Source organism: Streptomyces sp. DSM 15324, from assembly GCF_001514285.1.
Classification (GTDB): domain Bacteria; phylum Actinomycetota; class Actinomycetes; order Streptomycetales; family Streptomycetaceae; genus Streptomyces.
Genome location: NZ_KQ949030.1, coordinates 56,716 through 109,695, shown reverse-complemented (window position 1 = coordinate 109,695; position 52,980 = coordinate 56,716). Strand labels below are relative to the sequence as shown.

The following is a 52,980-nucleotide window of genomic DNA, read 5'->3' as shown; positions in this document are numbered from 1 at the left end:
GTAGCGTTCCGGCAGGTCACGCCAGGAGATCCCGGTGCGGATCTTGTAGACCATCCCGTTGATGACCTGCCGGTCCTCCACGCGGGGCCGCCCTGTCGCGGCCCGGGGTATCAGCGGAGCGAGTAACTCCCACTCCTGGTCGGTGAGTTCATGACGACGTACCACAACACCATGATCTCCCACCCGGATGATCTTTGAAGACGGACCCTAGGATGCGACAAACTCGTCATCGCCTACCAGGCCGCACTCCACCTCGCCGCCATCCTCAGCTGGGCACGACGCTGGCCGAGGAGACAGAACCTAGACGAGCAGCTGTAACCCAGCGGCGGTGGGCCACCGAGCACGATCTCCGCACAGGCCGGTGCGCCGTCGACGACCCGGGCGAGAATCTGGGCACTCGGTTATGGGGTCGGGTAGGGGGCTTGGCTGATCAGGTGGGCCCTCAGCCCCTCTCCTACGCCGGGTTCCGGGGTGCCCGCCCAGTCCTTGATGAGCACGCCACCACTGCTGCATCCCCAGGGGTTCCAGGTCCACGCGAGATAACTCATGTTGTGCGCGTCGGCCCAGTCCACCAACTGCTGCATGTAGTCGAAGCCGCAATTGTCCTGGCCGAACTCACCGATGACGACGGGCACGTGCTGGGCGAGCGGCGCGACTTGGCTGTCCCAGCAGGACACTGTCACACAGGCGTTGAAGCTGTACGAATGCCATGACGCGGCGATGTTGTTCAGCGGGTCGGTCGGCATGTGCGTCAGCCACTCGCGCATGTCGTTGGCCCATTCCAGGCCACCCAGCATGAGGACGTTGGTCGCGCCGGTGGCCCGGACCGCGTCGACCAGGTCCTGCATGCCGGCCGTCTCGTACGGGAGGCCCGTGCAGGTGCCGCCGTCGCGCCAGCACTGCCAGCCGACGGTCTTGTCCCAGCCGGCGGCGATCTCCGGGTACGGCTCGTTGAACAGATCGAGGACGACGGCGTCATTGCCCTTGAAGGCGCCTGCGACACCGGTCCAGAACTGGGGGGCGTACTGCGCGTCCGGCATGGGTTTCTGGCAGGTCGCGGTGGCGTCCTTGCAGTGCCAGTCCGGCCCGTTGGTATAGGCGCCCCGCGTCCAGTGCAGGTCGAGGATCGGGGTGATGCCATTGGCAACCAGCAGGTTGACGTAATCATTGACGCCCTGCTGGTAAGCGGTCCCCTTGGGCGAGCCGTTGAGGCCGAGCCAGCATTCCTCGTTCAAGGGCACACGTACCGCGTGGATGTTCCAGGTCTTCATCGCGTCGACGGAAGCCTGGTCGACCGGGCCGCCGTCCCACAGTCCCTTGCCCTGAACACAAGCGTATTCACCGCTGGAGCGGTCCACGCCCAGCAGCCGGTACGGCTTGCCGCTCGCGGTGACGATCTTGTTGCCGGAAACCTTCAGCTCCGGGGCCGGACCGCTGGGACCGCCGGTCGGAGTGGTGGTGGGGCTGGGGGTCGGGGATGTCACCGAGCCGGTACAGGTCACGCCGTTGAGCGCAACCGATGCGGGTTGCGGATTGGCGCCCTGCCACGCACCGTTGAACCCGATGGACGCCGACCCGCCCGTGTCCAGCGTCCCGTTCCAGTCGAGGTTGGTGGCGGACACGTGGGTTCCGGACTGTGCCCAGGTGGCACTCCAGCCGTTGGTGACCTTCTGGTCGGAGTTCGGGAAGTCGAACGTCGCGGTCCACCCTCGCACGGGGGAGCCGAGATTGGTGATGTCCAGGTCCGCGGTGAACCCTCCCGGCCATTCGCTGTGCACCTTGTAAGCGACCGAGCAGCCGGTGGCGGCTGCCGATGCGGGCAGGGTGGCGAGGGCAAGGCCACCCAGGATCAGTGCACCGGCGGCTCCAGTGGCCATTAAGGTGTGACGACGTTTCACCTGGTCTCCTTGTTGCGTAAGGGATCGATGAGGTCGATACCCATCTGATCGACGGACGGGTGAGCCAGGGCCCACGCCGAGGGCCTGCAGCTGACCGGTCCACCAGGCGGGTGCTGAGCGCCGTACGGCTCAAGGAATCAACAACTGCCGCGCGTTCAGATCCTGTCGTCCCGGCACGTCCATGCGGGCGTCAGCAGCCGATCGGTGAGGAGCCCAGGGCCACGTCGTCGAACCAGAGAGTGTCGTCCCCGGTGCCGTAGCCCTCCCAGCCCAGGCGCAGGCCGGTGGGGCGGGGAGGGGTCCTGCGGGCGAGCCACTGCCCGTCGACGTTCTGGGTCGGCACCCCGTCCACGTGGAGTCCGGCGATCTCCTGGTCGTCGACCCAGGTGCGCATGGACTGGGCGGTGGTGTCGAGCTGGTACCGCAGGCACAGCCACCGGCCGGTCGCCAGCGGGGTGCTGAGCGCGACACCCGCCGGGCTCTGTTCCGGCAGCGTCGCGTCGTCGCGTTCGCGGTTCCACTGCAGCGCGCCGTTCTGCCCGCCGACGCGCAGCGCCTTACCGCCCTGCGAGGCGTCCGGCATGGACACGAAAGTGACATGGTTGATGGGCAGGGCGGTGGTGTGCCGGACCCGCATCCGCACGTACACCACGGGCCCGACGGAGGACAGATCGCGGGTGGAGGCTGCGAAGACGTGGTTGCAGTAGCCGGCGCCGCCGTCGACGCGCAGCGACCTGGTGCCGCTGTAGGAGACGGACGTGTCGACGCTGACCCTCCCCGTTCCCTGGCAGTCGGGTGCCGTGGTCTGCCAGTCGCCCGAGGGCACGGTGCCCCTCTGGTCCTCGAAGTCGGAGCAGATCGTCGCCCCGGCCCCGGCGCATTCAGCCGGCGCCGTGGATGTCGGCGTCGGCGTCGGCGTGGGAGTCGCGGTTCCGCCGCACGGAGCGCCGTTGAGGGTAAAGGCGGTGGGGGCGGGGTCGGCGGTGCGCCAGGTGCCCTGGAGACCGAAGTCCACGGACCCGCCGGCGGTGAGCACGGCATTGTGCGCGGCGTTCACGGCGGTCACCACGCTGCCCGACTGGGTGACCTGCGCGTTCCAGGCGGACGTGACCTGCTGGTCGCCGCCGTAGGCCCACTCCAGCCGCCAGCCGTTCAGGGCGGCGCTGAGATTCGTGACGCGGATCTGGGCGGTGAAACCGCCGGACCACTCGTTGGTGGTGTACGTGACCGTGCAGCCCGTCGGCGCGCCCTGTGCGCGCGACGTCGCGATGGCGGGAAGGGCAACCGCCACCACGGTCATCACCAATGCCCACAGAGGCAGCCGGTGGCGGCGCACGCGTAATGAAGTCATGCCGTGATCACTCTCTCGCGGGAGTCAGGACGCGGTGCAGAGGAGTGTGCCGAGGTCTCGGTCGTCGCCGTTGAGCGTCATGCCCCAGGTCGTCGACGCGCCCGGCGCCAGGGAGCCGTTGTACGAGGCGTTGTGCACGGTGGTGGCGGGGCGGGACGGATCCACCACCGCGTTCCAGCGGTTCGCCACGGTCACACCGCCCGGCAGGGTGTGGTGCACCGACCAGCCGGTGACCGGCCGGGACCCGGTGTTGGTGACCGTGACGTCGGCCTGGTACCCGCCCTGCCATGAGCCGGTCAGCTTCCACTGTGCCGTGCAGGCGGTGTTGCCGGAGGGGCTCGGCGCGGGAGTGGGAGGCGGTGTCCCTCCGGAGGTGTCAGTGGTGTAAGGGACGGCGGTGTAGTCCTGCGAGCAGCCTCCCGCGCAGCCTGACGGCAGCGAGAAGGAGTACGTACGGCCGCCGCCCAGCCAGGCGTCGGCGGCGTCGCGGATCCGTATGGTGAAGTCGCTTCCGCCGGAGGCCGTCGCGCCGATTACATAGGACTGCCCCATGTCGCTGTTCATGGTGGCGTCGGTCCAGGTGCCGTTCGCCAGGTACTGGATGCCGTGGACGCCGTTGGGCAAATGGGAGACGGCGATGGCGGGCCAGTACCGCTGGGCTCCCCTGAGGAAGCCGATACGGATGTCGCCGCTGTAGTCCGGGGCCGGGACGAAGCTCCAGGAGACATGACGGTTGTTCCAGTGGTCCGGGTACATCGCCCCCACGGGGGTGCCGTTGATCCGGAAGCGGTTGAGGGAATCGGTCGCCAGGTCGAGGTGGTTCGGGTCGTCCCGGCACCAGGCGTTGGAATCGGCACAGCTGTCCGCGACGAGCATGGTCAGGGTGGCCCCGTTGTACTTGTCGGCCACCCAGGAGCCGTTGCGGCAGAAGGGCTGGCCAGGGGCGCCGTCGTTGGTGCCGGAGCAGTAGTCCCCGATAGTGACCTTGACCCAGCGGCCGCAGTTGCGGCCGTTGTCGAAGGCACCCTTGATCGGTGCCTTTGAGTCCGGCACTGGGCGCGGGTAGGAGCCCGAGTAGTCGCCGGGTGTGTCGAACACGTTGAGCGCCACGAAGTCCTGGCTGTCCAGTTCGCGCTGCGGCAGACCACAGCCGCCGTAAGGGCTCCCGAGCCCGTTGAAGTGGGTCGCGTTGCCCAAGACCTCAGCGGCGGCGGCGCTCGCGACGGGCGGCTGGGCGGCCGCGGCCACGACGGGTAACGCGGCACAGCAAAGCGCTGCCAGCAACACAGCAAGGCGCTTTCGGGCGGGCGAGCGGTGGATCGAAAGAAGCTGCATGGGGGGATCCGCCTTCTTCGTGACGGGGCGCCGTGACGTTCGTGTGGGACTCCTCTCGGAGTGAGGGGAGTGAGGGGAGCGAGCGCTGGAGCACCCCTTGTGGGAGCGCTCCCATAGTCTCTGTATCCGGGACTGTAGAAGAGGGCCATGACCCTGACAAGGGGTCGCGTTCCGCCGTGTACGCGGTGCTGGCGATGGGGGACCACGGTCCGCCAGCAGGTGCGGACGGTGTGTTCACCATCGAGCCAGCGGATGGCGGGCCCGTCGGGCCGGGACCGGTGATGTCGCGGTCGGTGCCGACGTCGCACACGAGGGCGACCAGGGCGAGGAGGGTGGTGGTGGCGCGCTGGTCGAACCGGGCAAGGAACTGGTGAATGAGAGCGAGCCTTGCCACCCCGCTCCTTCGGCGACGTTGCCTGGGCTCGATACCGGCGTATGTCACTGTGGACGAAGGTTCTGGCCCGTCGCTCTCCCCGTGGTGACGGGCCAGTCCCGTGTTCAGCGGGCGAGGGTGACGGTGATGGGCTGGTCGGGATCTGGCGATGGGCTGGGTGAGGGCGGCCTGTTTGATGGGGTGGAGTGGCCCGTTGCATGGGGATCAGCCGTCGATCAGTGAGAACGTCGGCTGCGGGCCGGTGGCTGTGCCAGTACCTATCTGGGACTGCGCAGGTCAGGGCAGGCAAGCAGCGGGGGAGGGGCCTGCCGATGGAAAAGCTGCCGGTGATCTTGGAGCTGGCATGGTTGGTGTGGGCGCGCTCGGAGCGTCCTGCGGATGGGGCGGTACGAGCACGCAGGTGCCCGGCGGCGCATGCGGCGGGCCGGCGCGTGGCGGGCCCCCGGCGGACGAAGCGCGCCCGCATGTCATGAGCCGGGGGGACGGCGTCGGGGCGGCGGGCACCCGCACGCGTTTCCGTCTCACGTACACCGGACGGTGTGGAGGCAACCGATTCCGCGCAAGCGCTTCGACGAAATGGCACGACCGGTGGGTTGGGGGCAATGGCGACCGCGCGGCGAAAGCGGTGCCGGAAGCGCGCACCGGGGTCTGCGCCGCTTCCGGGCAGTGCCCTCGGAACCGGCCCACAGCCCCGCGGGTTCGGCGGCTTCCTTCCCTGCTCACCGGTATGACCAGCGATCTACCGCGCGAGCTGCCCGCCCGTCGGAAGCAGCCATGAGGCCGGTCACGTTCGCAGGGCGGGCGGTCACACCGCCGTCCGCCCGCCTCCACCCCGGAGCGGTTCGGGTGCCCTGTTCCGTCCCGAAGCGCTGGAATCAGCCGTCGAATCGATTCCGCGACAAGGTTCGCCGCAGGGGGGTCCGCACCCCTTGACAGCCCGCGGAGCCGGGAGCACCGTCTCCCCCCGAAACCTCTCTGTCATCTCACGCCCACGGCACCACAAGCGCTTCCGCATGGGCGCCACGCCACGATCCGATCGGGTTGCGCCGACACGGTAGGAGATCAGATGGGAAACACGCGTACAAGACAGCGCCTGCTGTCCGCGCGCGACGGTGTGAAACGGTTGTTCGTGAGGGTGCGGTGCCGGGACGGTCCGGCCCGCTCACCGGAGGGGGCACCCGTCTCTTCGCGGGCGCGCTCGCCCGGCTCCCGGGTGAAAGCCTCCGCCCGGGTGGGGGCCGCAGCCGTGTTCGTCGCCGGCACGCCGACGGCGCCACGTCCGGCGGCCGCGCCCACCACGGTGGGGGGCGTCCGACGGGTGGCCGGGACTGCAGCGGTGGCTTCGGCGGTCGGTGCGGGCCTTGACCTGAAAGGGTCCAGCCCGTGTCGGCTCAGCGTCGGTCACGGCCATTCGTCACCGGATGCGGGCGTCCGCGGGCACCCGGCGGGTACCTGCCGGGATCTTCCCGACGCCCGGCCCGATCGCCCGAAGGTTCCCTCTCGCCCGACCGCAAGGAGACTGATCCTTCATGCCCTGGCCCGGAGAGCCCCGTCGCCGCAAGTCTCAGACCTCGGCCACCGGTGTGCCGGCCGGCACCTCACCCGGGGCTCGCCGACGCATCGGCCCCGTCCGCTCACGCGGCTTCCGGCACGCTGGGCACGGCCGGTACTTCGGCACGGCAGCGGACGCGGGGAGGCCCGGCCATGGCACGCGGACGGAGATTCGGGATGCCGATGGCGGCGTGCGCACCAGCGCCGACGGGCGAGCCGGAACGGCGACGGTCCGCGCACCTTGACCAACGTCGCCTCCGGCCGGGCGCTTGGAGGCTCCCGCCGGGCAGAGTACCCACGGGGCCCCCGTCCGGATCCGGGACTCCATCCACGGCGCCGACCGGCACCCGGACCTCAGGTGAGGTGATCGGCGCCAAGCGTGCGCGCCACCCACTGAATCGCCTTCGGCGTACGGAACGAACACCCGCGCCCGGCACGGCCGCCGTCGCCGGGACGCGGTTTCGCCATGCCGTCACAGCGGCCCAACCATCCATAGACATGGGATGGATATGGCTCAGGTGGGCGGAAAACGCCTATTGACAGGGTCAGAGGCGTGTGGAATCACTATCGGCATGGGATGTCTGAGGGTTTCCTGTGGATGCTCTGGGTGTCCCGGCACCTTCTGACAGGTACGGCACTCTCTGTCCCTTCCCCCACACATCCAAGGAACAGAATGCAGCCTTCATCCGTGCCGCCCCGGAGCCCTGCAGCTCCCGGACGACGCTTACCGGCGGCCGCCACCGTATGCGTGATGACACTGCTGGCCATGCTGCTGGCGACCGCTCCGTCCTGGCCGGCACCGGCGTCGGCGGCGACCTTGGTGAGCTCGGCGTCGGGGCGATGCCTGGACGTCAAGGGCAACCTCGATACGCCGGGAACGGCGTTGGACATCTGGGACTGCAACGACCGGGTCAATCAGGCGTTCGAGTTCACGTCGGGGGGTGCTTTGAGGACGATGAGCGGCACCCGGTGCGTGGACGCCTACGACAACCGGACGACACCCGGAGCCCCGGTGGTCATCCGGTCGTGCGACGGGCGGCCGACCCAGGTGTGGCGACAGAACCCGGACGGATCCGTCACCGGTGCGGCGTCCGGGTTCTGTCTGGACGTCAACGGGGCCGGCACGGCCAATGGCACCGCGGTCATCCTGTGGACCTGCAACGGCCAGAGCAACCAGAGGTGGAGCACCCCGGCACCTCCGCCTCCGCCCGGCGGGTCGGGCCCGTGCGACATCTACTCCGTGGGCGGAACACCGTGCGTGGCCGCGCACAGCACGGTGCGGGCGCTCTACGGTTCGTACAGCGGCGCCCTATACCAGGTCAGGCGCTCCTCGGACAACACGACCCGGGACATCGGCGTACTGGCGCCCGGCGGCTTCGCCGACGCGGCGGCGCAGGACTCGTTCTGTGCGGGTACCTCATGCGTGATCACGGTTGTCCGCGACCAGTCAGGGCACGGCAACGACCTGTGGTACCAGGGATCGGCCCAGGTTCCCGGATCGAGTCAGAGCAGCCCCGCGAAGGCGACCTCCGAGTCGCTGACCGCCGGGGGCACCAAGGCGTACTCGCTGTACATCAATCCCGGGAACAGCTACTGGCGGGACGGTCACCTGACGGGTGTGCCGACCGGTGCCGCGCCCGAAGGGGCGTACATGGTCACCAGCGGCACCCACGTGAACGGCGGCTGCTGCTTCGACTACGGCAACAGTGAGACGACCCGGAAGGCCGACGCCGCCGGGGCGATGGACGCGATCAACTTCGGTACCGAGTGCTGGTTCGGCGGCTGCGCCGACAGCGGTCCCTGGGTGCAGGCCGATCTCGAGTGGGGCCTGTACTCCGGCGGCAGCCAGTCCTGGAACCCAAGGCAGCGGGCTTTTCCCAGCAAGTTCGTGACCGCGATGCTGAAGAACAACGGGACGTCGAGGTTCGCTCTCAAGGGCGGCAACGCGCAGTCCGGCGGCCTGACCACCCTGTGGGACGGCGGACTTCCCGGCGGATACAGCCCCATGAAGAAACAAGGAGCCATCGTCCTGGGGAGCGGCGGTGACTGCTGCAAGCCCGGCGGCGGCGCCAACCTGAGCGCCGGCACCTTCTACGAAGGAGCCATCGTCGCGGGCTACCCCTCCGACGCGACCGACAACGCGGTGCAGGCCAACATCACCGCCGCCGGCTACCGCTGAGCTCCTTTCACACCCGAGGCCGCGGTCCCCAGCGGTCCGTGCCCGGACGTCCACGACGCCGACGGCAACGCGGGCCGGCAACCGGACCAGCGGCCGTGCAAGAACGCGCCGGGCACCAACCAGGACTTCCTCGTCCGCTGACCTCTCTGCCACCGGGTCCCGCGGCCGGACCGCCACAACCGGCCGCGGGACACCCCCGACCTGCGAAAGGAACCCACCGTGTCAGCATTCAGGCGGTTGTTCCGGCGCCTGCGCGCCTCGACGGCCGTGCTCGCGGGCCTCCTCCTGACCGCCGGCGGCATCGTGGGCACGGCCGCCGGGCCGGCCCAGGCCGCCACCTCCGTCACGATCAACGGCGCGTCCGGCGGCCGGACCTTCGACGGCGTCGGCGCGATCAGCGGCGGGGGCGGCAACAGCAGACTCCTGATCGACTATCCCGAGCCCCAGCGCGGCCAGATCCTCGACTACCTTTTCAAGCCCGGTTACGGCGCCTCCCTGCAGATGCTCAAGGCGGAGATCGGCGGCGACACCAACTCCACCTCGGGAGCCGAGCCCAGTCACCAGCACACCCGGTCCGACCTGAACTGCGACCGGGGCTACGAATGGTGGCTGATGGAGCAGGCCAAAGCGCGCAACCCCGACATCAAGCTGTACGGGCTCGCCTGGGGTGCGCCCGGCTGGATCGGTGGCGGGAACTTCTGGTCCACCGACATGGTCAACTACGCGCTCTCGTGGCTGGGGTGCGCCAAGCAGCACGGGCTGAGCATCGACTACCTCGGCGGGTGGAACGAGCGGGGCTACAACGTTTCCTGGTACCAGCAGCTGCGCGGCGCGCTCAACAGCAACGGCTACGGCAGCGTCAAGATCGTCGCGGCCGACTCGGACTGGGCCGTGGCGAACGACATCAACGCCAACCCGGGGTTCGCGTCCGCGGTGAGCGCCATCGGCACGCACTATCCCTGTGGCTACCGGTCGTCGCAGTCCAACTGCTCGGTGCCGCAGGCCGCCATCACGTCCGGCAAGCCCCTGTGGGCGAGTGAGAACGGCTCGGACGACTACAACGGGGGAGCACAGGCCGTGGCCCGCGGCATCAACCGCGGTTACATCGACGGACGGATGACCGCCTATCTCAACTGGCCGGTGGTCGCCGCGCTCACACCCAACCTGCCGTACCCCACCATGGGCCTCGCCCTGGCCTCGCAGCCGTGGTCCGGCTCCTACGCGATCGGCAAGAACACCTGGGTGATGGCACACACCAGCCAGTTCACCGCGCCCGGGTGGCGTTACCTCGACTCCTCCAGCGGCTACATCGACGGCGACCGCAACAACGGAAGCTACGTCTCACTCAAGTCCACCAACAACTCCGACTACTCCACGATCATCGAGACGATGGACGCCGGCAGCGCTCGGACACTGAACTTCAACGTCACCGGGGGGCTGTCGACCAGGACCGTCCACGTCTGGTCCACCGACGTCAGGTCCGGCAACCCGGCCGACCACTTCGTGCACGCCACGGACATCACCCCGTCCGGCAGCAGTTTCAGCCTGACCGTCCAGCCCGGCCACATGTACACCCTGACCACCACCACCGGCCAGGGTAAGGGCACCGCAACCGGTCCTGCCAAGGGCGCGATGAAGCTGCCGTACAGCGACTCCTTCGACGGCTACGCCATCGGCACCGAGGCGAAATACCTCATGGACTGGCAGGGCGCCTTCGAGGCGGTGGGCTGCGGCGGCGGCCGCAGCGGAAAGTGCGTGCGCCAGATGAGCCCGCAGAAGCCGATCACCTGGGACTCCCTGACCGATCCGCACGCCCTGCTCGGTGACGTGGGCTGGGGCAACTACACGTTCTCGTCGGACGCGCTGCTCGAACAGCCCGGATACGTCGAACTGATCGGCCGTGCGGGCGGCCACGACTACGACCGTGGCGGAGGGCAGAACGCCTACCGCCTGCGGGTGAGCGACACCGGGGCCTGGTCGATCCTGAACTCGAACACCAACGGCACCGTCTCCACCCTGGCCCGCGGCACGACCGCCGCGCTGGGCACCAACCGGTGGCACACCCTGGGCCTCACCTTCTCCGGTACCACGATCACCGCGGTCGTCGACGGTGCCACGGTCGGTTCCGCGAACGACCGCACCTGGGCGACCGGGCAGATCGGCTACGGGACCAGCCAGGGAGAGACGGCCCAGTTCGACAACCTGTCCATCACCCCCGGCAGCGGCGGAAACGACGGCGGTACGACCGGCGCGATCGTCGGAGTCGCCTCGGGCCGGTGCGTGGACGTACCGAACCAGTCGCACACGGCCGGCACCCAGGTGGCGCTGTGGGACTGCAACGGCGGCAGCAACCAGCAGTGGACGAACACCCAGGCCGACGAGCTGCGCGTCTACGGCAGCGACTGCCTGGACGCCGCGGGCCAGGGAACCACCCCGGGTACGAAGGTGGACATCTGGGACTGCACCGGCGGTGGCAACCAGAAGTGGACGTACCACGCCGACGGCACGATCACCGGTGTCCAGTCCGGCCTGTGCCTCGACGCCACCGGCGCGGGAACGGCCAACGGCACCCTGCTGCAGCTGTGGACCTGCAACGGCAGCAGCGGCCAGAAGTGGAGGCGCGACTGACCCGGCGACCGGTTGACCGTCGCCAACTCCCCGATCTCCCGTGTCGTTCCCCCGAGAGGCCCCCTTCCATGTCTTCCTCTTCCCTGCCGCTCAGCCGACGCCGACTGCTGGCGGCGGCCGGCGCGGCGACAGCCTTCGGCCTGCTGCGGTTCGCCCCCCGGGCCGCCGCGACCGACGGCCCCGGAAGCTACACCGCGAGCTGGTCCTCAGTGGATCAGCATCCCCCGGCCCCGGCCTGGTTCCAGGACGCCAAGTTCGGCATCTACTACCACTGGGGCGTCTTCAGCGTCCCAGCCTTCGGGAACGAGTGGTATCCGCGCACCATGTACATCGGCGGCTCGGCGGAGAACCGCCACCACATCGCCACCTACGGCGACCCCTCGGCATGGCCATACCACAACTTCATCGACGGTGCCCGCGACAAGGCCGGCAACTACGTGCAGTTCGCCCCCAGACTCGTCTCCCAGGGCGGCAGGTTCGATCCGGAGGCCTGGGCGCGGCTGTTCAAGGCCGCGGGCGCCAGATTCGCCGGACCGGTCGCCGAACACCACGACGGCTTCTCCATGTGGAACAGCCGCTCCAACCCGTGGAACTCGGTCCAGCATGGCCCGAAACTCGACCTCGTGGGACTGCACGCCCAGGCCATCCGCGGGCAGGGGCTGAAGTTCATGGCCTCGCTGCACCACGCCTACAACTTCAACGGCTACTACGACCACGTGCCGTCCCAGTCGGACCCCACGCTCCGCATCCTCTACGGCCAGCAGGGCTCGGCGGCGGAGAACAAGCTCTGGTACGACAAGCTGGTCGAGGTCATCGACGGCTACCAGCCGGACCTGGTCTGGCAGGACTTCGACCTGCACCTGGTGCAGGAGTCCTACCGGCTCCAGTTCCTCGCGCACTACTACAACCAGGCCGTCGCGTGGAACAAGGACGTGGTCGCGACCTACAAGGACGGCCTCAACAACAAGGGAGAGGTCTTCGACTTCGAGCGCGGCGGCCCGGCGGGGCTGCTCACCCCCTACTGGCTGACCGACGACAGCATCTCCTCCTCCAGCTGGTGCTACACGGTGGGCATCGGCTACTACTCGACCCAGGCACTGCTCCACTCGCTGATCGACCGGGTCAGCAAGGGCGGCAACATGCTCCTGAACATCGCTCCGATGGCCGACGGCACCATCCCTTCCGGACAGCAGTCCATCCTGCTCGCCATGGGCGACTGGCTCAGCCGTTTCGGAGAGGCGGTCTACGGCACCCGCTCCTGGGCCAGTTACGGCGAGGGCCCCACCAAGATGGGCGGAGGTTCGTTCAGCGGACCGGTGGCCGGCAAACCGCAGGACATACGGTTCACCCGCAGCCGGGACAACAAGGTCCTCTACGCCACCGCGCTGGGCTGGCAGGGCGGGACCATGACCATCACGACCCTGAACTCCCAGCAGATCAACCTCAGCAGCCTGACCGGTGCCGAACTGCTGAACAACACCGCCGGCACATACATCGACCTGCCCGCGCCGACCCAGGACGCCGCGGGCCTGCACCTCACCATGCCCTCGTCCAACCCGCCGTTCAGCGCCCTGGCGTACACGGTCAAGCTCACCTTCTCCGGTGAGATCCCCGTCCTGGGCGCGCCGGGCGGCTCCACGACCTGGGTGAAGATCGCCAATGCGACCAGCGGACTGGTCCTCGACAGCGGGGGCAACGTCGCATCCGGCGCCAACCTCAAACAGTGGAACTACGACGGCAGCACGAACCTGCAGTGGCAGCTGATCGACCTCGGCAACGGCTACCACCGCATCGTGAACCGCACCAACGGCATGGTCGCCGACAGCTACGGCAACTCCGCCAACGGCGCCCCCGCCCGCCAGCAGGCCTGGAACGGCGGCAACAACCAGCAGTGGTCGCTCACCAGTCTCGGTGGCAATCGCTACCAGATCGTCAATCGGGGCACCGGAACGGCTCTCGACGGCAGCGGCAGCACCACCGCCGGCTCGACCACGGTGATGTGGACGCCGAACTCCAGCACCAACAACGCATGGACTATCGCAGCCGTCTGAGCACCAGCTCTGTGTTCATCCCCCTACCACGGAAGAAGGAGCCGTATGAAACGCACACCGCTCTTCCTGTCCATCGCGGCCGCGTTACTTCTGGTCCTGACAACTGCGGGTACCTCGATCAGCAGTACCCTGGGCGCGCCCGCGCCGGCCACCAAGGCGGCCGCCGCGGCGAGCGCCGGTTGTGGCAAGCCCCCGGCGCTGACCAGTGGCAACCACACGATTCAGAGTGGCGGCCAGAACCGCAGTTACATCCTGCGGGTCCCCGCCGGCTACGACAGCAACCGCCCCTACCGGCTGATCTTCGGCTTCCACTGGCGGGGCGGCACCGCGAACGACGTCGACTCGGGCGGAACGGACGGGTACAACTGGTCCTACTACGGCCTCAGGCGCCTGGCGGACAACGCGAACAACGGCACGATCTTCGTCGCCCCCCAGGGCAACGGCAACGGCTGGGCCAACCCCGGAGGCCAGGACCTGGCCTTCGTCGACGCCATGGTCAACCAGATCGAAGCGGGCCTGTGCGTCGACACCACCCAGTTGTTCGCCGGCGGCTTCAGCTACGGCGGCGGGATGTCGTACGCCCTCGCCTGTTCCCGGGCGACGGTCTTCCGCGCGGTCGCGGTCTACTCCGGCGCCAACCTCAGCGGGTGCAACGGCGGCACGCAGCCCATCGCCTACATGGGGCTGCACGGCATCAGGGACAACGTGCTGCCCATCTCGCTGGGACGGGAACTGCGCGACACCTTCGTCCGGAACAACGGCTGCACCCGGCAGAACCCGCCCGAGCCCGGCCAGGGAAGCCTGAGCCACATCCTCACCTCGTACTCCGGATGCAGGTCCGGATACCCGGTCGTGTGGGCCGCGTTCGACGGCGGCCACGACCCCGGTCCCCTGGATGGTTCCCCCGGCAGCGGCTGGCGCACCTGGACGTCGGCGGCGGTGTGGCAGTTCTTCACACAGTTCGGCTCGAACACGACACCGCCACAGCCGTCCGACAGCCAGAAGATCGTCGGCCAGCAGTCGGGGCGCTGCCTCGACATCAACAACTCCACCACGGCCAACGGTACGCAGGCACAACTGTGGGACTGCAACGGTGGCTCCAACCAACGGTGGACGCATACCGCCGCAAAGCAGCTGGTTGTCTACGGCAATAAGTGCCTGGGTGTCGGCCAGGCAGCGGGCAACGGCACCCCCGCGGCGATCTGGGACTGCAGCGGGCAGGCGGACCAGCAATGGAACATCAATCCCGACGGCACGATCACAGCAGCGCAGTCGGGGCTCTGCCTGGACGCGAGCGGCCAGGCGACCGGCAACGGCACCAAAATCCAGCTGTGGAGTTGCTCGGGCGGAGCGAACCAGCGCTGGCGCCTGGAGAACTGACACACGGGCCGGGCTCGCACGACACCGTACGGGCCCGGCCCGACAGACAACCGGGGGCGCCGGCCTCCGCGTACACGTCGTGGGCCGGGACCCGCTTACCACGCCGGGCGACGACCCGCCCCGGAGTCGCCCTCCACCGGCACCGGCACCGGCACCGGACGCCCGACCGCCCGATGCGAACCGCCGGCGGGCGAGCCGCTTCCCGGCCCGTAACGATCAACGGAAACGAGGTTCACTTGTGAGACGCACTCTGCGTGCGGCCCTGGCGATGGTGTTGCTGCCGCTGGCCGCAGTCCTGACGCTCCTGGCGCCCCAGCCCGCGGCAGCGGCGGGTCTGACCCGCATCACCGGCTTCGGGAACAACCCCACCAACCTCAACATGTACCTCTACGTGCCCGATCACCTGGCTTCCAGGCCGGCCCTGTTGGTCCTGGTCCACTACTGCGGGGGCTCGGCCGGGGGAATCTTCGGCGGCAACGGACACGACTACGTCTCCGCCGCCGACCGGTACGGTTACATCATCGTCCTGCCCGAGGCCACCCGCGACGGGCACTGCTTCGACGTCTCGTCACCGGCGGCGCTCAAGCGCAACGGCGGCAGCGACTCCACCGGCATCATGTCGATGGTCGGTTACACCCGGCAGCGCTACAACGTCGACCCGGCTCGCATCGTCGTCAGCGGTTTCTCGTCAGGGGCCATGATGACGAACGTGCTGGCCGCCGAGTACCCAGATGTCTTCAGTGCCGCCTCCGCGTTCTCCGGGGTGCCGGCGGGCTGCTTCGCCACCAGGGACGGTTCCCAGTGGAACAGCCAGTGTTCCGGTGGCAATGTGCGCAAATCGGCGCAGCAGTGGGGGGACCTGGCTCGTTCCATGTATCCGGGCTACACCGGTCACTACCCGCGCATGCAGGTGTGGCACGGCACCACCGACACGACCCTCGCCTATCCCAACTTCGGCGAAGAGATCAAGCAGTGGACCAACCTCCACGCCCTGAGCCAGACACCGACCGCCACCGACCGGCCGCAGTCGGCCTGGACCCGGACCCGCTACGGCGGCACCGGCGCGCAGTCCCCCGTCGAAGGCATCAGCATCGCAGGCACGGGCCACACCCTGCCGCAGGGCGGAATGCTCGCCTACGCCGTCACCTTCCTCGGCCTCGACAGAAGCGGCCTCACCACCCCAGCCCCCAGCACTTTCTGAGCGCTCCGTGCGGTGGGCGCCCGCAAGTGGCCGGACGCTGACGAACGCGTCGACGTCCAGCGGGCGTCACCATGCCCCGTGAGCGCAGGTCACCGCCGAAGCATCCGTGGGCCTGGCCCACGACCGATTCGCGCTGGTCACCGGGATGGCCCCGGCCAGGAGGTGGTCGTGTCCATCCCGGTGACCAGCGTCTGCGACAGGGAGAGCAAGAGGCCCTGTTGTCGGGTGTGACTGATCTCGTTGAGAACGGCATCAAGTGGCTGGCGATGCCCTGCGACTTCCCGCCCTGGCCGCGGGCGTATGCTATCTCGGCTGGTGGTGGGATGCGGGGCTGGTGGCCGAGATGCATGAGCTGCTGCGTGAGGCCGTCCGCCGGGCTGAGGGCCGCAGCCCGGAGCCGAGCGCGGGGGTCGCGGACTCCCAGTCGGTGAAGGCGGACGCCACGGTCACCTTCACTTCACGGGGATACGACGCCGGGAAGAAGATCAACGGGCGCAAGAGCACCTGCTCACCGACACCCTCGGACGTGCCGGCCGTGCTGGTCACGCCGGCCTCCACGACCGACCGGGACGCCGCCCGCATCCTTCTACAATCCTTCGCCTGACTGGAGGCGGAGGCGCTGTCCGACCTCAGCAGCACCGCTGCGCGCCGGGCACCCAGCCCATCGGCTCCCGCCTCCAGGGCGGCGGCCACCAACGCCTGGTAATCCACCGACAGCACCTCAGTCCCGGCCGAGTCGTCCCGGTGAGGCACCGCCCGGCGCGGCCCCACCGGCTTCCTCTGCGACACGACGGCCACCGCGGGCGCATCCCCCTCGGCCGATCACCGCCGAAACCAGCGACGGTGAGCTGCACGAAGTCCGCGACGCGGACGGCAGGTCCCTCTGCCGGGCCCCCTTCACCCCGGCCAGCCCACTCGCCGACAGCAAGGCCGACGACGTCACCGGCCTGCTCAATCAGACCGTCCTCTTCGGCGGCCCGGACGAGGACGGATGGCAGACTGCGGCCGAGGGCGAGCCGTACCGGCCGATCGCCGTCGCCGCCGTCGGCATCGCCCGGCGCAGCAACGCGGCCAGTTCGTTCCCCACGGCGGAGGGCATGGCCGTAATCCGGGCCGAGTACCACCCGACACCCACCCCGGAATTCCACGTCTTCGGCCCTAACGCCAAGTTCGCCCACGAGATCCGCGACCGCCTCCGCGCGGGCACCATCAACGTCGGCTTCGGGTGGGAGCCGGGCCTCATACAGATCGTCGCCCACTGGAGGGTTGTCCGATCCGGCTCAGGCTCGGACCTGGCGCTTGCCTGCACCGCCTTGCGGCCGGCGTCATCGACCCGGCCGCGCTGAACGGCGTGGTCATGATCGACGAACTCGGTCTGGACGGCTCGGTCGGCAGCGTGCTGGACGTCGTCGATTCGGTCCGCATCGCTTAGGAAGCCGGGCGCCGGAAGTTCATCGTGGCCCGCGACGACTTCGACAAGGTCAGCGAGAACATCGACATCAGCCCGGTCGGCGCGAACGACCTCACGGCCGCGCTCGCGGTCCTCTTCGAGATGCACGAGCGCGAGACCACCACCCCGGCGCCGGAGGTCCCGACGCAGGGGACGCCAGGGAAGGACGCCGGACACTGCGCCCAGTGCAGCAGGCTTCTCGTCTGGGACCGCGGCGGCGAGCGCCTCAACCTGATGCCGTGTACGGAGTGCACCGTGGTGACCGGTGTGCCGGGGAGCGCCCGGCACACCGGTCACCGGTCGCGTGCCACCCCCGGCGCACGCCCCCGCCGATCGCGGCAGAGTCCCGGATTCAGTAGCCGTGGATCATCTTGTACGCGACCTCGGGGAGGAACTGTCCGGCCGAGGAGCCGGCTCCGACGCCGCAGTTGCCGTCGGACTCGCCCGGGGCCTTGATCCACAGAAGCATCTCGGCGCCTCCGCCCAGCCGGGTGGGGTGCCGATGCGGCGGCCCGATGGGTTGCACCACTGGCCGTTGGAGCCGTTGCCGTTGCGGCTGGTGTCCACCACGAACGGCTTGGTGGAACCGTAACGGGCCCGCAGCTCGCTGTTGACGGCCTTTCCGTACGCGCTGTTTTCGGCCGTGGTGAAGTAGTTGGAGATGTTGAGCGAGAAGCCGTGCGCCTGGCGGAGGCCTGCCGCGTGGAGGCGCTGGGCCATGGTCGCCGCACTGGTCCACCCCGGGTTGCCGGCGTCGAGGTACACCCAGGTGTTGGGGGCCTGACGGCTGAACTGGGCGAGGGCACCGGTGAGCATGCCCTGGCGTTCGGCGATCTGGGCCTGGTTCATGCAGCCGTAGTCCCCGAGGGAGTCCGGTTCGAGGAGCACGACGGCCGGCCGATCGGCGATCCCGCCGCCGAACTGGGAGATCCAGGTCGCGTAGGCGGAGGGCGAGGAGGCTCCGCCGGCGGAGTGCCCGCCGCAGCGGCTCTGGGACGGGAGATGGCGCGCATGCTCGTCGCGGTCGTCAGCAAAGAGGACCCCACCCCGCGGATCCTGCCCGCCCGCCTGGTCATCCGCTGCAGCGCCTGACGGAGGCCGACGTGGCGAGGCGTCCCGCACGGGCGAGCAGTGGGGAGCGTCGGACGCTCGCAGGATGCGTGGGACGTCTCGAAACATTCGCCTCCGCCGGGACGTAGCGTCCTCGCAGTTCAGCACCGGATGGCGCGGATGCGACACCGTGCAGGTCTTACTGGACGGCAGGAGGAGCCGGTTCTGGCGGAGGGTGTTGACATGCACCGGCGCCTCTCTAGTATCCGTGGCACGCAGAGTTTCCGAAAGATTACCGAAATTTCGAACCTTCCCGCCCGTCGCATGTCATGGACGTGACACCCCAGGGGTCGTCCGGCCATGGCGCCCTCCCGTCAAAGGAGCTCCCGGTGCCCAGACGACCTGGCGGACGACTGCTTCGCCTTCTCGCGGCCGCCGCGCTGTCGGTCACCGCGTCGGTGACGGCCTCCGCGCACTCCACCGCCTCCGCCGCGCCGGGCAGCCCGGCGCTCACCCCGCCGCTCGGCTGGAACAGCTGGAACAGTTTCGGGTGCGGGATCACCGAGGCGCAGGTCCGCCAGGCCGCCGACGCGATGGTGTCCTCCGGAATGCGGGACGCCGGTTACCGGTACGTGGTGGTCGACGACTGCTGGTTCGACCCGCAGCGCGACGCGGCGGGCAACCTGCGGGCCAACCCCACCAAGTTCCCGAGCGGGATGAAGGCGCTCGGGGACTACATCCACGGCAAGGGACTGAAGTTCGGCATCTACCAGGTGCCGGGCGAGCGCACCTGCGCGCAGACCTCGGGCGCCTACCCGGGGGCCACGGGCAGCAGGGGGCACGAGTCCCAGGACGCCGCCGCGTTCGCCTCCTGGGGCGTGGACTACCTGAAGTACGACTGGTGCTCCTCCAGCGGCACACGCGACGAGCAGGTCGCGCGGTTCACCCTGATGCGTGACGCACTGCGGGCCACCGGGCGGCCGATCGTCTACAGCATCAACCCCAACAGCTTCCACGCCATCACCGGCTCCACCTACAACTGGGGCGAGGTCGCCGACCTGTGGCGGACGACCGAGGACCTGCTCGACATCTGGCAGAACGGCAACATCAACAGCTACCCCATGGGCGTCGGCAACGTCCTCGACGTCAACGCGCCGCTGGCCGCGCAGTCGGGTCCGGGACACTGGAACGACCCCGACATGCTGGTCGTCGGCCGCCCCGGCCTGTCACTGACCGAGTCCCGCTCCCACTTCACCCTGTGGGCGCTGATGGGCGCCCCGCTCATGGCCGGCAACGACATCCGCTCGATGTCCGCCGACGTGAGCGCGATCCTGCGCAACCCCCGCCTGCTGGCGGTCAACCAGGACACGCTGGGCGCGGGCGGGCGCAGGGTCCGCGACGACGGCGACACCGAGGTCTTCGCCAAGCCCCTGTCCGACGGCTCGGTCGCGGTGGGCCTGTTCAACCGGGGAGGGACCACGGCGACGGTCACCACCACGGCCGCTCAGGTCGGCCTGACCGGCGGGCCGTTCACCCTCACCGACCTGTGGACCGGCGGCACGTCCAGCACGTCCGGACAGATCTCCGCGAGCGTCCCCGCGCACGGCGTGGCCGCGTTCCGGGTGACCGGCGGCAGTCCGCTGGCCGCCACCACCGCGCGCCTTCGCGGCAACGCGTCCGGCCGCTGCGTGGACGTGGACAGGGGTTCCACCGCCGCCGGTGCCGCCGTACTGCTCTGGGACTGTCACTCGGCCGCCAACCAGCTGTGGACCACCTGGGCCGACGGTGAGATCCGCGTCTTCGGCGACAAGTGCCTGGACGCCTACAACCAGGGCACCACCAACGGCACTCGGGTCATTACCTGGAACTGCAACGGCCAGAACAACCAGAAGTGGACCGTCGGCTCCGACGGAACGATCCGCAACGTCCACGCGGGACTGTGCCTCGACGCCAACGGGTCCGGCACCGCCAACGGGACCCCGCTGGTCCTGTGGAGCTGCACCGGCCAGGGCACCCAGAAGTGGACCCGCACCTGAGGAGCCCAGCGTCCGGTCACCAGCTCGCCCGCCAGTCAGCGTTCCTCGGAGGCCACGATGATCACGGCTCGGAACTCCACCCCCAGCAGCAGGCTCACCCGGGCAGTCGCCTGGACCCTCGGCCTCCTGCTGGCGTTCGCCGTCGTGCCCGCCGCGGTGCACCCCACCGCGGCCCGGGCCGACAACCCCATCGTCCAGCACATCTACACCGCCGACCCGGCCCCGCTGGTCCACAACGGACGGGTCTACCTCTACACCGGCCACGACGAGGACGGCTCCACCTATTTCACCATGAAGGACTGGAGGGTGTGGTCCTCTGCGGACATGGTCAACTGGACCGACCACGGTTCACCCCTCAGCCTGACCACGTTCAGCTGGGCGTCCGCCGACGCGTGGGCGGGCCAGGCGGTGCAGCGCAACGGCCGGTTCTACTGGTACGTGCCCGTGAAGAACCGGGCGACCGGCCGCATGGCCATCGGCGTGGCGGTGTCGGACAGTCCCACCGGCCCGTTCCGGGACGCCCTCGGCCGTCCGCTGGTGGAGAACGGCGAGATCGACCCGACCGTGTTCATCGACGACGACGGCCAGGCCTACCTGTACTGGGGCAACCCGAATCTGTCGTACGTCCGCCTGAACACCGACATGACCTCGTACTCCGGCGGCGTCACCAGGATTCCGCTCACCACCGCCGGGTTCGGCACCCGCACCGGTGACACCAACCGTCCCACCCTGTACGAGGAGGGACCCTGGGTCTACAAGCGGAACGGTCTGTACTACCTGGTGTTCGCGGCCCGGTGCTGCTCGGAGTTCATCGCCTACTCCACCGCGCCGGGACCGACCGGGCCCTGGACCTACCGCGGGACGGTGATGCCCACACAGGGCGGCAGCTTCACCAACCACCCCGGCATCGTGGACTTCAAGGGCAGTTCCTACTTCTTCTACCACAACGGCGGGCTCCCGGGCGGCGGTGGCTTCACACGCTCGGTCGCGGTGGAGAGGTTCTCCTACCGGCCCGACGGCACGATCCCGACGATCAACATGACGAGCGGCGGCGCACCCCAGGCCGACACGCTCGACCCGTACGTACGCCAGGAGGCCGAGACGATCGCCTGGGGTTCGGGAATCGAGACCGAACCGGCCGGCGAAGGAGGCATGAACGTCGGCTGGATCGACAACGGCGACTACATCAAGGTCAAGGGCGTGGCCTTCGGAGCGGGCGCGTCCTCGTTCACCGCGCGCGTGGCCTCGGGCAGCGGCGGCGGCACCGTCGAACTGCGCCTCGGCTCCCCGAACGGGACCGTCGTGGGCCGGTGCGTGGTGCCGAACACCGGCGGCTGGCAGAGCTGGACGACGGTGACCTGCCCGGTCAGCGGGGCGACCGGAACCCAGGATCTCCATCTGCGGTTCACCGGCGGCAGCGGCTACCTGCTCAACATGAACTGGTGGCGTTTCAGCCCCGCCGCGGCGACGGCGTCGCGCCAGGTGCACTGATCACGAGCCTCGTCGACGGCCGGCGGGCCTGATCAAGGCGAGGACCTCCGGTGTGGTGGAGGTGCCGGGTCTTCACCGCACGGAGGTCTTCGTGCCCCACCGCAATGCCCGGCTGACCCATTCATGGCGGTCGGCTGCTCGTCGACCGTGTCCGCGACGGCGCCCGGCCGGTGCGCAGCCCGTCATACGCGGGGCAGCGCCGCCTGAAGCTGCGTCAGCTCCGCCGTGCCGAGCCGGACCCGCACGGCCAGGGCCGAGTCCTGGACGGAGGCCGGGCGGCTGGCTCCGGGCACAAGGACCATCATCGGGGAGCGGGTCGGCAGCCAGGCCAGGGCGATGCGCTGCCGGCTGACGCCGTGCTCCGCAGCCGTAACCGCCAGGCAACGTCACGGCCGGTCCGCACGCTCCTCCCGAAAGCGTGAAACGGACACAGCCCCGGGTGCCGCAGCAGCTGCAGCGCGTGGTGGAGTACCGGACGATGAACGTGCGCCGCTGGGACCGCATCGCCATCGACCGCCTGCCCACCCGCAAGGGCAAGCCCCCCTACCGCCGCGACGGCCGCATGATCGGCTGCGCCAATCTCGGCCCCGACGCCAAGTCCTCGCGCGCGTCGGGCACCTTCCGCCGCCGCGTCTACTGGCTCCTGCCCCACGACCGCAACAGCGAACCCGACGGCCTGTACGCCAGGAGCGCCCCCGCCGAAAAGCCGTCGACCCACGCACTCTCGAACCGCGGGTCAAGGGCTACAAGACCGAGCGCTCCGAAGGCGGCCCGCCCTCCCGGGCGATGAAGGAACTCGGCATCAACTCCCGCTGTAGCCTGCGCACCGTCGATGAGCCAGGTGTTGACGAGTAAGGTTGAGGCAAGGCGGATGACGAAAGGTGAGGGTTCGCGCTGGTTCAGGTGGAGCTTTGAAACAACCCATGAAACATGCTCACCTGCACCAATGATCGCGAACGCCGCGTGTTGAAACAGGGACGGGTTCTGACACAGCTTTCCACCCTGGTGGCGAGCAAGTCACGGCCCGGAGGCGCGTCCAGTGGTCCACGTGTTTGGGCGGCGCGGCCGTCGAGGCCTCGTCGGAGCGTGCAGGCACTGACGGCGAGGTCTTTGTATTGACCCGAAACGCTACATTCCCGGCATCTCGGTGATGTAGCGGACGTGCGGGCCCTGGAAGTAGCCGCGGACGATGTGAGGCTGTTTCTGTCGGCGGCGGAAGAAGCGGCGGACCTCGTCGGCGAGCTGGTCGGCGTTGCGGGCTCGGGAGGCCGGCAGCAGGGTCCGTTTCAGGTCGGAGTTGACCAGCTCGTCCGGTTTGGTCTCGGGCGCGTACGCGGGCAGCAGGTGCAGGGTGACGCGGTGTCTGGCCACACGGCGCCCAGGTCCGGCCGGACACCTGGTCGGAGCGAACGCCGGTCTGGTCGGCGAACAGCACCTCGGCGCGTTCCTCCAGTGCCTTCGAGCGGATGGCGGGCCAGGTCTCCTCCCGCCAGGCGCGGACCGCCTCCGGATCCTGCTCGATCGCACGTTTGTCCGGCCGCTGGAACGACAGCCCCCAGCGCTTGAGGTACTTGCCCACGCCCTGCTCGGTCAGCCGCACCCGATACAGCAGGGCGATGAGGTCGCCGACGATCGCGCGGGTCCACAACTGCCCGCCCAGACGGAGGACTTCGGGTCGGTGGTCGATCAGAGCCTGCCGGATGCACTGCTGCCGGTCCGGATCGAGCACCTGATGGCCGCCCACCCGCCGGCCACGGGTCCTGGACACCAGCGCCTCACGGCCGCCGGCCGGCCAGGCGACCCACCAGTCGGCCACCGACTCGACGCTGACGCCACGCAGTTCGGCCACCTCGCGCCGGTCCCGGCCCGCCCGAAGCGCCGCAACCGCCCGCATCCGCAGAGCTTCCTGAGCCTTCGGCGACAGGCGCCGCGCGTCCCCCACCAGATCCGTCACGCCTGGATCAACGAGCCCGGAACCTTACCGCTTCGAGTCAATGGGAGCGGGTGGTCGGCCGGGCCCACGCCTCCAGCTCGTTGAACGCCGCGACGAAGGACGGGAGCATCGGCTTGTACTCCTTGTCGATCCTCACCAGCCCATCGGTGTGGGTACCGCCGGGGACGTGGACGTAGCGGTGCAGGGGTGCCTTCCCCGCAGCGGTGACCATCCGGTCGTACACGTCACCGAAGGTCGCCGGCGGGGTCAGCGCGTCGAGCGTGCCCTGGATGCTGATCAGCGGGCGCTTGATGTTCCCGGTCAACGAGATCCGCTCGACCGCCCGGTGCACCGACTCCGGGCGCGAGGCGAAGTCGTAGTCGGTGTCGCAGCCGGGCGCGGTGCCCGGCGGGCAGAACGGGGTGCCGCCCTGCTGGGCACCGTCGTAGTCGGGGTCGACCTCCTCGCGGATGGTGCGCTGCAGCAGGTCCCACTGGTTGTCGTAGTGGTAGCCCCACTGCTTCTCGGACCCCTTCGGGTAGCCCGCTGCGATGATCTCCTCGTGCGCCGACTGCTCGCCCTTGGCCAGGCGGGGGTAGGCGCGCAGCGCCGGCGGGAGCGTGGCCAGCAGGCCGCCGGCCTTGGTGAAGACGAGGGCGTTCCAGTCGATGCCGCCCGTGTAGAGCTCGGGGTAGTGTTCCAGCTGCCAGCGGACCAGGTACCCGCCTGCGGAGAGGCCGGCGGCGTACGTGACGCGGGGCGAGCGCCCGTAGTGCCGCCGGGTGACCTTCTTCGCCGCCACGGTGAGCTCGGCCACCCGGCTGTGCCATTCCATGATGGCGTCGCCGGGGCGGTCGCCGTCCCTGTAGAGCTCGTCGCCGGTGTTGCCCTTGTCGGTCGCGGCATAGGCGTAGCCCTTGGCGAGGACCTGGTCGCTGATGATGGGGTCGTTGGCGTACTGCTCGCGGGTCCCGGGCGGGCCGGCCACGACGAGCCCGCCGTTCCAGTTCTGGGGCAGCCGGATGACGAACTGGCTGTCGTGGTTCCAGCCGTGGTTGGTGTTGGTGGTGGAGGTGTCGGGGAAGTAGCCGTCGACCTGGACCCCGGGGATCCCGGACGGCAGGACCGCGTTCTGTGCGAGCAGTCCCTTCCAGTCCTTCTCGTCGGTGTGCCCGGTGAGGGTGGTTCCTGCCGTCGTCAGGTCGGTCAGGCAGCTGGAGACCGAGTACTCGGCTCCCGGGACCCGGACGCCGGAGCAGCGGTCCCGCTGGTCGACGCCGCCCACCGGAACGCTCAGGGCGGTGGCGAACAGCAGCGGTGTGATGGCGAGGTGGCGGAGCAAGACGCCCTCTTCTCGATCGGGAATGTGATGCCTCGAAATCTAGGAATCGCAGGTCATCGTGGGTAAGTGCTGGATGGCCGGATCGGCTGTGGCCGGAGGTCACATGACCTCCGGCCAGATCCCGCACCGGTTCTCCGAGCGGCTGCGGGATTGCGGCGGCGGCCGCGTACGCTGCGGGCAGGAGAGCCTTCGAGGCTTCACGCGTCCTTGAGGAGACCCGATGTCACGGCCCGTTCCCTGGATACCCGGCGTCCTGTACGGCGCCGTGCTGTCCGGGGGTGTCTACTACGCCGTGATCGGTCCGGGCCCGGGGGCCGGGACTGCCGGATTCGCGGCCCTGCTCGGTGCCCTGATCGCGCTGGACGGGCGTGACTGGGGGCTGGATCGGCGGCGGTGGCGGGGTCGACGGGTCCCGGCGGGCGCGGTGTTCGCGGTCAGGGCTCTGCTGCTCTGCGCGGTCACGGCCGTCGACGCGTCGGGGCTTTCGCGCGTGTTGTTCGTGCTCGTGCCGTTCCTGGCGTTCTTCGCGTACGGATCCGCCATCGCCGTCGGACTCGGTGTCGGCTGCGTGGTGGCGCTGGCGGGGGCGTTCACCCTGTGGGTTCCGCACTGGCAGGTGCGGGCCGAGTACATCTCGGACCTGCTGATGTTCGCCCTGGGCGTCGTCCTGGCCCTCGCGATGGCCGCGGTGGCCGTCCGCGAGCAGCAGGCGCGTGCCCGACTGGAGGGCACCCTCGCCCAGGTCGCCGAGCTGTCCGCGGCCCGGGAACGCAACCGGCTGGCACGCGAGATCCACGACAGCCTCGGCCACCATCTGACCGCGATCGGTATCCAGTTGGAGAAGGCCGAGGCGTTCGCCTCGATCGATCCGCAGGGTTCGGCGCAGGCGGTGTCGCATGCCCGCTGGTCGGCGAACCGAGCCCTGGACGAGGTCCGGGCTTCCGTGCGCACCCTGGGCCCCGAGTCGGAGTCCGAACCGGTCGGCCTCTCCCGGGCGCTCGCCGACCTCGTCCACCACCTGGACGGCGGGAGCCGCCGCATCACCCTCGAGATGTCGGGCGTCGAACGCCGGCCTCTCCTGGTGCTGTACCGGGCCGCGCAGGAGGGGCTGACCAACGCCTGCCGTCATTCCGGCGCCACCGAGATCGGGGTTCACGTCGCCTACGACGAGCGCGCAGCCCGCCTCCGGGTGGTCGACAACGGCAGCGGATTCGACGCCGCCGAGGAGGGGTTCGGACTGACCGGCCTGCGCGAGCGGGTCCGCCTCGCCGGGGGAACAGTGGCCGTCGACAGCGCGCCCGGCGGCACGGTCCTCACGGTCGGGGTCCCGTGGTGATCGAGAACGGGAACAAGGACGCTAACTCGAACGGGGTCGGAAACGTGCAGGTGGACGGGAACGCGGACGCGCCCGTACGGGTCTTCGTCGTCGACGACCAGGACCTCGTACGAGAGGGCATCACCGCCCTCCTCGGCATCCAGCCGGGCATCGAGGTGGTGGGCAGTGCGCGCAACGGTGCCGAGGCGGCCGAGACGGCCCCGGCCCGCCGCCCCGACGTGGTGCTGATGGACATCCGGATGCCCGGGGTCGACGGCGTGGCTGCCACCAGGATGCTCCGCCGCAGCCTGCCCGCATGCAAGATCGTGATGCTGACGACGTTCGACGACGACGAGTACGTCACCCAGGCGCTGCGGGCCGGAGCGGTGGGCTACCTGCTCAAGAACCTGCCCGCCGCCGAGCTGGCGCGGGCCGTACGTCTCGCCTACGCAGGGGTGGCCCAGTTCGACCAGACGGTGATCGCCAACCTGGCCGCAGGGCTCCCGGCCCCCGAGTTGCTCACGCCCCGCGAGAGGGAGGTCCTGCGTCTCATCTCGGCGGGTGCCACGAACAAGGAGATCGCCTCCCGCCTCTACCTCAGCGAGGGAACCGTCAAGAACCACATCTCCCGTGTGCTGAGCCGTCTGAGTCTGCGCGACCGCACCCAGGCGGCGCTCTACGCCAGGGACAACGGCCTCATCTGACCTGGTCGTCAAGCCGCCGTTCCCGACGCCGACGAGGTCGCCGACATCGCGGGGCGCGTTGGCACCGGGCGGCCGTCAGGACTGGAACTGGCGGCGGTAGGTCGAGGGGCTGACACCCATCGCCTTCCGGAAGTGGTGGCGGAAGCCGCGACGGTCAGGCCCACCCGGCCGGCCACCGTCTCGACCGGGTGGGCTGCGGACTCCAGCAGCGCCGCGCCCGCCCGGATCCGCTGGAGCGTGATCCAGCGTCCTGGCGGCAGACCGGTCGTGTCGGCGAACCGGCGTTCGAACTGGCGCACCGACAGGTGCGCGACGCCGACCCAGTACCGCGATACGACCAGCGATCAGCCCGCGGGGCCGAATGGGGTTCACGGTCTACCGGGGTTCCTTCACCGCCGAGGTGTTCTGCGACTTCCTCGACCGCCTGAACAGGCAGTTCGACCGCCCGGTCCACCTCGTCGTCGACCGGCACTCCGTTCACCGCAGCAAGAAGGTCCGCACCTGGCTCGCCGATCACCCCGGCCGCGTCACCCTGCACCTGCTGCCCGCGTACGCGCCCGAGACCAACCCGGACGAGCTGGTCAACTCCGACCTGAAACGGACCCTGCTGCCGGCCTCCCGAGCCCGCAATGCCGACCAGCTCGCCGACGAGGTCCGCCGCTTCTTCCGCCGCCGACAGAAACAGCCTCACATCGTCCGCGGCTACTTCCAGGGCCCGCACGTCCACTACATCACCGAGATGCCGGGAATGTAGCGTTTCGGGTCAATAGGGGGCGAGTTCCTCAGCCAGCTCGGCGGAGGTCGGGAGGCTGTTTGTGCAGGTAGCGCTGTCGGTGCGCTACGGTCGTAGCCGGTCAAGTCAATCCCGCGGCGTGGCCGCGCACCGCCTGTCGTGCTCCGGGCTTGCGCACCTGCACGCCGGGCCGCGCGGACGGCCAAGCGACGAAGCCGCCTGGCTCGGCCTCGGTCTCCAGGGACAAGGGGATGGCGAAGCGGCGGCCTGGACAATGGACGCGGTCTCATCAACTTCCTTCTCGCGGTGGGGGTTTCAGGCGACGGCCGTGGGCCTCTGTACGGCAGCCCGGGCAGCCGCCGACACCCAATTCGGCGGTACCCGGGCAGAAGGAGACTGCTGCTCGTTCAGCGGGAGAGTTTCCACAGGCGGATCGTCTGGTCGGCGCTGCCGCTGGCCAGCAAGTTGCCGTTCGGGCTGAAGGCCACGGAGTAGACGGCGCCGCGGTGACCGGTGAGGGGGTACTCGACGAGGGCCAGGCCAGCGGATTCGGTCACGCGCCACAGGCGGATCGTGTGGTCGCTGCTGCCGCTGGCCAGGATCCGTCCGTCGGGGCTGAAGGCGACGGTGTTGACAGTGCTCTTGTGTCCGGTGGCGCTGCCGAGGAGCACCGGGTTCGCGGGGTTGGTCACCTTCCACAGGCGGATGGTGCGGTCACCGCTGCCGCTGGCCAGCAGGTGGCCGTTCGGGCTGAACGCCACGGTGTAGACGCGGTCGGTGTGGCCGGGTAGGGCCGGGCCGATGGGCGCCGGCGGGTCTGCCACGTTCCACAGTCGGACCGCGTGGTCGGAGCCGCCGCTGCCCATGACGCTCTCATTGTGACTGAATGCGACCGACAGGACGGCATCGGTATGCCCGAAGACGGGCTGGCCGACGAGTACGGGGTGCGCGGGGTCCGTCACCTTCCACAGGCGGATCGTGCGGTCCCCACTGCCGGCGGCGAGCAGTTCCCCGCTGAGGCTGAAGGCCACCGAGAAGACGGCGTCGGTATGACCCGTGACCGGCCGGCTGAGGAGCGCTGGTTTCGCGGGATCGGTCACGTCCAGCAGCCGGGCCTTCTGGTCGGCGCTGGCGTCAGCCAGAAGGTTCCCGTCGGGACTGAAGACCACCGAATAGACCGTGTCGGTGTGGCCGGGGAGGGGAGAGCCAATGGGCTTGGGACGCAGCGGATCGGTCAGGTCCCAGAACCTGACCGTCTGATCGGCGCTGCCACTCGCCAGGACACGCCCGCCCGACCGGAAGGCCACCGAGTAGACGCGGTCGGTGTGACCAGGGAGCGGCTGTCCCAGCGAGGCTGCCGCCGCCTTCGCTGCAGCGTTCGCAGCCTTGTCCGTAGATTCGGAATCCGAAGCTGTCGCCGGGTCGGCAGGGCCGCGGGGAAAGACCGAAACGGTGTTGGCGAGGGTCAGTCCGATGGCACCGGCGGCGGTCAGCAATGTGCGCCGGTCCAGCAGGGGCCACCGTTCCTCAACGGGTGCCGGGACAGCCTCCAGGGATTTCTTGGGATGGCTGGGGTGGGCGGCGTTCTGGGCGAACAGGAACCCGTGAGCTCCCCGGGCTCCACTTTGCACCGGCTCGGGCAGGCCCGCTTCCCGCAGCCGGGCGTGCAGTTCGAGGAAAATCCGGTCCAGGCGCAGCGCGGGCGCCGAGACCTCGCGGATGCCATTGTGCACGATCTCCAAGAAGGCCCCGGTGAAACAGGTGAGTGTCCCGTTCACGGGGGTCTTGGCCTTCTTGGTGCTGCCGCTGGCTCCGATCACGTACAAGCCGTCGACGGGATGGGCCTCCTCGAAGTCGGCCGACTGGAAGACGTGATTGGACCGGTTGGCGAGTTCGGCGTGGCAGCAGTCCAAGAGAACGAGCTTCGTCTGCGCCCGGCAACCGCGGAGGATCTTGGCGAGATTCTCGTAGAGCATCGCCGTGTACGGCAGCGCCTCCCAGCCCGGATCCGTCTCGCCTACGGTCAGGGCGAGTTGCCCTTCGCTGGTGCGCACCCCGTGGCCGACGTAATACACCAGCAGTACGTCCTGGGCGTCGCGGACCGCCGCGATCACCTTGCGGGCCAGGGCGTCCGGCGAGGCCACGTCCACCAGGCACGTGACGCGCTCGGCCGGCCATCCGCACAAGTCACTGGCCAGCAGGTCGGCCATCGCGCTCACACACTGCGCAGCAGGCAGATTCGGGATACGGGGGTCCGCGTACCCGCCGTTGCCGATCAGGATGGCGCGGGACCGGCTCAGGTCACGCTCCACCCAGCCACTCCTCCAGAACCGGCCGGGCTTCTTCAAAGCTATCGGCGGTGATCTTCAACCGGACAGTGCCGCACCGGACCTTCACAACGAATCCCGGCCGCCTCGAATCCAGCAGCGACTTGACGACCCCCATGAAGACCGCGACAGCACCGCCCGATGCGCAGGCCGCTGTCAGCAGGTCCACGACCGAGCCCATGTCCCCGGGCTCCATCGGCGCGGGAACGGCATCCACTACGATCCCGCTACGGCCCTGCAACTCGCTATAAAGGACGCCGAAATCGTCCGGATCCTCCGTTGAGATTTCGACCGTGCCCACCCGCGCCCCCTTCGCACCTGGCCTGTGCCAGGCCGGCACATGCCGAAACTGCCGCTGACGACTACCTGCCCCGCCCAGACACCCCAAGGTGGCGTCTCGACATATCCGTCCGGGCGCTACGGCGCGGCCGAGTTGCCTCGACCGTAGAAGGAGTTGTGACCGTAGCGCGGCACAAGAACGAAACCTTCCAAGAATTGCCCACACATGATCAGAAATCAGCTACACGGGCGGCCACAACTGCGGGCCGCACCGAGAGTGAGGGAGCGGCCAGCGCCTCAGCCGGATCGGACCTCCGTCTCCAACCTGCGGGCAGCTGCCGCGAGTCGGTAGGCGCTGTCCTTGAGCAGGTTCCAGTCCTGATCCTCGGCTGCTCGTAGGCAGGCCGCCAGATGCGTCTGCAGGGCGGTGTCCGCCTTTGCGTGGCTTTCCTGGACCGGCGCGATCCGGTCAGGTTCGGCCGGGGCCGCTGCTGCAGGCGCGACCTGGCGTGCGGCACGCCGTTGTTCTGCAGCCCGGATGGATTCACGGAACCGTTCCACTTCACGCAAACCCGCAGCGCGCGTGCCCTTGCCACCAGGAGTGATGGTCTTGCGCCGGCCTTTAGCCTTCTTTTCCTTCGGCCCGCCGTGATCCCCGCTCGTCAACCGCACGCGCTTGGAGGAGCCGTCCCGCCGCTGCCTGTCGCCGCTGGTCATGTCCCCACGCTACCCAGGCCCAGGCCGCGTCCGAGAGGGACAACGCTCAACACCGAGGTGGGCTCCATGAGCGAACTGTTGGAGGCGGCGGGGCTGCGCTTCTCCTTTGGCGGGTCGTGACGCAGTGCCGCACAGGCTGGCCTGCCCGAAGCCGCGTTCCTCGCGCTGGGTCATCGGCTCGCCGTTGGAGGTCCAGCAGTGCGAGGACAACGCGGTTGTCCGTCCGCGAGGACGCCCCGCCCACACGCCGAGCTGATCACCCCGGCCCTTGAGGAAAGCGGCCCGAACGACCGGGGCCGCATCCACGTCGACCTGCACCGCGAAAACATGATCGCACTGCCCGACGGCGGCGTCGGTCTCATCGACTTCGACGACTGCGGCACCGGCCATTACCTGCTCGACATCGCCACCATCCTGTCCTCGGTCCACCGCATCGCGCACACCGAGCCCGGCGGCTACGAGGAATTCGCCCACACCCACCTGGACGGCTACACCCAGGTACGCCCCCTGCCCACCGACTTCTCCCGCCTCCTGGAGCCCTACCTGCTCCTGCGCGACGCCTTCATCCTGAACTTCGTCACGACCGCGGCCCCCGTGAACCCCGACGTCGCCTCCTGGGGGCCGGATGCGCTGCGTCCCGCCTCGGCTCCCTGGCCGGGGCGGGACGCGAAGTACAGGGCCTACCGGTACCAGTACTTCACGCCGCGGTGGCCGGAGCACGTGCCGCGGAAGTGGGCGCTGTAGGAGTAGGTGCCGTCCTTGCAACTTCGCCGTCGCAGCCCGCGGATGCGGGCTGTTGGCCTTGCACACCCCGGTCGTGTGCCGGGCACACGAAGCCGCCGCTGCCTCCGAAGCCAACGCCACTGGCGCCCCTGCGACGACGACTGCCGTCACAGCCCCCTTCAACCTCACCAGTGGCGCCGATCGCCTCATCAGGATTCCGTCTACGAACCAGCAGCCGGCCGTGTGACCTGACCAGTTCGTGAACCTCTTGAGGGTGGGCTGTGACGTAGTCCAGTGCAGTCGAATCTGGGGCGATGACCGTGTAAGTCTCGCTGTTCATTCCCTAGCCTCATTTCCTGGCTGAGGGATTATCGGCGGTACTCGGAGCTATCCGATGCGGTCCAGGCTGTCCTCCCGGTACCGCTGCTGCATCGCCTTGCGGCGAACTTTGCCGCTCGAGGTGAGCAGCACGGATCCGGCCGCTACCAGCACGATGTCGTCGACCCGCAGTCCATGATCTCCGCCGATCCGCCCACGAATTGCGCGAGCGACCTGATCCAGGTGCGGCGGTGGTGATTTCTTGTCCACGGGTCCCTCGGTGTCCTCGGCGAACCCGGACAGCCAGTCGCGGTCCAGTTCGGCCACGATGATCAGCTGCGGCTTGCCGGTATCCATCGTCTGGAATGCCACGCACCTGTCAGTGCGTATTGCGGCATGGCTGCGCATCGCACTGGCTTCGAGATCGGTGGGGTAGTGGTTGTACCCGTCGACAACGATGAGATCCTTCTTCCGGCCGACGATGTACAGCTGATCGGCGTGTACGAACCCGAGGTCGCCGGTTCGCAGGAATCCGGTGCCATGACCTGGTACCACCGTTCCGAACGTCTGGGCAGACAGGTCTTCGGCCGACCAGTAACCCGAGCCGATGCTGGCACCGCGCAGGCAGATCTCACCTACCCGGCCGGCCTGTACGGGCGTCCCGGTTGCAGGGTCGACGAGGACCAGATCGAATCCGTCGCTGGGCGTTCCGCATCCGACGAGCGTGCGCCCCCCGGGGCTGAGTTTCACGCTGTCGTCTGCGAGTGCATCCGGATCGACATCGATGGTGGTGTATCCACGCTCGACCGGGCCGCCCGAGACGAACAGGGTTGCCTCTGCCAACCCGTAACAGGGGAACAGGCTGTCCGGGTCAAGCCCTGCGACTTGGAAGTGTTCGGCGAAGGCTGCCATTGTTTCCACGCGGATCGGTTCTGCGCCGCAGAGCACCGTACGTAGACGCGACAGGTCCCAGGTCGCCGCGAGGTCCGCGGGCACCCGTCGGGTCGCGAGTTCGTAGGCGAAGTTCGGGGCAACGGTGATGGTGGCCTGGAATCGTGCGAGTGCCTCGATCCAGCGTGCCGGACGTTTAACAAAGGTGAACGGCGCCAATCCGACCGCAAGAAAGTTGTTGTACAGAGGCTGCGTGACCAGGGCGAGCAGACCCATGTCGTGGTAGGTGGGCAACCACGTCACCATCACGCTGTCTTCGGTGAACCCGACGGCGGCGGAGACCAGGCTGTTGTTCGCCAGGACGTTCCTGTGGGTCAGTACCACGCCTTTCGGTTCCCCGGTGGATCCCGAGGAATACTGCAGGTAGGCGATGGAATCTTCGGTGATCGTCGGTGCTGTGAACCCATGGTCATGGTCCTCGTCAATCCCGTCCGTGGCTGTCACCTGTAGCTCAGCCAAGCGCTCGTGCAGCCGCAGCGCTGGTGCCAGCAGATCGGCGACGGTTGTGCTGGTGAGCAGGACATGCGTGTCAGCGCTCACCATGATGGAGGCCAAGCGGGCCAGGTCGGCCTGTAGTTTGCTGGGTTGCGGGGGTGCGACCGGCACTGCGATCACCCCTGCGTAGAGGCATCCGTAGAACCCGGCCAGGAAGTCCAGGCCTGGTGCGTAGAGCAGCAGTGCCCGGTCCCCAGGGCTCAGCGTGCGGGACAGACGTGCCGCGATCCTGCGTGCTGCTGCGTCGAGTTGCCCGTAGGTCAACGTTGATTCCGGTTCGCCGGTGTCGTCCAGGAATTGAAACCCCACGACATCAGCGTCCTGTGCGGCGCGGGCCGTCAGCAATTCTATGAGTGTGGTGGGGACAGTCGAGGCGTCGTCGGCCGGCTGCACTGACCGGCCCGCTGATTCGATCGTCACGTGTGCGCTCCTGCGTCTCAGATAAGTCCGGGTGTGCGCCGGGATGAGTGGTGGTGGGAGACAGTCAGTCCCCGGACGACGAGTCACGACGAATCAGGGCATGACTCAGGCCGTGAAAGACGAAGTGGTTTTTCTCCTCGACGCTGACGGTCCGCCAGGACGCGGCCAGCAGGGGTGCGATCTCGCGAAGGGCGAATTCCGCTTCGGTGAGTGCGACCTTGATGCCGGGGCAACTGTGCGATCCGGTGCCGAAGGCCAGCGCGTTCGGTGGTCCGATGGAGATGGCGACACACTCGCCTTCCTGGATGTGTGTTCCCGCCACATCGAGTGGTTTTGTCGCCCGGCGCATGACATGGCGTGTCGGGCAGATCTGGTTCACCATCTCGCGTACGGCACCTGCTTGGCGGGATCCAGAGACGAACTGTTCGGCGAGACTGGGTGACTGAGACAACTGCAGTGCTGCGGCCGCGAGGAAATTGGTCGAATTCTCGTAGGCAGCATGGACGAGCATGACGGGCGTCACGAGCAACTCGTCTTCGGTGATCTCCCCTGCCTTCCGCGCGCGACGAAGGCGATCCAGGCCGCCATCGTGAATCGCGGTCGCCTTGAGGAAGAACCTGACGACCTTGTGCATCGCTGAACCGGCAGGGGCGGAATCACCGATCCAGACACCGAGATTGGCAGCTGTGCCTGAGATCTGGTCGAGGAGTTCAGCGGTCAGTTCCTGTTCCACCGCCAGCACCGCCGCCGCGACGATGGCGGCAACCGGGCGGCCGAAGTCGGCGACCAGGTCGATGTCGTTCCGTCCGTGTAGCTTCTGCACGATGGCGCGGATGTCGGTCGTTACCTGGTGGGGTAACGGTTCGAGTTGCCCGATGACGTCGCGGACGACCGCACGCAGGCGGATATGCGACTCGTTGTCCATAAACAGAAGGTTGGCCGAGCCGGCCATCGCGCCACCGGGATTCGAACTCAGTTCTGGCTGACGGAGGGCGTGGACACACGCCTCTTTGGTCGCCAGTGTGGTGCCCTGGAATTCCATGGGGGCCTCCGGGATGTCAGCTGACATGGGAACCCGACTCGGCCGTCGTCGGCAGGTCCCAGATGTGGTAATCCCCGATGTGCTCGAAGCCCATCCGCCTGTAGAGGGCATAGCCGGCCGGGGTTGCCTGCAGCACCGCAGTTGTCGCACCTGCGAGATAGCCGCCGGATAATGCCTTCTCAGTGAGAGTCGCCCCGTGACCGCGGCTGCGGAACTCGGGTCTGACCCCGACGAAGTACACGCCGACGGTGTCCGATTCGCGGACACCCACACTGATGGCGACGCAGCGGTCACCGTGCAGTCCGAGGTAACACCGGAACCTCGGGTCATCGACCACTCGGTCATTGACCAGCGCTTCGAGCAGTGAAGGATCGTGCTGAAAGGAAGCACCCGCACAGTCGGTGAAAGCGCGCATGTCGGCTGCATTGCTCGCGGTGGTGATGGTGAGATCGGTGGGCGGCACCGAAGACCGTGAGTTTTCGGCGCTACGGCTGAGAATCGGATACAGCGGTTCCTGAGGTTGACCTCGCGTCCCGGCGAACTGGTGCGCAATCGGGCTTGGACGTTCACAGACGATGCGCCACGGAAGATCGTGCTTCACGAATCCAGGTCTCCGTCGATCTGGACGATGAGCTGATTCAGGTACGCCGCGGAATCCGGTGTGTACAGCGCGTGGAAGAATATTCCTTCCTGGCTTGGTGTAAGCGGAAATAAATTCTCGAGGTTCGAACTCTGCCGCGCAGCGGTCACAACTCCTCCAGCTATTGATTCAGGCGCACAGAGTGCCCTCGATGTGGCTTTCCCCAGGGGTCGACAAAGACAAAGTACTGAGGATATTTACGTACGTTCAGCAGCTGTTCATTGTTTGCACGCTGCACCCCAGTGCATTTTTCTGGCCGATTCGCCCAATTGCTCCGCTTGGGGGCTAATTGTTATATTGGCTCGAAAGTCGCCGTTTGAGACGCTACCTCATCCCCATGGCTTTGAAGTGTGATGTGGGTCATAGTGCATTGGGTTGCGTCAGTACGCAAGGCATCGTTACCGGCATTGGACGGTCCTTCGCCGCGCTGCCAACACTCCCTTCATTTCGTTCGCCCGTAGCAGCTCGGCGTTCTCGGCTCGCAGCCTCTTGATCTCCGCAGCCTCTTCGACGTTGTGCCGGGCCGCTGGCCAGCGTCCCCTCCGCCCTGCAAACCCATGCACCTGCGGAAGCAGTTCTAGTAACTTCCCTACGAAAGCGTCGAGTTGTTGAAGAGTCATGGATGTGGCGCAAGTCTGGTGGCGTCAGCGGAAACTCGATGCGCGCCCAGGTGTTTGGCGCCCGACTCGGACACATCTCCAGGCAGGTGGAACGCACAGATGGTTCATTCCCTGGTCGATTCAGTATCCGTCCAGGCCGCGGAGTATCCCGATCGGATCGCCTACCGCTACTTAGTCACCGGCGAGCTGGACGGCGAGATCCAGGACATCTCCTACGGCCGCCTGGAAAACCGGGTACGGGCCATCGCCGCCTGGCTGCAGGACCGTGGCCTCGCCGGTTCCCGGGCGGGTACTCCTGTACCCGCCCGGTATCGAGTTCATCTGCGGCAATCTGGGCTGCCTTGCCGCCGACGTGATCGCCGGGGCAGTCGATGGAATCGCAAGCCAGATTCAGGGGAAAACGCGTTGACTTCGTTAGGATCCAGTTTTCGACTCATTTGTCCCTGACTCATTGAGTTATTCCAGGCGGCGAAGGCGCCGTCATCCGGCCTTTTTAAGTCGCAGGAGAAGGCTGATGGACGCAGTAGATGCGTTTTGCGTCTTCTTGGTGTGCATAGAGCTTATTGCTGTCTGGTCGGCGCTTCTGTGATCAATGTCTGTTTGGGATGACTAAAGATATTGGGGAAATGATGAAGGCACCGGACCGGTTCGAGCACATGCGGGACCTTCTCGCCGAGATCCTGGCGGATGTGCTGGGTGTGAACATTGCTGAGATTGATCGGGATAAGGACTTCTTCGAGATCGGTGGCAGCTCGGTGCTCGTTCCCGAGGTGGCGATGCGAATCTCCGAATCATTCGGGGTGCAGGCCACCTCGACCCTTCTCTACGAGAACCCTGAGATCGACGAGCTCGCACAGGCCATCATCGGGCTCCAGGACAACCGTGGTGCTCAGGACGCGTACGCGGGTGGGGTGACACCGCGGACTGATCGGTTGCGTGCTCCCGCGTCATTCGGGCAGCAGCAGCTCTGGCTACTCGAACAACTCGCTCCCGAAGCGTGCGCCTACAACGTCGTGGCCGGCTATCGGCTTCGAGGCAGTCTGTCGATGAGCGCGTTCCGACGAGCGCTCCGGGCGGTCATTGCACGCCACGAAGTGCTTCGCGTCGTCTTTGACATCAGCGATGGCCTGCTGACGCAGGTGATCCAGGACGCCGAACCCGTGATCGTGCAGGTGGAAGACGATGATCAGGACTGGGCGCTGGTGGAGCAGCGTACGCCGTTCGATCTCGCTGCCGGTCCGCTGCTCCGGGCCAGGGTGGTGCGGCACGGCCACGATGACCACACGATCTACCTGGCCATGCACCACATCATCACTGATGACTTCTCCTCCACGCTGATGATTCGTGAGCTGTCAGCCTTCTACACGGAGTTCGTCGGCGGACCGGCAGCGGAAGTCCCCGCGCTTGCCGTTCAGTACGGCGACATGGCGGTATGGCAGCGGGAGCAGTTGACGGCGTCCGCCGCGGCCGCTGAACTGGACTACTGGCGTAGCGCGCTCGACGGGGTTCCGGTCACACTCGACCTGCCCACCGATCGGCCACGACCGGCTGTGCAATCGTTCGCCGGTGCCGTGCTGCGCCGGCCGCTTGGCGGGGGCACCGAGCTGCTGTCCAAAGCGGCGACGCTGGGTAAGCGCGTGGGTGCCACACCGTTCATGGTCATGATCTCTGCCTTCGGTGCACTTCTCTCCGCCTGGAGCGGTGCCGAGGACGTGGTAGTGGGAACACCCATCGCTGATCGGGATGGACCTGATCGTCAGTCGATGCTGGGCTTCCTGCTCAACACGGTCGCGATGCGGCTTCGCACTCCGAGCCACACCACGTTTCTGGCCCTCGTCGACCAGGTCCGCACGACAGCACTGGGTGCCTATGCCCACCAGGCCCTTCCCTTTGACCGTGTCGTGGACATGATCGCCCCGGACCGTGAGCTTTCCCGGAACCCGCTGGCGCAGGTGATGTTCATCCTCCACACCGAGGGTCCGGAGAGCTTGAACTGGCCTGGGCTGCGGAGCGACCTGATCGATATCCCATCGGTCACCAGCAAGTTCGACATCACGCTGTCCCTGATCCCCCAGGGAGACGCCCTGATCGCCGAGTGGGAATACGCGACAGACATCTTCGACCGGGGAACCATCGAGTTCCTCGCCGCGTCGTTCGACGCACTGCTTGACACCGCACTGTCTGAGCCGGAGGTCCCGGTCGCCGCTTTGCCCGCGCCGATCAGGACAGATCTCCGCCGGCCGGATGCAGATCTGCCGGTTCTCGCTGTGCCGTCCGACCGGCCGCGCCCCTCACCGTCACCGCGGAGTGCCGCGCAGCACTCGTTCTCAGTCGACGCCGACGTCACCAAGGTTTTCCAGGCATTCGCTGCCGATGAGGGACTGCCGGAATCCGCGGTCCTCACCGCCACTTACCAGACGTTGCTGGCTCGGCTATGCCATGCCGACGAGTCCATTGTCGGCACCATTCTCCCGGCCAGCCCGACACAGCTGGCAGGTGAGGACGACCTCGTTCACCTGCGTACCAGCATCGGAAGCACCGAGGGGATGCGTGGGGTCGCGCGCCGGATCGCCGACACGAGCGCGAATCTTCTGAAGCACCGCGACGAGCCGAACCGGCGAGTCAGCGACAAGGCGAGTGCGACCGGTGTGTCCCCGGCGATGGTGGTGTACGGGGACTCCTGTTCATCGTCGATCGATCTTTCCGCCGTGCTGGCGATCGCACAGCGATCAGACTCCGATCTTGCGCTGTTCGCTGAGATTCAGGACGGCCGGCTCAGCTGCACGATGGACTACAACAAGCACCTCTTCGAACCCGAACGGGTGGAGCACTGGTGCGCCATGCTGGCCGCGCTGCTCAGGGCGGGGCTCGCTGATCCGGACGCACCCGTGGCACGTCTCCCGCTGGGGACCACGGATGACACCACGCGTGCTGTCGGGCCTGAGTGTGACATCTCCTGCACCGTGGTGGACCTCATCGACGCGGCAATCGGACAGTGGCCGGACCGGATCGCCTGCGTGCATGAAGGCACCGAGTGGACATTCCGCGAATTCGACCAACGCGTGCGAATGATCATGTCCGCGATGCGGTCCGCCGGATGGTCCTCGGCTTCGGTCATCGGCGTTGCCGTCGATCGTGGTGTTGACCTGCCCGCGTCACTCCTGGCCGTCCTCCGGCTGGGGGCCGCCTATCTGCCGCTCGCCTCCAGCCAACCCGCGCAGCGCACAGCAGCGATGCTCACCGATGCCGGGTGCACCCATGTGCTCGGTTCCGGGCCGGACCTGCAGTTCGAGGACTGCGCATCGATTGACGTCACCGGTGATCTCGATGGCCGGTATGTCGACGCCGAGTTCGAAGCCCCCACCGTTGACCAACCGGCCTATGTGATCTTCACATCCGGCTCGACGGGACGTCCGAAGGGGGTGCAGGTGCCGCACCGGGCTCTCGCGTCGGTGCTGCGGAGCTTCGCAGGAGTCCTCGGGTTCGAAGCGGGGGAGCGCTGGATATCGGTGACCCGGCCGACCTTCGATATCGCTGCCCTGGAATTGTTCCTGCCCCTGGCGTTCGGCGGCGAACTGGAGATCGCCTCCGAAGCGGCAAGTGCCGATCCGAAGCTGCTTGCCGACCGTCTGTCAGCAGGCGGCGTAGATGTCGTCCAGGGCACGCCGACACTGTGGCGGGCAGTGATCGATGAGGGGTGGCGTGGCACTCCCGGGCTGCGGGCATTGTGTGGTGGTGAGGAGCTCACCCGCGATCTCGCCGACAAGCTGGTGAACCGTGCCGACCGGGTGTGGAATGTCTACGGCCCCACAGAGACCACGATCTGGAGCACCATCGCCGAGGTAACGGCGGGTCCGCTGTCCATCGGCACCGTGCTGCCCGGTGAATACGCCTACGTCGCTGACGAATTCGGGATGCCGCTGCCGCCCTACGTTGTCGGCGAACTCTGTATCGGTGGCGTCGGTGTCGCGGATGGGTACGTCAACCGAGAAGACTTGGTGGCGGAGCGATTCATTCTCGACCCCGTCAGCCGCTGCGGCCGTGTGTATCGCACCGGCGATCTGGTGGAACTTCGTCCTGACGGTTCCTTCACCTTCCACGGCAGGTCGGATCAGCAGGTCAAACTCCGTGGGCACCGGATCGAGCCCGGTGAGATCGAGTCCGTGTTGCGTGCTGCCCCTGGGGTCGCCGACGCCGCGGTCGTGCTGCGACAGGACGCGGTCCTCGGGGCCGAACTGGTTGCCTTTGCACAACCCGACGCCTCCGGTGTCGCGGTGGAGCCCGCTGACCTGGGTCAGTACTGCGCTGATCGACTGCCTGCCACCATGGTGCCCGCGCGCATATCTCTCCTGGCGGAGCTGCCCACAACCTCGAGTGGCAAGATCGACCGGTCCGCTCTGGTCCGCGCGGCTGCTGCCAAGCCGGAGCCGTCAGATGATCGGACGCGCGCTGACAGCGCGGTCGAACACGCTGTCGCAGGTGTGTTCGCTGAACTGCTCGGTATCGTCGACATTCCGGCGAACACGTCGTTCTTCGCTCTCGGTGGTCACTCTCTGACCGCGGCGCGGGCAGTGAATCGCCTACAGGAGATGGGGTTCAGCCTGGCGTTGCGCGATCTCTTCGCCGCGCCAACCGTGCGCGGGCTCGCCGCGCTTCTGCTACCTGGGGTGGTGACGTCCGGCATTCCGCGGATCGACCGGGACCACGACCTGCCCCTGACCTTCGTGCAGGAGCGGATCTGGTTTGACGCTCAGCTCAATAAGGCCAGCAGCCACTACAACATCGGCGGGGCCGTGCGGATGAAGGGGCGCCTGGACATCCCTGTCCTGGAGGCCCAGTTCCGCACCGTTGTCGGTCGGCACGAGACGCTGCGGAGCAGCTTCTCCGAGGTGGCAGGTGTCCCGGTACAGCAGATCGTCGGAGATCTCCCGGTCGGCATCACCGTGACGGACGTTTCTGAGCACGCCGACCCCATGACAGCCGCTCAGCAGAGTGCGGCCGCCTTCATCGAGATGCCGTTCCAGCTGGACGTCCCGCCACTGCTGCGGCTCAGACTCTACCGCCTGGCCAGTGATGATCATCTGTTGGTCGTCTGCATTCATCACATTGTGGCGGATGGCTGGTCTATGGGCGTACTCGTCTCGGAGGTGATGGGTGGCTACGCGGCAGCGGTAGGGGGCAAGGAATTCCGGACCGATCCGTTGCCTGTCAGGTACCGCGACTTCGCGGAGTGGGAGCGGGACCCGGCCAGGGTTGCCCTTATCGACGATCAACTCGGCGACGTGGTCGGCCGGCTCCGCGATTTCCCCACCTACTCGTCGATTCCCCTGGACCGTCTCCGGCCGAAACAGGCCGGGTACGCCGGAGGCACGGTGCGTAACCGGCTCACGGCCGAGGTGACGCGGACTGTGCGGGACATCGCGGTCGAGTGCGAGAGCACGGTGCACTCGGTGCTCATGGCCGGGTTCGCGGCGACCCTGCATCGGCACGGCGCCGGTTCGGAACTCGTGCTGGCTTGTCCGTCGAGCAACCGGCCGCATCGGGATGTCGAAGGACTCATCGGCGCGTTCGTCAACACTCTCCCCGTACCGATCAGCTGCCGGACCACGATGAGCTTCGTGGAGCTGGTGGCCCAGGTAACGCAGAGCATGGTGACCGCTCTGCACAGCGAACACGTGCCGTTCGACCGTGTGGTCACGGCGCTCGGCGTTCCACGCAATCTGGCCTTTTCACCACTGACCCAGATCGCCTTCGTGTCGCAGAACGCCCCCATGCCCGAGATGAGGATGCCCGGTCTGGTCGTGGAGCAGGTTCCGCTCGACCCGGGCGTCGCTCTCTATGATCTTCGACTGGCCGTCACCGAACAGGACGGCGGAGTGGATCTGCAATTGGACTACGACACGTCTGTGCTGGACGAGTCGACGGCGCGACTGCTGCTGGATCGCTATGCCGAGTCCTTCGCGCTGCTGGCGGCGCAGGCACAGCCGGGTAACCTCCCGTTCCCGATGGTCGAGGTGACGCCTGCTGATGATGTACCCGCGCCGGTAGCGCCCCGCACCGAGGTCGAGCGGACCGTCGCTGGCGTCTGGGCCGAGTTGCTGCGCACCGAAGCCGACGCCCTGGACGTCGACGCCGAACAGGAGCGGCGCGCGCCCGTGTCTCCGCAAGGCGGGGAACTCGACGTCGCCACGATCCTGGAGAGCATCGACTTGATCGAGAACATGAGCGAAGAAGAGCTGGACGCGTGGGAAGGCCGGAGCAAGTGACCACGACGCCGACGATAAGCACCCCGAACAACGGCACCTCCCTCGACCTGATCCGGAAGATCAAGTCACTGCCCGCCAACAAGCAGCGCGCCCTCATCGCGATGCTGAAGAAGCAGGGCGTCGACTTGTCGGCCCTGGAGGCGATCGGCCCCCGCCCGCACGCAGGGGACGAGCCGGTCCAGCTGTCCTTCGCCCAGCAGCGCCTGCGGTTCCTGGCGCAGCTGGACGGCACCAGCGCGTACTACAACATCCCCATGGCGATGCGGCTGAGCGGCCTGCTCGACCGCCCCGCCCTGCTGCGCGCCCTGGATGCGATCGTCCAGCGCCACGAGGCGTTGCGCACCCGCTTCGTCGAGCGCGACGGCGTGCCGTACCAGGAGATCGGCGACGGCCGGGACTTCACGGTCGGCGAGGAGGAGCTCAGCGACCCCGCCGAACTGCCGTCGATCTGCGAGCGCGAGGCCGTGGCGCCCTTCGACCTGGCCCGCGACTCGCTGATCCGCGTCCGCCTCCTGCGCGAGTCGGAGCGGGAGCACGTCCTGCTGGTGACCATGCACCACATCGTCTCCGACGGCTGGTCGCTCGGCGTGTTCTTCCGCGAGATGGTCACCCTGTACGAGGCGTTCCACGCGGGCGAGCCGTCGCCGCTGGCCCCGCTGCCCATCCAGTACGCGGACTACGCGCACTGGCAGCGCCAGTGGCTCGTCGACGAGGTGCAGGACCGCCAGCTCGGCTACTGGACGCGGCAGCTCGACGGCGTCGACCCGCGCCTGCCCCTGCCGGCCGACCGCACCCGCCCGGCGATCAAGACGTACGAGGGCGCGCACGAGCGTTTCCACCTGCCCGAGGCACTGCTGCGGCAGCTGAAGGCCCTCGCCGAGCAGCACGACGTCACGCTCTACATGACGCTGCTGTCCGTCTACGCCCTCCTGCTGCACCGCTACAGCGAGCAGACCGACATCGCCATCGGCACGCCCGTCGCCAACCGCCAGCGCATCGAGTCCGAAGGGCTCATCGGTTTCTTCGCCAACACCCTGGTGATGCGCGCCGACCTGTCCGGTGACCCCTCCTTCACCGACCTGCTCGGCCGCGTCAAGGATGTGGCGCTGCAGGCCTTCAACCATCAGGACGTGCCCTTCGAAGCGGTCGTCGACGCCCTGCAGTTGGAGCGCAGCCTCAGCCACTCGCCGCTGTTCCAGGTCGCGTTCGTCCTCCAGGAGGCGCACACCGACCGCGAGGTGCGCCTGGGGGACCTCGACGTCTCCCTCATCGAGTTCGACTTCGGCATCACCAAGTTCGACGCGACGCTCGACCTGCGCGAGACCCCCGACGGGCTGATCGGCGCCGTCGAGTACAACACCGGCCTCTTCGACCGCGACACGGTCAAGCGCTTCGTCCGCCACTACACCGCGCTGCTCTACGCTGTCGTCGCCGCGCCGGGGGAGCAGCTCTCGCGGCTCAGCACCCTCGACGCCGACGAGCGCCGCCAGGTGCTCACCGAGTGGAACGACGTGCCTGCAGCCGAGGCGGTGGAGCGCTGCCTGCACACGTGGTTCGAGGAGGTCGCGGAGCGCTCCCCCGACGCTGTGGCGGTCCGGTTCGAGGACCGCTGCCTGTCGTACGGGGAGTTGAACGCGCGGGCGAACCGTCTGGCGCGGTATCTGCGCGGTCTGGGCGTGGGCCCGGACGTGCTCGTCGCCCTGTGCCTGCCGCGCAGCGAACACCTCGTGGTGGCTGTGCTCGCGGTCCTCAAGGCCGGCGGCGCGTACGTGCCGCTCGACCCGTCGTCGCCCGCTGGCCGCCTCGCGCACGTGCTTGGCGACAGCGCGCCCCAGGTGCTCGTGACCGACGGCGGGCTGCCCGAGGGCCTTGCTGTCCCGTCGATCCCCGTCGTGGACGTGCGCGCCGACGCCGACCTGTGGGCCGCACTGTCGGCAGACGACGTTACCGGCACGGGCGTGGGCCCCGCGCACGCCGCCTACGTGATCTACACGTCGGGTTCGACCGGTGTGCCCAAGGGCGTGGTGGTCGAACACCGCAATGTGGTGCGGCTGTTCACGTCGACCGACGACTGGTTCCGCTTCGGCGAGCGCGACGTGTGGACGCTGTTCCACTCCTTCGCGTTCGACTTCTCGGTGTGGGAGATCTGGGGCGCGCTCCTGCACGGCGGCCGTCTCGTGGTCGTACCGCAGGCGGTTACCCGCAGCCCGGAGGACTTCTACGGACTGCTGTGCGAGGCGGGTGTGACCGTCCTCAACCAGACGCCCAGCGCCTTCCGGCAGCTGATCGCGGCCCAGGGCGAGGACCCGGAGCCGCACGCGGTGCGCGTCGTGGTCTTCGGTGGCGAGGCCCTGGAGGTCGCCTCGCTCAAGCCGTGGCTGCGCCGCCCGGCGAACAAGAGCACCCAGTTGGTCAACATGTACGGCATCACCGAGACCACCGTGCACGTGACGTACCGGCTGATCACCGAGGCCGACGCCGACCGCACCGTGAGCCCAATCGGCGAGCGCATCCCCGACCTACGCACCTACGTCCTCGACGGACACGGCCAGCCGGTACCGGTGGGCGTCGTGGGGGAGCTGTACGTCGGCGGTGAAGGCGTGGCCCGCGGCTACTTGAACCGGCCGGAGCTGACGGCCGAGCGGTTCTTGGACGACCCGTTCCGTGAGGAGGCGGGCGCGCGCATGTACCGCTCGGGCGACCTGGCGCGCTGGCTGTCCGACGGCTCCCTGGAGTACCTGGGCCGCAATGACGACCAGGTGAAGATCCGCGGCTTCCGCATCGAACTGGGCGAGATCGAGGCCCGCCTCACCGAACACCCCGCCGTCCAGGACGCCCGCGTCATCGCCCGCGAGGACACCCCGGGCGACCGACAGCTCGTCGCCTACACCGTCCTGCGCCCCGGCGCGGACGAGCCGGACCAGCGCGCCGAACTCGCCCGCCACCTGCGCCGGACCCTGCCCGACCACATGGTCCCCAGCGCCTTCATGGCCCTGGAGCGCCTCCCCATCACCGGCAACGGCAAGCTCGACCGCAAGGCCCTGCCCGCACCCGGCATCGAGGCTTTCGCGCAGCGCGCCTACGCGAGCCCGAGCACCGCCACCGAGCGGACCCTCGCCGCGGCCTGGGCCGAACTCCTCGGCTTCGACGAGGACCGCATCAGCGCGCACGACAACTTCTTCGCGCTCGGCGGCCACTCCCTGCTCATCACCGTCCTCATCGCCCGCCTCAAGGAACGCGGCCTTGACGTCGCCGTCCGCAGCGTCTTCAGAAGCCCCACGCTCGCCGACCTCGCCGCCGACATCGACCGCGCAGGCCCCGCCGCCATCGGCTACGCCGCGCCCGCACCGACAATCCCCGAAGGCTGTACGCGGATCACGCCCGAGATGCTGCCGCTGGTCCGCATGGACCAGGCGGCCGTCGACGCCGTCACCGCCCGCGTGCCCGGCGGCGCCTCCAACGTGCAGGACGTCTACCCGCTCGTGCCCTCGCAGGAGGGCATCTTCTTCCATCACCTGATGGACCCCGCCAACGACCCATACGTCATCCCCATCCTGCTCACCACCCCCGACCAGGAGACGTGCGACACCTTCGTGGCGGCCCTCCAGGCCGTGGTGGATCGGCACGACGCGATGCGCACGGCCGTCGTCACCGAAGGCCTCGGCGAACCCGTGCAGGTGGTCCTGCGCACCGTCCCCCTCGACGTGGAGCGGCGCACCCTCGACGCCGCAGACTCCGCGGCCGCCGAGGAGCAGGCCCGCGCGTGGCTCGCCGACCCGGGCACGCTCACGCTCGACCGCGCGCCGCTGCTCCGGCTCGCCGTCGCCGCCGACCCGCACTCCGCACGGCACTTCCTGCTGCTGTGCGTCCACCACCTCATCGAGGACGCGACCTCGCTGCGCCTCATCCTCGAAGAGCTCGCCGCGCACATGGCGGGCCGCGCTGACGAACTGCCCCCGGCCCCCGCCTACCGCGACTTCGTTGGCCACACCCTGCACCAGCTCGCCGCCAACGACGCCGAGGCGTACTTCCGCCGCGAACTGGGTGAGGTCACCGAGCCCACCACACCCTTTCAGCTCGTCGATGTGCACGGCGACGGCAGCCGCGTGCGCGAGCTGCGTCGCTCCCTGCCGCCCGGCCTCACGAGCCGCCTGCGCGAGCAGGCCCAGCGGCTGCGGATCAGCCCCGCCGCGCTCTTCCACGCCGCCTGGGCCCTGGTCACGGCCGCCACCGGCGGACGCGACGACGTGGTGTTCGGCACCGTCCTGTCCGGCCGCCTCCAGGGCGTTCCCGGCGTCGAGCGGATGCTCGGCAACTTCATCAACACCCTGCCCCTGCGAGTGCGCCTCGCCGACCGCAGCGTCAAGGATCTGGTGTCCGCCGTGGACGCCTCTCTCAAGGAACTGATCGCCTACGAGCAGAGCGCGCTGACCCTGGCCCAGCGCTCCAGCGGCCTGGACGGCGACGCCACCTTGTTCAGCTCGGTGATCAACTTCCGGTACTTCGAGCCGCGCCAGGGCAACCTGGGCCCGGCCACCCTGGAGGACCTCGGCATCCGCTGGCTGGGCTCCCTCGACCGCACCAACTACCCGCTGGGCGTGTCCGTTGACGACACCGGCACCGAACTCTCCCTCAACGCCCAGGTCGACGCCGCGCTCTCGCCCGACGCCGTCCTCGGCTACATGGAAGCCGCGGTGTCCGGCGTCGTCGACGCCCTGGCCGCCGACGACGGCACCAGCACGCAGGCGCTCGACATCGACGTGCTCCCGGCCGCCGAACGCCACCGCCTGCTGACCGAGTGGAACGACACCGACAAGCCCTACCCGGACGACCACTGCCTCTTCGAACTCTTCGAGGAGCACGTCCGGCAGCGCCCCGACGCCATCGCCGTCGAACACGGCGAGCAGCGGCTGACCTACGCCGAAACCAACGCCCGCGCCAACCGCGTCGCGCACTGGCTGCGCGAGCAGGGCGTCGGCCCCGACGCCCTGGTCGGCCTGTGCGCCCGCCGCTCCCCGGAGCTCGTGACCGGCCTGCTCGGCATCCTCAAGGCGGGCGGCGCGTACGTCCCCATCGACCCGGACTACCCCCAGGAGCGCATCCGTACCCTGGTTACCAACTCCGGCGTCGGCATCGTGCTGAGCCAGTCCCACCTGCCGTCCGCACCGCTCCTCGGCGGGGACGGGGGCGAGCACCTCCAGATCGTCCACCTCGACACCGGCGAACGCGCCGGGGACGGCACCCAGCTGCTCGCCGGCCGCCCCGAGCACGACCTGACGCGCGCCGACCTCGGCCTCACCCCTGAGCACCTGGCCTACGCCATCTTCACCTCGGGCTCCACCGGCGTCCCCAAGTGCGTCCTCGTGGAACAGCGCGGCGTCGTCCGCCTGGTGCGCAACCCGGACTACTTCCCGACGGACCACGACACCGTCGTGCTCCACCACTCCTCGATCTCGTTCGACGTCGGCTCCCAGGAGGTCCTCGGCCCGCTGCTGTGCGGCGGGCGGCTCGTCCTGCACGACGGCGACTCCAAGGACGTGGGCGCGCTCCTGGACCGCGCCGAACGGTCCGGCGTCACGATGATGGCTCTGTCCGCGGCCTTTCTGCCCGCGTTCGCTGAGGCCGCCCAGGGGCGGCAGTTGCCGCTCACCTATCTGGGCGTCGGCGGTGAGGCGTTCTCCGCCAAGGACGTGCGCAGCCTCCACGCGGCCCACCCCGGCCTGACCGTCGTCAACGCCTACGGTCCGACCGAGAACAGCATCGCCTCCACCTGCCACGTGATTCCCCGGGACATCGCCGAGGACGCGGTCATCCCTATCGGCAGGCCCATCGCCCAGTCCACTGCCCACGTGCTCGACGCGCACCTGCGGCCCGTGCCGCTCGGCGTCGTCGGCGAGCTGTGCGTGGGCGGCGCGGGAGTCGGCCGCGGCTACCTCGGCAACCCCGAGCTGACGAAGGAGCGGTTCGTCGCCGACCCCTTCGCCACGAAGCCCGGCGCCCGCCTGTACCGCACCGGCGACCTGGTGCGCCGACTGCCCGACGGCGCCCTGGAGTTCGTCGGCCGCGTCGACGACCAGGTGAAGGTCCGCGGCTTTCGCGTCGAACTCGGCGAGATCGAGAACGTGCTCCACTCCCATGCCGCCGTGCGCGGTGCCGTCGTCACGACGCAGGCCGGCGGCGAGACGAAGAAGCTCGTCGCCTACGTACGGCCCACGACCGACTGGCTGGACGCCACCGCCCGCGAGCAGAACGCCGACCGTCTGGAGCAGTGGCAGGACCTCTTCGAGGACCAGTACGGCACCGACGCGGACGAGCGGATGAGCACCGCCGCGACCGGCACCGCCGGGGACGACCTCAACCTGGTCGGCTGGAACTGCAGCTACACCGGGGACGCCATCCCCGAGCACGAGATGCGTGAGTGGATCGACGGCACCGTCCGTCGCATCGAGGAACTGCGGCCCCGCAGGCTCCTGGAGGTCGGCTGCGGAACGGGACTGCTCCTGTTTCGCTACGCCGGAGCATGCGAAGCCGTGCACGCCGTCGACATCTCCGCGTCCGCCCTGGCCGGAGTGCGGCGCGGCGCCGACCGCCGCGGCTGGTCGCACATCACCCTGGCGCAGGGCGACGCCCGGTCCGTGACGCTGCCCGAAGGCGCCGACGGCACGGAGAAGTTCGACACCGTCGTCATCAACTCCGTGGCCCAGTACTTCCCGAACCGGCTCTACCTGGAAGAGGTGATCGAGCGGCTGCTGCCGCTCGTCGCCGACGGCGGCCGGATCTTCGTCGGTGACGTCAGGAACCTCGACCTGTTCTCCGCGCACGTCACGGCCATGGAGCGCAGCCGCCTGTCCGCGCGCACCTCCATGACCGCCCTGGCCCGCCAGGTGCAGCGCCGCCGTCAACAGGAGACCGAACTCCTCGTCAGCCCCAGCTACTTCGCCGGGCTGCCCCGGCGGTTCGCGGACATCGGCTCCGTCGACATCGCCGTCAAGCGCGGCACCGGCGGCAACGAAATGCTCAGCTACCGCTACGACGTGGTGCTCACCAAGGGCCAGGAAGCCGCCCCCGACGACGACCTGCCGTGGCTGACCGCCACCACGCCCGACGAACTGCGCGCCCTGCTCGCCGACGGCCGCCGCCCCCGGTTCGGCGTCATGGGCCTGGACAACCCACGCGTCGCCGACGACGTCCGGGTCGGCGAGAGCCTGCGCGGCACCACCGAGCAGCAGCAGGTCGAGCCCCTGGGCGCGAGCCGCCTCACGGACGCCGCCGTCCAGCGGGTGCACGACCTGGAGGACGTCCTCGCGTACGCCGAGGAACTCGGCTACGGGGTCGCCGTCACGTGGTCACAGGACCGCCTCGACGGCCTGGACCTGATCCTCGCTGAGGGGGAGCGGCCGACGGCCCGGGCCCGGAGCGAGTACGCCGCGACCCACCTGGCCAACGTGCCGCAGATCGCCACCACCGGCCAGGCCCTGACCCGCACCCTGAAGGACCACCTGGCGGGCAGGATCCCCGAGTACATGGTCCCCAGCGTCTTCGTCGCCCTCGAAGAGCTGCCGCTCACCCCCAACGGCAAGGTCGACAAGCGGGCCCTGCCCGCGCCCGACGAGGCCGACGTGCACAAGGAGGTCTACGTCGCGCCGCGCACCGCCACCGAGCGGACGCTGTGCCGCCTCGTCCAGGACGTCCTCGGCCTCGACCGCGTCGGACTCCAGGACGGCTTCTTCGACCTCGGCGGGCACTCCCTGCTCGCCACCCGGCTCACCATCCGCGTCAAGCAGGAGACCGGCAAGGAGCTGCCGCTCCAGTCGATCCTCGCCGGCGCGACCCTCGGTCAGCTGGCCGCCGCACTCGACGCCTCGGAAGACGGCCCGGCCGGCGAGACCGTCCCGCTGGTGCCCGTCACCGGGCCCGGCGACCAGAGCCCGCTCTCCTGCCAGCAGAGCGAACTGTGGTTCCTCCATCCGCGCGAGCACCTCGGCTCGGCGTACGACAACGTGCAGATGGCCTACCGCGTTATCGGCCCGCTCGACCGGCAGGCCTACGCGCGCGCCTTCGAAGGGCTCGTGGCACGGCACGCCGTGCTGCGCACCAGCTACCTGCGGCGCGGCGACACCTACGTCCAGCGGGTGAACGACACCATCGGCTTCGCCGTCGCCTTCGAGGACATCACGGGCGACAGCGCGGTCACCGAGTTCCTCCGCGCCGAGCGGCCCAGGCCGTTCCGGCCCGAGGACCGGCATACGCTGCGCGTCCACATCCTGACACTCACGCCGTACGAACACGTTGTCGTCGTGACCCGGCCCTGGGGCATCTTCGACGGCTGGTCGACGACCATCTTCGTCGCCGAGCTCAATGCCCTGTACCAGGCGCTGAGCCGCAGAGAGGAGTTGTCGCTTCCCGAACTGCCCGTCCAGTACGCGGACTTCGCGCACTGGCAGGCCCGGACCTTCGACTCCGAGGCCCGCGCGCGGCAGGAGGCCTACTGGCGCGCCCAGCTCGCAGGCCTGCCGGCCCGCACCGCGCTGCGCACCGACTACCGGCGGCCCGAGACGAAGTCGTACCAAGGCTCCTCGGTCGAGGTGAACGTCCCCGCCGGGGTGCTCGACCAGCTCAAGCGGTTCAGTAAGGAGCGCGGCGGCACTCTCTATCTGACGCTCCTGTCGGCGTTCGCGACGCTGCTCGGCGCCCGCACCGACGACCGGGAGCTCGCCATCGGCTCGCCGGTGACCAACCGGCCCCGGCCGGAGCTGGAGCGCCTCGTAGGCTACTTCATCAACGTCCTGGTCATGCGCCTGGACGTGCGGCCCGACCAGGCCTTCGACGAACTCCTCACGCAGGCCAAGGGCGTCACCGCTGCCGCCCACGAGCACAAGGACATCCCGTTCGCCGACCTCGTGACGGCCCTGGTGCCCGAGCCCGACCCGGCGCACTCGCCGCTGTTCCAGGTCATGTTCAACCTGGTGCCCGCCGCCGACGCCGCGCCGCGCGACCTCGGAGGCCTCGGCTTCGTGCCCCTGCCCACCGACAACGGCACGGCCAAGTTCGACCTCAACCTCGTCGTCCGCGAAACCCCCGACGGCCTGCGCGGCCACCTGGAGTACAGCACCGACCTGTACGCCAGGAGCACGGCCCGGGAGCTCGCGGCCACCTACGAGAGGCTGCTCCTCAAGATCGTCACGCAGTCCGGCGCGAGCCTCGCGCGGCTGCGCGAGGCGGCGGCGGACGGCGGTGCCGGATGAGCACCGAACCCACCGCAGCCCGCCCCGCCTGTCCCACCTCATCCAGCGAAAGCGCGCACATGACCAAGGAAAAGACCTTCACCCTGATCGTCGACGCTGTCGCCCTTTGCTTTACCCCGTTCCCACGGATCAGTGGGCCCATCTGCTCAGTTTGATCTCTCCCGCTACCGCTGTGGTGGAGCTGGTGCGTGGTACTACTGGCGCGGCTCAGCCGTTTCCGTTCGCCGCTACGGTAGGAGGAGGATCCGCGCTCGTCGTCTTCCCATGGGTGGCGAGTCGCTGCGTGCGGTGGTCATGATGGCAAGTGTTATTGCCGAAGGAATGGCGCATATTCGTCTGCAGTTGTCGGTGAGCCGATCCCTGTGGCTTCCCATGATCCTCTCCGGGCTCGTGGTCCCGGTCGGATGCGCGGCTACATTCGCTTGGCCGTTGGTCGCGGCCGAACGAACTCGCGTGGTTGCTGGTGCTGTCGTGCTCTCCGCACTGATATTGACGCTCGCGCAGACCGGAACGAGCCCCGTCGACGATCGTGTACAGGGCCGACGTGCCCTCCTACACGTCAACGGTGCGACGGCACACGGTTATCTCGCTGGTCTGGCTGGTGATGCGCTGATCCGTGTGATCTTCCCGATCATGGTCGGGTGGGTTGCTTCAGCTGTGCTTGGTGTTGAGATCGCCCCAGTTGGGGTCTGGCTGATCTTCGCGGTTCTCTGTGTGGCGACACTGACTGGCGTGGGCTTTTTGTTCAGTTCAGTGGTTTCTTCGCCAGAGTCCTCCACCTGGTGATCAACATGGGCATCGTCGTCAGCCTCGCGTTGACCCCACTGTTCTACAAACTCAACGCGGTGCCGATGGTGATGGAACCGATAGTTCGCTGGTTGCCAACATCGCTTGCCGCCGACGGCATTGACAAGA

Annotated in this window: 32 protein-coding genes and 4 pseudogenes (1 of these 36 only partly in view); 18 read left to right on the top strand and 18 right to left on the bottom strand. The window is 68.5% G+C overall.

Going from position 1 to position 52,980, the window contains the following annotated elements; genetic code table 11:
* The 4 genes from AQJ58_RS45995 to AQJ58_RS24715 form a co-directional block, all read right to left on the bottom strand.
* Positions 1-165: transposase (locus AQJ58_RS45995; RefSeq protein WP_159056290.1), on the bottom strand; the 165-nt coding region annotated here is incomplete at its 3' end.
* A 236-nt stretch (positions 166-401) separates the two neighbouring features.
* Positions 402-1,877, bottom strand: coding sequence for a cellulase family glycosylhydrolase (locus AQJ58_RS24725; protein ID WP_067253648.1), 1,476 nt, complete (start codon positions 1,875-1,877; stop codon positions 402-404).
* 211 nt (positions 1,878-2,088) lie between these two features.
* Positions 2,089-3,249, bottom strand: a complete 1,161-nt coding sequence (locus AQJ58_RS24720) for a cellulose-binding domain-containing protein (RefSeq protein WP_420712182.1) — start codon at positions 3,247-3,249, stop codon at positions 2,089-2,091.
* 24 nt (positions 3,250-3,273) lie between these two features.
* Positions 3,274-4,446: a cellulose binding domain-containing protein gene (locus tag AQJ58_RS24715; protein ID WP_234360277.1), complete on the bottom strand. Its 1,173-nt coding sequence runs from the start codon at positions 4,444-4,446 to the stop codon at positions 3,274-3,276.
* A gap of 2,834 nt (positions 4,447-7,280) precedes the next feature.
* Here AQJ58_RS24715 and AQJ58_RS24710 point away from each other — a divergent pair.
* From AQJ58_RS24710 to AQJ58_RS45990, 6 genes are all read left to right on the top strand, one after another.
* Positions 7,281-8,708: an arabinofuranosidase catalytic domain-containing protein gene (locus AQJ58_RS24710; RefSeq protein WP_067253641.1), complete on the top strand. Its 1,428-nt coding sequence runs from the start codon at positions 7,281-7,283 to the stop codon at positions 8,706-8,708.
* Positions 8,709-8,927: 219 nt separating this feature from the next.
* On the top strand, positions 8,928-11,336 hold the full coding sequence (locus AQJ58_RS24705) for a ricin-type beta-trefoil lectin domain protein (RefSeq protein ID WP_067253638.1): 2,409 nt from the start codon (positions 8,928-8,930) through the stop codon (positions 11,334-11,336).
* Between the two features lie 68 nt (positions 11,337-11,404).
* Entirely contained in the window at positions 11,405-13,387 is a 1,983-nt protein-coding gene (locus AQJ58_RS24700; protein ID WP_067253635.1) for an alpha-L-fucosidase, read from the top strand.
* Between the two features lie 45 nt (positions 13,388-13,432).
* The gene (locus AQJ58_RS24695; protein ID WP_067253632.1) at positions 13,433-14,767 is read left to right on the top strand and encodes an RICIN domain-containing protein; all 1,335 of its coding nucleotides are present in this window, start codon (positions 13,433-13,435) and stop codon (positions 14,765-14,767) included.
* Positions 14,768-15,005: 238 nt separating this feature from the next.
* A complete protein-coding gene (locus tag AQJ58_RS24690) occupies positions 15,006-15,968 on the top strand; it encodes an extracellular catalytic domain type 1 short-chain-length polyhydroxyalkanoate depolymerase (RefSeq protein WP_067253629.1) in 963 nt (320 codons plus the stop codon).
* 256 nt (positions 15,969-16,224) lie between these two features.
* Complete coding sequence (locus AQJ58_RS45990) at positions 16,225-16,572, top strand: hypothetical protein (protein ID WP_159056323.1); 348 nt, start codon at positions 16,225-16,227, stop codon at positions 16,570-16,572.
* A 351-nt stretch (positions 16,573-16,923) separates the two neighbouring features.
* Here AQJ58_RS45990 and AQJ58_RS43475 read toward each other — a convergent pair whose 3' ends face one another.
* Positions 16,924-17,526 (bottom strand): hypothetical protein, encoded by a 603-nt coding sequence (locus tag AQJ58_RS43475; RefSeq protein ID WP_159056322.1) that lies wholly within the window; start codon positions 17,524-17,526, stop codon positions 16,924-16,926.
* Positions 17,527-17,770: 244 nt separating this feature from the next.
* Positions 17,771-18,405 (bottom strand): annotated as a pseudogene (locus AQJ58_RS24665) (glycoside hydrolase family 6 protein); the annotation flags it as partial.
* Here AQJ58_RS24665 and AQJ58_RS42780 point away from each other — a divergent pair.
* The 3 genes and pseudogenes from AQJ58_RS42780 to AQJ58_RS24655 form a co-directional block, all read left to right on the top strand.
* Positions 18,406-18,510: pseudogene (locus AQJ58_RS42780) on the top strand (LacI family transcriptional regulator); the annotation flags it as partial. It abuts the pseudogene before it with no gap.
* A 347-nt stretch (positions 18,511-18,857) separates the two neighbouring features.
* Entirely contained in the window at positions 18,858-20,504 is a 1,647-nt protein-coding gene (locus AQJ58_RS24660) for a glycoside hydrolase family 27 protein (RefSeq protein WP_067253622.1), read from the top strand.
* Positions 20,505-20,561: 57 nt separating this feature from the next.
* On the top strand, positions 20,562-21,995 hold the full coding sequence (locus AQJ58_RS24655) for a glycoside hydrolase family 43 protein (protein WP_067253620.1): 1,434 nt from the start codon (positions 20,562-20,564) through the stop codon (positions 21,993-21,995).
* Positions 21,996-22,177: 182 nt separating this feature from the next.
* Here the strand turns inward: AQJ58_RS24655 and AQJ58_RS41375 are convergent, their stop codons facing one another.
* Entirely contained in the window at positions 22,178-22,375 is a 198-nt protein-coding gene (locus AQJ58_RS41375; protein WP_267892096.1) for an aldo/keto reductase, read from the bottom strand.
* A 98-nt stretch (positions 22,376-22,473) separates the two neighbouring features.
* On the opposite strand from AQJ58_RS41375, the pseudogene AQJ58_RS45705 reads away from it, so the two are divergent.
* Positions 22,474-22,850: pseudogene (locus AQJ58_RS45705) on the top strand (DUF6009 family protein).
* Positions 22,851-23,123: 273 nt separating this feature from the next.
* Here the strand turns inward: AQJ58_RS45705 and AQJ58_RS44735 are convergent.
* The 3 genes and pseudogenes from AQJ58_RS44735 to AQJ58_RS24640 form a co-directional block, all read right to left on the bottom strand.
* Complete coding sequence (locus AQJ58_RS44735) at positions 23,124-23,366, bottom strand: transposase (protein ID WP_234360307.1); 243 nt, start codon at positions 23,364-23,366, stop codon at positions 23,124-23,126.
* Positions 23,367-23,397: 31 nt separating this feature from the next.
* A pseudogene (locus tag AQJ58_RS44730) lies at positions 23,398-23,889 on the bottom strand (winged helix-turn-helix domain-containing protein); the annotation flags it as partial.
* A 97-nt stretch (positions 23,890-23,986) separates the two neighbouring features.
* Positions 23,987-25,270 (bottom strand): tannase/feruloyl esterase family alpha/beta hydrolase, encoded by a 1,284-nt coding sequence (locus AQJ58_RS24640; protein ID WP_199844670.1) that lies wholly within the window; start codon positions 25,268-25,270, stop codon positions 23,987-23,989.
* A 220-nt stretch (positions 25,271-25,490) separates the two neighbouring features.
* On the opposite strand from AQJ58_RS24640, the gene AQJ58_RS24635 reads away from it, so the two are divergent.
* Together AQJ58_RS24635 and AQJ58_RS24630 are read left to right on the top strand one after the other, a co-directional pair.
* The gene (locus AQJ58_RS24635) at positions 25,491-26,606 is read left to right on the top strand and encodes a sensor histidine kinase (RefSeq protein WP_067253618.1); all 1,116 of its coding nucleotides are present in this window, start codon (positions 25,491-25,493) and stop codon (positions 26,604-26,606) included.
* 50 nt (positions 26,607-26,656) lie between these two features.
* The gene (locus AQJ58_RS24630; protein WP_067254217.1) at positions 26,657-27,289 is read left to right on the top strand and encodes a response regulator; all 633 of its coding nucleotides are present in this window, start codon (positions 26,657-26,659) and stop codon (positions 27,287-27,289) included.
* Positions 27,290-27,297: 8 nt separating this feature from the next.
* Here the strand turns inward: AQJ58_RS24630 and AQJ58_RS45985 are convergent, their stop codons facing one another.
* Positions 27,298-27,594 carry a helix-turn-helix domain-containing protein gene (locus AQJ58_RS45985; RefSeq protein ID WP_420712185.1) on the bottom strand — a complete coding sequence of 99 codons (297 nt, stop codon included), beginning with the start codon at positions 27,592-27,594 and terminating at the stop codon, positions 27,298-27,300.
* Here AQJ58_RS45985 and AQJ58_RS24625 point away from each other — a divergent pair.
* A complete protein-coding gene (locus tag AQJ58_RS24625; RefSeq protein ID WP_079079179.1) occupies positions 27,540-28,043 on the top strand; it encodes an IS630 family transposase in 504 nt (167 codons plus the stop codon). The two genes, AQJ58_RS45985 and AQJ58_RS24625, sit on opposite strands and share 55 nt — an antisense overlap.
* Before the next feature lie 386 nt (positions 28,044-28,429).
* Here the strand turns inward: AQJ58_RS24625 and AQJ58_RS24620 are convergent, their stop codons facing one another.
* The 3 genes from AQJ58_RS24620 to AQJ58_RS42770 all read right to left on the bottom strand — a co-directional run bounded on the left by AQJ58_RS24620 (position 28,430) and on the right by AQJ58_RS42770 (position 31,345).
* Positions 28,430-30,334 carry a caspase, EACC1-associated type gene (locus AQJ58_RS24620; RefSeq protein ID WP_067253612.1) on the bottom strand — a complete coding sequence of 635 codons (1,905 nt, stop codon included), beginning with the start codon at positions 30,332-30,334 and terminating at the stop codon, positions 28,430-28,432.
* On the bottom strand, positions 30,324-30,650 hold the full coding sequence (locus AQJ58_RS24615) for an effector-associated constant component EACC1 (RefSeq protein WP_067253610.1): 327 nt from the start codon (positions 30,648-30,650) through the stop codon (positions 30,324-30,326). The genes AQJ58_RS24620 and AQJ58_RS24615 overlap by 11 nt, the downstream gene beginning before the upstream one ends.
* A 275-nt stretch (positions 30,651-30,925) precedes the next feature.
* Entirely contained in the window at positions 30,926-31,345 is a 420-nt protein-coding gene (locus tag AQJ58_RS42770; protein ID WP_107122144.1) for a hypothetical protein, read from the bottom strand.
* A gap of 198 nt (positions 31,346-31,543) precedes the next feature.
* On the opposite strand from AQJ58_RS42770, the gene AQJ58_RS24610 reads away from it, so the two are divergent.
* Positions 31,544-32,089, top strand: a complete 546-nt coding sequence (locus AQJ58_RS24610) for a phosphotransferase enzyme family protein (protein WP_159056320.1) — start codon at positions 31,544-31,546, stop codon at positions 32,087-32,089.
* Here the strand turns inward: AQJ58_RS24610 and AQJ58_RS44725 are convergent.
* The 4 genes from AQJ58_RS44725 to AQJ58_RS24595 all read right to left on the bottom strand — a co-directional run bounded on the left by AQJ58_RS44725 (position 32,026) and on the right by AQJ58_RS24595 (position 35,895).
* The gene (locus AQJ58_RS44725; protein ID WP_234360276.1) at positions 32,026-32,175 is read right to left on the bottom strand and encodes a DUF3761 domain-containing protein; all 150 of its coding nucleotides are present in this window, start codon (positions 32,173-32,175) and stop codon (positions 32,026-32,028) included. The two genes, AQJ58_RS24610 and AQJ58_RS44725, sit on opposite strands and share 64 nt — an antisense overlap.
* A gap of 280 nt (positions 32,176-32,455) precedes the next feature.
* Complete coding sequence (locus AQJ58_RS24605; protein WP_159056319.1) at positions 32,456-34,252, bottom strand: fatty acyl-AMP ligase; 1,797 nt, start codon at positions 34,250-34,252, stop codon at positions 32,456-32,458.
* A gap of 64 nt (positions 34,253-34,316) precedes the next feature.
* Positions 34,317-35,294, bottom strand: a complete 978-nt coding sequence (locus AQJ58_RS24600; protein WP_067253605.1) for a cytochrome P450 family protein — start codon at positions 35,292-35,294, stop codon at positions 34,317-34,319.
* A 16-nt stretch (positions 35,295-35,310) separates the two neighbouring features.
* Positions 35,311-35,895, bottom strand: a complete 585-nt coding sequence (locus tag AQJ58_RS24595; protein ID WP_159056318.1) for a GNAT family N-acetyltransferase — start codon at positions 35,893-35,895, stop codon at positions 35,311-35,313.
* A 1,285-nt stretch (positions 35,896-37,180) separates the two neighbouring features.
* Between AQJ58_RS24595 and AQJ58_RS24590 the strand changes: the two genes are divergently transcribed.
* The 4 genes from AQJ58_RS24590 to AQJ58_RS43465 form a co-directional block, all read left to right on the top strand.
* A complete protein-coding gene (locus AQJ58_RS24590; RefSeq protein WP_067253601.1) occupies positions 37,181-42,820 on the top strand; it encodes a non-ribosomal peptide synthetase in 5,640 nt (1,879 codons plus the stop codon).
* Positions 42,817-52,065, top strand: coding sequence for a non-ribosomal peptide synthetase (locus AQJ58_RS24585; protein WP_234360275.1), 9,249 nt, complete (start codon positions 42,817-42,819; stop codon positions 52,063-52,065). The genes AQJ58_RS24590 and AQJ58_RS24585 overlap by 4 nt, the downstream gene beginning before the upstream one ends.
* A 264-nt stretch (positions 52,066-52,329) precedes the next feature.
* Complete coding sequence (locus tag AQJ58_RS43470) at positions 52,330-52,851, top strand: hypothetical protein (RefSeq protein WP_159056317.1); 522 nt, start codon at positions 52,330-52,332, stop codon at positions 52,849-52,851.
* Between the two features lie 5 nt (positions 52,852-52,856).
* Positions 52,857-52,980 carry the beginning of a hypothetical protein gene (locus AQJ58_RS43465; RefSeq protein WP_159056316.1) on the top strand. The gene runs 128 nt beyond the window's last position, so only the first 124 of its 252 coding nucleotides appear in the window; the start codon lies at positions 52,857-52,859; its stop codon lies off the right edge, out of view.

Excerpts from the sequence above, each read along its gene's own strand:
- AQJ58_RS43470 (WP_159056317.1), top strand. The coding sequence starts at position 52,330 with ATGGGTGGCGAGTCGCTGCGTGCGGTGGTCATGATGGCAAGTGTTATT.
- AQJ58_RS42770 (WP_107122144.1), bottom strand. The coding sequence starts at position 31,345 with ATGACCAGCGGCGACAGGCAGCGGCGGGACGGCTCCTCCAAGCGCGTG.
- AQJ58_RS24710 (WP_067253641.1), top strand. The coding sequence starts at position 7,281 with ATGACACTGCTGGCCATGCTGCTGGCGACCGCTCCGTCCTGGCCGGCA.
- AQJ58_RS24590 (WP_067253601.1), top strand. The coding sequence starts at position 37,181 with ATGATGAAGGCACCGGACCGGTTCGAGCACATGCGGGACCTTCTCGCC.
- AQJ58_RS24635 (WP_067253618.1), top strand. The coding sequence starts at position 25,491 with ATGTCACGGCCCGTTCCCTGGATACCCGGCGTCCTGTACGGCGCCGTG.
- AQJ58_RS24700 (WP_067253635.1), top strand. The coding sequence starts at position 11,405 with ATGTCTTCCTCTTCCCTGCCGCTCAGCCGACGCCGACTGCTGGCGGCG.
- AQJ58_RS24720 (WP_420712182.1), bottom strand. The coding sequence starts at position 3,249 with ATGACTTCATTACGCGTGCGCCGCCACCGGCTGCCTCTGTGGGCATTG.
- AQJ58_RS24655 (WP_067253620.1), top strand. The coding sequence starts at position 20,562 with ATGATCACGGCTCGGAACTCCACCCCCAGCAGCAGGCTCACCCGGGCA.
- AQJ58_RS24600 (WP_067253605.1), bottom strand. The coding sequence starts at position 35,294 with ATGGAATTCCAGGGCACCACACTGGCGACCAAAGAGGCGTGTGTCCAC.
- AQJ58_RS24725 (WP_067253648.1), bottom strand. The coding sequence starts at position 1,877 with ATGGCCACTGGAGCCGCCGGTGCACTGATCCTGGGTGGCCTTGCCCTC.
- AQJ58_RS24695 (WP_067253632.1), top strand. The coding sequence starts at position 13,433 with ATGAAACGCACACCGCTCTTCCTGTCCATCGCGGCCGCGTTACTTCTG.